Origin of the sequence: Spirosoma profusum (assembly GCF_014699005.1) — a bacterium.
GTDB classification, from domain to species: Bacteria; Bacteroidota; Bacteroidia; order Cytophagales; family Spirosomataceae; genus Spirosoma; species Spirosoma profusum.
Genome location: NZ_JACWZY010000030.1, coordinates 1 through 57671, shown reverse-complemented (window position 1 = coordinate 57671; position 57671 = coordinate 1). Strand labels below are relative to the sequence as shown.

At 48.3% G+C, this 57671-nt stretch carries 43 protein-coding genes (1 of these 43 running past the window's edge); 13 read left to right on the top strand and 30 right to left on the bottom strand.

Going from position 1 to position 57671, the window contains the following annotated elements:
- On the bottom strand, positions 1-707 hold the 5' portion of the coding sequence (locus tag IC229_RS26955; protein ID WP_190890778.1) for a 4'-phosphopantetheinyl transferase family protein. The gene continues 40 nt to the left of window position 1, outside the view; the window shows 707 of its 747 coding nt (coding positions 1-707); its start codon is at positions 705-707; its stop codon lies off the left edge, out of view.
- A gap of 296 nt (positions 708-1003) precedes the next feature.
- On the opposite strand from IC229_RS26955, the gene IC229_RS26950 reads away from it, so the two are divergent.
- The 3 genes from IC229_RS26950 (at position 1004) to IC229_RS26940 (ending at position 4255) form a co-directional block, all read left to right on the top strand.
- Positions 1004-1831 (top strand): gliding motility-associated C-terminal domain-containing protein, encoded by an 828-nt coding sequence (locus tag IC229_RS26950; protein ID WP_190890776.1) that lies wholly within the window; start codon positions 1004-1006, stop codon positions 1829-1831.
- 101 nt (positions 1832-1932) lie between these two features.
- Complete coding sequence (locus IC229_RS26945; protein WP_190890774.1) at positions 1933-3369, top strand: MOP flippase family protein; 1437 nt, start codon at positions 1933-1935, stop codon at positions 3367-3369.
- Between the two features lie 289 nt (positions 3370-3658).
- The gene (locus tag IC229_RS26940) at positions 3659-4255 is read left to right on the top strand and encodes an SHOCT domain-containing protein (RefSeq protein ID WP_190890773.1); all 597 of its coding nucleotides are present in this window, start codon (positions 3659-3661) and stop codon (positions 4253-4255) included.
- 254 nt (positions 4256-4509) lie between these two features.
- Here the strand turns inward: IC229_RS26940 and IC229_RS26935 are convergent, their stop codons facing one another.
- The 5 genes from IC229_RS26935 to IC229_RS26915 all read right to left on the bottom strand — a co-directional run bounded on the left by IC229_RS26935 (position 4510) and on the right by IC229_RS26915 (position 19974).
- Positions 4510-8610: a non-ribosomal peptide synthetase gene (locus tag IC229_RS26935; RefSeq protein WP_190890771.1), complete on the bottom strand. Its 4101-nt coding sequence runs from the start codon at positions 8608-8610 to the stop codon at positions 4510-4512.
- A 12-nt stretch (positions 8611-8622) separates the two neighbouring features.
- Positions 8623-15342, bottom strand: coding sequence for a polyketide synthase (locus IC229_RS26930; RefSeq protein WP_223834214.1), 6720 nt, complete (start codon positions 15340-15342; stop codon positions 8623-8625).
- Between the two features lie 104 nt (positions 15343-15446).
- The gene (locus tag IC229_RS26925; RefSeq protein ID WP_190890769.1) at positions 15447-17639 is read right to left on the bottom strand and encodes a GumC family protein; all 2193 of its coding nucleotides are present in this window, start codon (positions 17637-17639) and stop codon (positions 15447-15449) included.
- 5 nt (positions 17640-17644) lie between these two features.
- Entirely contained in the window at positions 17645-18472 is an 828-nt protein-coding gene (locus IC229_RS26920; RefSeq protein WP_190890767.1) for a TolC family protein, read from the bottom strand.
- Between the two features lie 308 nt (positions 18473-18780).
- Positions 18781-19974, bottom strand: a complete 1194-nt coding sequence (locus IC229_RS26915; protein ID WP_190890765.1) for a glycosyltransferase — start codon at positions 19972-19974, stop codon at positions 18781-18783.
- A gap of 191 nt (positions 19975-20165) precedes the next feature.
- Here IC229_RS26915 and IC229_RS26910 point away from each other — a divergent pair, with 191 nt between their 5' ends.
- A complete protein-coding gene (locus tag IC229_RS26910; protein WP_190890763.1) occupies positions 20166-20420 on the top strand; it encodes a hypothetical protein in 255 nt (84 codons plus the stop codon).
- 142 nt (positions 20421-20562) lie between these two features.
- Here IC229_RS26910 and frr read toward each other — a convergent pair whose 3' ends face one another.
- The 7 genes from frr to IC229_RS26875 form a co-directional block, all read right to left on the bottom strand.
- The gene (frr, locus tag IC229_RS26905) at positions 20563-21123 is read right to left on the bottom strand and encodes a ribosome recycling factor (protein ID WP_190890761.1); all 561 of its coding nucleotides are present in this window, start codon (positions 21121-21123) and stop codon (positions 20563-20565) included.
- A gap of 97 nt (positions 21124-21220) precedes the next feature.
- The gene (gene pyrH / locus IC229_RS26900) at positions 21221-21949 is read right to left on the bottom strand and encodes a UMP kinase (protein WP_190890760.1); all 729 of its coding nucleotides are present in this window, start codon (positions 21947-21949) and stop codon (positions 21221-21223) included.
- A gap of 120 nt (positions 21950-22069) precedes the next feature.
- Positions 22070-23035: a sugar phosphate isomerase/epimerase family protein gene (locus tag IC229_RS26895; protein WP_190890758.1), complete on the bottom strand. Its 966-nt coding sequence runs from the start codon at positions 23033-23035 to the stop codon at positions 22070-22072.
- A 33-nt stretch (positions 23036-23068) separates the two neighbouring features.
- A complete protein-coding gene (locus IC229_RS26890; protein ID WP_190890756.1) occupies positions 23069-23566 on the bottom strand; it encodes a biotin/lipoyl-containing protein in 498 nt (165 codons plus the stop codon).
- 55 nt (positions 23567-23621) lie between these two features.
- A complete protein-coding gene (locus tag IC229_RS26885; RefSeq protein ID WP_190890754.1) occupies positions 23622-25139 on the bottom strand; it encodes a glycoside hydrolase family 32 protein in 1518 nt (505 codons plus the stop codon).
- A gap of 42 nt (positions 25140-25181) precedes the next feature.
- Positions 25182-26090 carry a DMT family transporter gene (locus IC229_RS26880; protein ID WP_190890752.1) on the bottom strand — a complete coding sequence of 303 codons (909 nt, stop codon included), beginning with the start codon at positions 26088-26090 and terminating at the stop codon, positions 25182-25184.
- 201 nt (positions 26091-26291) lie between these two features.
- Positions 26292-27098, bottom strand: coding sequence for a hypothetical protein (locus IC229_RS26875; RefSeq protein WP_190890750.1), 807 nt, complete (start codon positions 27096-27098; stop codon positions 26292-26294).
- A gap of 183 nt (positions 27099-27281) precedes the next feature.
- Between IC229_RS26875 and IC229_RS26870 the strand changes: the two genes are divergently transcribed.
- Positions 27282-28337, top strand: coding sequence for a leucine-rich repeat domain-containing protein (locus tag IC229_RS26870; RefSeq protein ID WP_190890749.1), 1056 nt, complete (start codon positions 27282-27284; stop codon positions 28335-28337).
- Between the two features lie 32 nt (positions 28338-28369).
- Here IC229_RS26870 and IC229_RS26865 read toward each other — a convergent pair whose 3' ends face one another.
- Positions 28370-29773 (bottom strand): apiosidase-like domain-containing protein, encoded by a 1404-nt coding sequence (locus IC229_RS26865; protein WP_190890747.1) that lies wholly within the window; start codon positions 29771-29773, stop codon positions 28370-28372.
- 191 nt (positions 29774-29964) lie between these two features.
- The gene (dusB, locus tag IC229_RS26860; RefSeq protein ID WP_190890859.1) at positions 29965-30963 is read right to left on the bottom strand and encodes a tRNA dihydrouridine synthase DusB; all 999 of its coding nucleotides are present in this window, start codon (positions 30961-30963) and stop codon (positions 29965-29967) included.
- A gap of 203 nt (positions 30964-31166) precedes the next feature.
- On the opposite strand from dusB, the gene IC229_RS26855 reads away from it, so the two are divergent.
- The 4 genes from IC229_RS26855 to IC229_RS26840 all read left to right on the top strand — a co-directional run bounded on the left by IC229_RS26855 (position 31167) and on the right by IC229_RS26840 (position 33998).
- A complete protein-coding gene (locus IC229_RS26855) occupies positions 31167-32054 on the top strand; it encodes a CPBP family intramembrane glutamic endopeptidase (RefSeq protein WP_223834218.1) in 888 nt (295 codons plus the stop codon).
- A 59-nt stretch (positions 32055-32113) separates the two neighbouring features.
- Positions 32114-32332: a putative signal transducing protein gene (locus IC229_RS26850; protein ID WP_190890744.1), complete on the top strand. Its 219-nt coding sequence runs from the start codon at positions 32114-32116 to the stop codon at positions 32330-32332.
- On the top strand, positions 32313-33146 hold the full coding sequence (locus IC229_RS26845) for a phosphatidate cytidylyltransferase (protein WP_190890743.1): 834 nt from the start codon (positions 32313-32315) through the stop codon (positions 33144-33146). The genes IC229_RS26850 and IC229_RS26845 overlap by 20 nt, the downstream gene beginning before the upstream one ends.
- Before the next feature lie 123 nt (positions 33147-33269).
- Complete coding sequence (locus IC229_RS26840) at positions 33270-33998, top strand: carboxypeptidase-like regulatory domain-containing protein (RefSeq protein ID WP_190890741.1); 729 nt, start codon at positions 33270-33272, stop codon at positions 33996-33998.
- A 51-nt stretch (positions 33999-34049) separates the two neighbouring features.
- Here the strand turns inward: IC229_RS26840 and IC229_RS26835 are convergent, their stop codons facing one another.
- Complete coding sequence (locus IC229_RS26835) at positions 34050-34826, bottom strand: UDP-2,3-diacylglucosamine diphosphatase (protein ID WP_190890739.1); 777 nt, start codon at positions 34824-34826, stop codon at positions 34050-34052.
- Positions 34827-35039: 213 nt separating this feature from the next.
- Here IC229_RS26835 and IC229_RS26830 point away from each other — a divergent pair, with 213 nt between their 5' ends.
- Positions 35040-36431: an OmpA family protein gene (locus tag IC229_RS26830; RefSeq protein ID WP_190890738.1), complete on the top strand. Its 1392-nt coding sequence runs from the start codon at positions 35040-35042 to the stop codon at positions 36429-36431.
- A 74-nt stretch (positions 36432-36505) separates the two neighbouring features.
- Positions 36506-37267 carry a hypothetical protein gene (locus IC229_RS26825; protein ID WP_190890736.1) on the top strand — a complete coding sequence of 254 codons (762 nt, stop codon included), beginning with the start codon at positions 36506-36508 and terminating at the stop codon, positions 37265-37267.
- Positions 37268-37384: 117 nt separating this feature from the next.
- Here the strand turns inward: IC229_RS26825 and bioB are convergent, their stop codons facing one another.
- The 6 genes from bioB to IC229_RS26795 all read right to left on the bottom strand — a co-directional run bounded on the left by bioB (position 37385) and on the right by IC229_RS26795 (position 46595).
- A complete protein-coding gene (bioB, locus tag IC229_RS26820; RefSeq protein WP_190890734.1) occupies positions 37385-38377 on the bottom strand; it encodes a biotin synthase BioB in 993 nt (330 codons plus the stop codon).
- A 58-nt stretch (positions 38378-38435) separates the two neighbouring features.
- Positions 38436-39638 carry an acyltransferase family protein gene (locus tag IC229_RS26815; RefSeq protein WP_190890732.1) on the bottom strand — a complete coding sequence of 401 codons (1203 nt, stop codon included), beginning with the start codon at positions 39636-39638 and terminating at the stop codon, positions 38436-38438.
- A 171-nt stretch (positions 39639-39809) separates the two neighbouring features.
- Positions 39810-41801 carry a pyrroloquinoline quinone-dependent dehydrogenase gene (locus IC229_RS26810; RefSeq protein ID WP_190890730.1) on the bottom strand — a complete coding sequence of 664 codons (1992 nt, stop codon included), beginning with the start codon at positions 41799-41801 and terminating at the stop codon, positions 39810-39812.
- Between the two features lie 104 nt (positions 41802-41905).
- The gene (locus IC229_RS26805) at positions 41906-43111 is read right to left on the bottom strand and encodes a helix-turn-helix domain-containing protein (protein ID WP_190890728.1); all 1206 of its coding nucleotides are present in this window, start codon (positions 43109-43111) and stop codon (positions 41906-41908) included.
- A gap of 86 nt (positions 43112-43197) precedes the next feature.
- The gene (gene sppA, locus IC229_RS26800; RefSeq protein WP_190890726.1) at positions 43198-44967 is read right to left on the bottom strand and encodes a signal peptide peptidase SppA; all 1770 of its coding nucleotides are present in this window, start codon (positions 44965-44967) and stop codon (positions 43198-43200) included.
- A 335-nt stretch (positions 44968-45302) separates the two neighbouring features.
- Positions 45303-46595, bottom strand: coding sequence for an alpha/beta hydrolase family protein (locus tag IC229_RS26795; protein WP_190890725.1), 1293 nt, complete (start codon positions 46593-46595; stop codon positions 45303-45305).
- Between the two features lie 343 nt (positions 46596-46938).
- Between IC229_RS26795 and IC229_RS26790 the strand changes: the two genes are divergently transcribed.
- A complete protein-coding gene (locus IC229_RS26790) occupies positions 46939-50307 on the top strand; it encodes an RCC1 domain-containing protein (protein WP_190890723.1) in 3369 nt (1122 codons plus the stop codon).
- Between the two features lie 106 nt (positions 50308-50413).
- Here IC229_RS26790 and IC229_RS26785 read toward each other — a convergent pair whose 3' ends face one another.
- From IC229_RS26785 to IC229_RS26770, 4 genes are all read right to left on the bottom strand, one after another.
- Entirely contained in the window at positions 50414-51016 is a 603-nt protein-coding gene (locus tag IC229_RS26785; RefSeq protein ID WP_190890722.1) for an inorganic pyrophosphatase, read from the bottom strand.
- Positions 51017-51120: 104 nt separating this feature from the next.
- Positions 51121-52116, bottom strand: coding sequence for a glycosyltransferase family 2 protein (locus IC229_RS26780; RefSeq protein ID WP_190890720.1), 996 nt, complete (start codon positions 52114-52116; stop codon positions 51121-51123).
- Between the two features lie 52 nt (positions 52117-52168).
- Positions 52169-52840 carry a tRNA1(Val) (adenine(37)-N6)-methyltransferase gene (locus IC229_RS26775; RefSeq protein WP_190890857.1) on the bottom strand — a complete coding sequence of 224 codons (672 nt, stop codon included), beginning with the start codon at positions 52838-52840 and terminating at the stop codon, positions 52169-52171.
- 149 nt (positions 52841-52989) lie between these two features.
- The gene (locus tag IC229_RS26770) at positions 52990-53628 is read right to left on the bottom strand and encodes a ribonuclease H1 domain-containing protein (protein WP_190890718.1); all 639 of its coding nucleotides are present in this window, start codon (positions 53626-53628) and stop codon (positions 52990-52992) included.
- A 163-nt stretch (positions 53629-53791) separates the two neighbouring features.
- Between IC229_RS26770 and IC229_RS26765 the strand changes: the two genes are divergently transcribed.
- Positions 53792-54304, top strand: a complete 513-nt coding sequence (locus IC229_RS26765) for a hypothetical protein (protein WP_190890717.1) — start codon at positions 53792-53794, stop codon at positions 54302-54304.
- An 8-nt stretch (positions 54305-54312) separates the two neighbouring features.
- Here the strand turns inward: IC229_RS26765 and IC229_RS26760 are convergent, their stop codons facing one another.
- The 4 genes from IC229_RS26760 to IC229_RS26745 all read right to left on the bottom strand — a co-directional run bounded on the left by IC229_RS26760 (position 54313) and on the right by IC229_RS26745 (position 57578).
- A complete protein-coding gene (locus IC229_RS26760) occupies positions 54313-55281 on the bottom strand; it encodes an MBL fold metallo-hydrolase (protein ID WP_190890715.1) in 969 nt (322 codons plus the stop codon).
- A 77-nt stretch (positions 55282-55358) separates the two neighbouring features.
- Positions 55359-56606: a peptidase T gene (pepT, locus tag IC229_RS26755; protein WP_190890713.1), complete on the bottom strand. Its 1248-nt coding sequence runs from the start codon at positions 56604-56606 to the stop codon at positions 55359-55361.
- A gap of 15 nt (positions 56607-56621) precedes the next feature.
- Positions 56622-57074 (bottom strand): GNAT family N-acetyltransferase, encoded by a 453-nt coding sequence (locus IC229_RS26750; protein WP_190890712.1) that lies wholly within the window; start codon positions 57072-57074, stop codon positions 56622-56624.
- A 30-nt stretch (positions 57075-57104) separates the two neighbouring features.
- Entirely contained in the window at positions 57105-57578 is a 474-nt protein-coding gene (locus IC229_RS26745) for a pyrophosphohydrolase domain-containing protein (protein ID WP_190890710.1), read from the bottom strand.
- Positions 57579-57671: the final 93 nt, after the last annotated feature.

Sequence of the window (57671 nt, the reverse complement as noted above, 5' to 3'; positions counted from 1 at the left end):
GGGAATTTTAATCTCGGTCGATAAGCCACCGCTGATAGATAATCATTTACCGTCGGAAAGCTCAGTACTGACCACGAATCGGTTTCTCCCAATACGTCATTTCGTACGGAATGGATGCCTTTCAATGAGGGAATTTTTGCAAAATCGTCGTCAAGACCTTTACCAGTAGCTTTGAGAAGGGCTTCCTTTCGCGTCCATAATTCATAAAACTGATGTCGGGCATCCGGTGTCTCCGCCAGTTGCTCCTGCTCCTGTCGACTAAAACTCTGCTGAACAATATCTTGCCAGGAAAACGTATCGTTTACCTGCTCAATATCGACCCCGACAGGCTCACGGGCAAAAGCCAGCAACACCCACTGGCCCGCGTGCGATACGTTAATATGCCAACCCGTTGCTCCACTTAATTCTGGTTTTTTCATGGAGCTAAGTGTAAACTGGATGCTGTTTGGGGATTGATCGGTATATTTTCCGGCCAGAATCCTGAGTAATCCTCTGGCGTAGCTGAATCGCTGCCTGTCCTGTAGTCGGTAATAGCGTTCTGCCTTTACCCGCTCATCTGGAGACAGAACAGCTTCCCATGCCCACGTACTGAACGTATCGGGCAAGCGAAACCTAAATACCGCTACGTCGTCATCAAAGTGGCATTCCGTTTCGGTAAGCCACGTAACATGTTCGATCGATGCGCAGGATACTGTTGAATAGTACATTTTTATTTACACATATTAAAAAACTATTAATTTAATATATACTCTCTATATAATTGATTGATAATTAGACAATTCCATAAAGCAACTGGTGACCGCCCATTGAGCCAGTCGTCTAAATGCTTATTATGCGTTACGCTGCCCATAATTTTACCATCAATAGCCTTACATTGTCGGGTCGAATCCGGGTAGCAACAAGCGTGGTTATCTGGTTGCTTATAAGCTGTAACCTCCCTGTTTTTTCTCAACGTTGTAATGCCCCTTCCAGTGACTTAATTATAAATCAGTCTTTTGGGTCGATGCAACAAAATGTATCCCTGACCGGCTTAACGGCTTATTCCTACATAGCGTCCGCTTGTCCGGAAGACGGTCAATATACCATTTCAAACGCAGTCGACGGTACGTGTTTCAGTTCATTCTGGCATGCTTTATCCGAAGATCATACGCCTGGCGATGTAACTGGTAAGCTGATGATTGTAAATGGGGCATTTGAAGCAGGGGAATTTTATAAACAACCGATTGCAGCTGGTTTGTGTCCGGGTACAAGTTATGAATTATCGCTCTGGGCTGTAAACTTAATCAAGCCCGGCGTGTGTCAAAATTCTGTGTTACCTAACCTGACCATCCGCGTCGAAACGGAAGATGGAACAATATTAAAGTCAATTGATTTAGGGACCATTATCGAAACACCAACGCCCGTCTGGAATCAGTATGCAACTGTTTTCACAGCTCCTTTAACCGATGAACGCGTAGTTATTAAACTCTTGAATCAGGAAGGCGGCTGCGGCAACGATCTGGCAATTGATGATATTCAGCTTAGACAATGCAGTTCCTGTATGCCCGATCCGGTGTACGTACCGGATGTCTTTACGCCAAATAACGATGGTGTAAATGATGCCTTGACTGTATTTTTTCAGGACGTAGCATCGTTCAGCTTGAAAATTTATAACCGGTGGGGCAGCCTTATATTCGCAAGCACTGACCCGGAAAATAAATGGGACGGTACGTTTAATGGAAGTCCTTGTGCCACTGGTGACTATGCCTGGGTACTTTCGTATAAGTCAGCCCGGTCGGTTGGTACTGAAAATGATTACGTTCGGACGGGGAGAGTGCGATTGATACGTTAACTGGCTTTTTATTATCCGAAAATAATCCTTAAATCGACAAAACATTGGTAGGCATTACGTATAAAAGTCCAGCTAAAAAAGTTCGTCAACCTAGTACTGAAATGAGTAACACCCAGAAAGCAATGAACGGCGGGAAGTGGATCACACTTTCCACGGTTATTTCGACCTTATTTCAATTTCTACAGGTTGCCGTACTAGCCCGCATTCTGGACCCTTCCGATTTTGGTATAGTGAGTATCAGTAACCTGATCATCTCGTTTTTCCAGCTTTTCTCGAATCTGGGTTTTTCGAATTCCATCATTTACAGGCAGGAAAGCGACCGTAACGTACTATCGACACTCTACTACCTAAATCTGCTGATTGGGGTTGCTTTATACGTATTGATGCACCTTAGTTCGCCCTTCATCGTGTCCTTCTACCACGAACCGAAGCTAGCACACGTACTGAATATATCTTCCTATTATTTTGTAGTGGGTTATTTTGGGCAGTTATACATGTTTCTGCTCGAAAAGGAGTTGCGGTTCCGCTCGGTAGCCTGTATCGACATTGGGGCCAGCGTTATTGGAACGATCACAACTGTCGTATTAGCCTACAGTGGTTATCACGAATTATCGCTCATCATCGGTACGTTGGTTACCCAGTCGGTGAAGTCGACGCTGCAAATTGCCTTTGGTTTTTCACTGTTCAGACCAGCTTTCTTCTTTAAACTGAAAGCCGCCCAGGACCACCTCCGGTTTGGGATCTACAATATGGGAGAGGGAATTTTAAGCTTTATTCAGTTCAATTCCGACAACATTTTTATTGGGGGGATGCTGGGTGTCAAAATGTTGGGTTATTATACCATTGCGTACCAACTCTCGGTTTTCCCAATCACCAAACTCAACCCAATTATTTTACAGGTGGCTTACCCTATTCTGGCAAAGATGAAAGACAGCAATGCCGAACTGAAAAAGTCGTACCTGAAAATTCTGGATTTCATCAGCTATTGCAACATGCCGCTGCTAGCCGGACTTTTCATTACGGCCGACAGCGTTGTTCCGATGATTTACGGACCTGGTTGGGAAAAGACAATCGAACTTATCCAGTTTTTTGTCTTTGTCGGACTTTTCGCTTGTCTGAGTCACCCGCTGTATACACTTGCCTTTACGAAAGGGAAACCTAGTCTGTTGTTCTACCTGAACCTGGGAACGCTGGTCGTAAAAATTCCGATGGTCTATTTTTTTGGTACGTGGTGGGGCGTTACGGGTATTGCGGTGGCATTCATGCTGTCAACGTTCCTGAATATGGTGGCCAATTTTGCGATTGCCCATTCATTGATCGGCGAGTTTATGGGCAATTTCCTGAAAAACTTTGCCAAACCGTTCCTCTTCTGCCTAATTATGATTGGTGTTGTTTGGGCTTATAAATCACTTGTTGGCAATACCGGTACGTTCAATACCATCATAGAAATCTGCCTCGGGGGCGCTACGTATGCTGTTCTTACGCTGCTTTATAAACTTTCGTTGTCCGAGTTGAAAGCGTATCGACAGGCGTTATAAACCTCGATAAGCTTCTCTCAGCGGTTTATCATTTACTACGTTCACTTTGAACCTGTTTAAACTTTTATGGTAGAGCCGTTTTTGTCATGCTGACACTAGTCTCAAAAGTTTGAACAGCTTCTATATAATACACGTCGGGCCGTCCGAAATCAATTGATTTCAGGCGGCCCGACGTGTTATAAGCTTATCCTATTTATCTTTACAGCATTTAGATGTACATGTTTTCGTCTATCGATTTACTGATTACTAAAACCTATTTTCTAACCCATTTTCAACTCTATTTACAGGAATGACAAGACGTTTTCTCTCTTTATTAGTAGTATGTTTTTTCGTTTTTAATGCATTAAATAGTACAGCCCAGAGCGGCCCGGTAACAGCCGATGAAGCACGGGAACAGCGATTAGATTCGGATCGGCTCGTAAATGGCTACAAAACGTCAATACCGGGCTGGGTAATCAAAGTCGGAGACACACTTTATTTTGGCAAAGCGTCTCAGCCGAATAAGCAGTTTGGCTTCGTATATGAAACGCCGAGTACCTATGTGAATGGCCGATTGGTATATCGCTACCTACCATCTGATTACGCTGGCAAACGGGGTATTGTGAAAGATTTAATCCAGAATGGCACTAAGCGTCAGGGATTTAAAATGTGCGCTGAAATAGGCGTGGGTATGCTGGTTCGGTATTACGCAGAACTTGACAATGCCATTGAAGCAGGTGAGGTGTTACCTCCGCCAAGTCATCGAACAACTGCGTCTTCTGCCAAAACAGCTACGGGTAGCGTGAGCGTGGCTGATGAAATACTTAAATTAAAGCAGCTAATGGATGCAGGTGCGCTTAGCAAGGAAGAATTCGAAGCGCAGAAGAAGAAACTCTTGAATAACTAAACTTAAAAAGGGAAGCTAGCCTCCCTTTTTAAGTTTAGGACGTAGTGTGAATTATGGATAAGTCTATATATTGCTTACGCGAGGGGCTTCGACAGGCTCAACCTGACAGTCAATTCGATTAAGGACTTTAAGTTGACTGTCAGGCTGAGCCTGTCGAAGCCCCTCGCGTAAGCAACGTACTGGAAGTAAGGCAGTTAATTTATCGAATATCTATAACTCACGTTACATAGAAATAGACAGATCTACTTTAGTAGCTAACTGTTATCCAGCGCTTTCTGCAGAGCTTCGGCAAATACCTTGTCGTTGGGGGGAAGGAGCATCATTTCGTGGTCGCCGGGAACGCTATGAACACGAACGCCTTTCAGGGCGTATTTTTTCCAGCCCAGGAACTTATTATCATCTACGAAATAAACGCGCATTTGCGCTTTAAACAGATCGACGATACCGGCGTAGGGACGCATTTTGTAATTATAGAAAGCAGTCTCGTGCTTCTCCATAATGGCGTTCAATTGGTCGAACTCTTTCTCGACCACCGGTGGTTTCTGAAGACCAGTAGCCAGCAAAAGAGCTTTCACCTGCCGCTCAACGTATTGCTGCTGATACCGAATGGTGAGCATCGGATGACGTAGCAACGACTTTGTAACCCATAGCATTTTTGGAAACTGTCGGAATATTTTCCGTCGTATCCAGCTAATCATATCCTGACGGCTGTCCGACTCCTGTGCGTTCGTGTCGAACATAGCCAGCAGTTTCACGTCCTTGCCCATTTCTTTGATCTGGCGGGCCATTTCGAGTGCTACGTATCCTCCAAATGAGTAACCCGCAATGGCGTAAGGGCCATCGGGATTCTGCTGCATCACCTCTTCCAGATATGCCGATGCAATGGCCTCCATGTTGTCGAGCGGTTCTTCTTTCCCATCCAGTCCGCGCGCCTGCAACCCATAAATGGGCTGTTCTGGGTCCATGTAATTAACTAAACCACTGAAATTCAATAGATTTAGGCCAATTCCATGAATAATATAAATAGGAACTTTGTTGCCTTGCGGTCGTATAGGCACCAGCGATTTCCACGTAGCAGGTTGCTCCTCAGTCTGAACAAGCTGGGCTAGTTTCCGAATGGTTGGATAAGTGAGCAGCGTAGACAAAGGTAGACGCCGGCCAGTCTCTTTTTCAAGCTGCGTCATCACCTGAACAGCAATCATGGAGTGCCCACCCAACTCGAAGAAGTCGCTGTCGATACCTACTTTTTCCATTCCAAGCCCTTCGGCCCAGATACCGGCAATCAGTTTTTCTGTATCCGTAACCGGCGCGGCCAGTTCTCCTTTTTCGGACAACAACGAGGCTGGTTTAGGCAGCGCCTTCCGGTCTATTTTACCGTTGGGCGTAACGGGTAACTGCTCCAGACTGACAAAATCCGACGGCACCATGTACGTCGGTAATACGTCCTGAAGCTTGATACGCCAGGTTGGTACTCGTGCTAAAAAGGCATCGGCCGTCAGGAAAGGGTCAGTCACTACGTAGGCAACCAGCCGCTGATCGCCGGGGCGATCTTCACGAGCCATCACTACTACGTCTTTAACCCCCGGCTGAGTCACCAGCGCGTGCTCAACTTCGCCCAGTTCGACCCGGTACCCGCGAATTTTCACCTGCTGGTCGATACGTCCCAGGCAATGGATTTCGCCGTCGCCCATAAATTTACCGAGGTCGCCCGTACGATACATTTTGGTCTTTTTCGACGTATCGAAAGGGTTCGGCACAAATTTCTCCTGTGTCAGTTCAGGGCGGTTAAGATAGCCCCGCGCCACGCCATCACCAGCCAGATAGATCTCGCCAACGACTCCTTCCGGCAACGGATTCAGTTGTTCGTCGAGAATGTAAACCTGCGTATTTTGAATAGGCCGACCGATTGTAATGATTTCGTCGGTGGCCAGAATCTGCTTTCCTGTCGAATAGATGGTGGTTTCGGTTGGGCCATACATATTCCAGAGAGAGTCGCAGCGGGCCGTGATTTTCTGCGCCAGATCTTTCGATAGTGGCTCTCCGCAGCAAAGGATTTTCAGCGGTAATGGCTCTTCCCAACCGGCTGCCAGCATCATTTTGTAAGTTGCTGGTGTCGCCTGGATGATGGAAATCTGCTGTTCTTCCGAGACGGAAAGCAAAGCCCGGCCATCCTTGGTCGTTTCCGAATCGGCCAGCACCAACGTAGCACCGACCAGCAGCGGCAGGTATAATTCCAGACCGGCAATGTCGAACGAAATGGTTGTGACCGCCAGCAGTCTATCGTCTTTGGTGATACCGGGCCAGGGAATCATACTATACAGCAGATTCACAAGATTGCGGTGTTCAATCAATACGCCCTTAGGTTGGCCTGTTGAGCCGGATGTATACAGAATATACGCCAGATCGGTTGGCGAAACGTTACGTTCGGGAAGCTCTTTGGAGAAGCCATCGAGCGATTTTAATACGTCGTCGATGAGCAGAACCGTCGTCTGATTCGTTAATCGACCACCCGCCTGATACGTAGCACCACCTCCTACGTGGTATTTGGTCGACGTAATGAGCATACTCGCTAACGAATCGGCCAGCATAAACGCAATTCGGTCGTGAGGATATTCCGGGTCAATCGGTACGTAGGCGGCCCCCGCTTTCATGACCGCCAGCAACGTAATGAGCATTTCGGGCGAGCGATCCAGAATAACGCCAACCACGCGCCGTTCGGTACCTGCGCCAACGCCATGCTGCTGAATGACATGCGCCACCTGATTGGCCAGTTCGTCCAGTTCACGATACGTTAATGTGGGACGTTGTGTATTCGGATTGGTGAAAATCAGCGCAGTTCTGTCGGGATATTCTTTCGCGGCCTTTGTCAGTAATTCAGGTAACGCGCTATTTTTCGGATAAGCCGCTTTGGTATTATTCCAGGCGGCTAACTTTTTAAGCTGTTCGTGCTGATTGGTCAATTGAATCTGCTCAATCAGTACGTCCGGGTTACCGACCAATTCATTCAGAATATGGGTGAATTCGGTCATCATCCGGTCAATGGATTCTTCTTTAAATAGCTGAGTGTTATACGCCCATTCAATAATCATGGGTTCGCCGGAACCATTTGTCGGTACGTTACCACTAATATTGACAAAAAGATCGACAGCACCGAACTGGCGTGGATTACTGATAAGTTTATATGTAAGTCCGAAGAAATCAACATCATCGTCCAGCCCCATATCTACGTTAAAAATAACGGGAACCAGCGGCACCCGCGATGGATCACGGGCGATGGCCAATTTGTTGAGCAGACTGCTAAACGTCAGACGTTGATATTCGTATGCATCCAGTACAGCTTCTTTCCGGGCTTTTAAAAACTGAAGGAAACTTTGCTCTGGCTGCGGGAAACTACGTAGCGGTAACAAATTTACACAATGTCCCACCAAATTTAAATAGCCCGTGGCCGACTGACCGGCGGTAGGAAGCCCCACTACAATATCGCTCTGGCCAGTAAGTCGGCATAAAAAAACCTCAAAGGCCGCCAGCAGCGTCGTAACAAAGCTACAGCCCGCTTTCAAACCCATTTGCTTGACCGCCAGTGCCAGCGAAGCCTCAAGTGGGTAATCGCTACGTCCGCTGTCGTAAGTACGTAACGCCGGGCGCGCAAAATCAGTCGGTAAATCCAGCACCGGTACACTTCCCCGATACTGATCAAGCCAGAATTTCTCAACTTGCCGATGTTCAGCACTAGCCATAAACGCCTGTTGTTCAGCCGCGTAATCGCTATAGCGCGGTGCTTCGGGCAAGTTTGGAACACTTTGTTGAACGCTGGCCGAATAGAGCTTACTCAGATCCTGCAAAAGGATACCCAACGACCAGCCATCGCAGACAATGTGATGACCTGTGAGCGTAAAATGGTGAACTGTGTCCGATAATTTAATCAGGCACCCTTTTATGAGCGGGCCATTGACCAGATCGAACAGATACAAGGTGTCCTGCTGAACATATTCCTGAATGAGTCGGACTTGTTCTGCGCTGGTTTTTGTGGAGTAATCGGAATAAAGCAGATCTACATCGAGGGCATCAAACACGCACATCTGTTTTCCATCGGCACTAAACGCCGAATGGAGTGCTTCGTGACGTTGCAGCACAGCTTGCCAGGCATGCGCAAAAGCCTGACGGTCTAACGAACCGTTAAATCGTAGTGAAACGGATTCATTAAACGCCCGGTTTGCGTCGTCGCCCCCAAACAGACAGGTTGTCCATATTTCAATTTGCGGCTCGGTCGACGGTGCCAAGCGGACAATTTCAGGGCCGGCAAACGGATCAAAATCAACAGCAACAAGATTTACGTTCGTACTATCTTTCACCATTCGTAATCTGCTTTAGTCAACCTGTAGGTACTTTCCGGGCTGATCGGGATTGGGAACAAACCAGGCTGGGTTTCCAGCTCGATCGCGTCCTAATCTGGCTCCTGAAACCGGTGGTACATTATCTACAAAAGTTGAGCCATTTGCTTTTTCTCCATTCGTATTTGCTGAATTTCCTTTGAAGAACCCAGCGTCTATTAGCTCGTTAATGCTGTTGCTGAAGTGCAGAATAATTAAGTCGATTTCTGCGTTCGTATGTATCGTCGTCAGAAAACACGGGAAGCCATCCCAGATATGTATTCCCTTTTCACGCATTAAAGTAAACAACAACTCACCACAAACCACATCTTCTTTAAACTTTATTTTCCACAATGAGCCAAACTGGGCTACAAACAGAGGAAGTTCATGTCTTTCCAATTTGGCATTAAGCGCATCGGCCAGCCGTTTCGTTTTTTTCGTGAGCTGTTGTTGTAATTCAGCACCTGCTTCTTTCAAGTAAGTCAGCGATGCTTTAGCGGCTGCCAGCGCCAGTGGGTGCCGCACGAACGTACCAGCAAAGTACGTAACACCTATTTCCGGCACCGACGTATCACCATATTGCCAGAAGCCGCCATCAAGCGCATCCATAAACCGCCGTTTACCCGCGATGACGCCAATCGGAATACCCGCACTGACGACTTTTCCGTAGGTTCCAAGATCGGCTTTGACACCAAATAGGGCCTGTGTGCCGCCCGGATGTGCGCGGAAACCGGTAATCACTTCATCGAAAATCAGCGCCGTTCCCGACTCCAACGTAATGGCTCGCAGTTGCTTTAGAAATTCAATGGGTACAAACTCGGGTCGGCGGCTCTGAACAGGCTCAACCAGCACCGCAGCCAGCTCGTGCGCCCGCTCCCGAATGATGGCAAGACTTTCATCGGTTCCGTAGTCCAGAATCAGCATGTTCTGAACGGCTTCGGGCATGATACCCGGAGCCGCCGGAAATGATTTCAGTTTTTTGGTTCCACGTACCAGCACTTCATCGACGATGCCGTGGTAGGAACCCGAAAATGCCACGATCAGCGAACGTCCGGTGACGGTTCGGGCAATACGCATGGCGCCCAGCACAGCTTCTGAACCTGTGTTGCAGAGCGCAGCTCGATCGGCACCGGTTAACTCGCAGATTAGTTCGCTCACCTCACCCGCCAATTCATGCTGTGGCCCCACTTCGTAACCATGCTCGATTTGCATGTGTAAGGCTTCCTTTACCCAATCAGGTTGATAGCCGAACATATTCGAACCGAAGCCGTTCAGGGCGTCGATGTACTCATTTCCATCAATGTCCCACAGTCGGCTGCCTTTGGAACGATTGACTACCAATGGATAAACCAGTTCTTTAGTCTGCGGCCGGAATCCTGATACCACCCGCGGATCGGCCATCTGCGAACGGTGTTTCTGAGCGTAAGCTTTGCTACTCGCCGTTTTCTGATTATACCGCTCAGTCAGTTGGTCGATAAATTCCTGTTGCTTAACGGGCAAACCCGAGGCTTGTCGCTCGATACGTGCCGTGGCGCCAAAAGGCTTTTTCAACTCAGCTTTCTCTTCGGCACTTAAATCAGCCGTATCACTCGCTGGCTTTAAAGCTAGTTTGGGAGACGTAACAACGTTGACAGGTACAACTGGTGCTGCAACCGGAGTCTGCACAGAAGCTGGTTGCGGGGTTGTTCCCTGTAACAGAGCCACTTGCCGAGCCAGCAACTGAAGTTGTTCAGCAATCAGGCTCAACGCCGAATCTCCACCTGCTGACGTAGTATTCAATGCTACTGGTAAAGCGGGCATAACAGGTACCACCGCCGGAGTTGCCGTTACCGTAGGCTGGCTAGCTTCTGCGGGAAGCATTTTATCCAGATAATCAGCCAGTAATGACGTTGACGTATAGTCGTTCGTCAACTGCCGGAACGTAATCGGCAGGCCGAATTCTTTTTTCAAGGTTAATGCTACCTGAGTCAATAGTAATGAGTCCAGACCGATTTCCAGAAAACTTTTATCGGCTGGTACGTCCTGCATCTCAATGCCAGATGCTTCTTCAAGCAGGTAGTTAATTCGATTAAGTAAGGTATCTTTTCTCATAATGGATAACGGGGTTGGCATACCCGCAGCCATGAAGTGGGTGTCCGGTACTACTTCAGACTGATTTGCATCTTTTTCTACTACGTTAACCGCAGTTGATTCCGGCAGGCTACCTACCGACGTAGCAGGTATTACGTTGGCGGGATTTACCCAGCAGAATTTTCTATCGAAAGCATAGGTAGGCAGGCTTATTTTATGGCGATCTTGTCCGGCATAAAACGCCTTCCAATTGGGAGTAAGGCCACCTAGATAAAGCTGGCCCAACGTAGTGAGCATCGATTGCCGGGCAGCCGTCCAATCCGGTTGATTAACCAGCCCACCCAGTACCGTAACAACCTTTTTACCAGCCTGTTGACGAGCTAACGTAGCCGTCACCTGACCCGGACCAGCTTCCAGCAACAGAGGATTTTCTAGCGTAAAAATAGTGTTTAGGGCATCCGCAAAACGTACCGTCGAACGTAAGTGCGTTGCCCAGTAAAGTGGGTCTGTGGCCTGAGCATCCGTTAGCCAGTCGCCCGTTACAGTCGATACAACTGGTTTCTGTGGGCGTCCCAGCGAAACGTTAGCCACTACGTCAGTAAACGTATCAACGATGGGGTCCATCATAGACGAATGGAAGGCGTGACTGGTCACCAATGGCTGATTCGCTACGTCCCGTTCGTCGAGCAGGCGTGCAAAATCGGCAATGTGTTCATCGGGACCGGCCACCACACAAAGCCGCTGGCTATTAATGGCTGCCATCGACAGTGATTCAGGTAGCATGGCCTCAACTTTCTGAGCTTCCATACGTACCGAAAGCATACTGCCGCGTGGTAACCCGCTCACCATGCGGCCACGAGCAACAATCAGTGTTAGCGCATCAGCGAGCGAAAAAACACCCGCCAGATGCGCAGCCACAAATTCGCCAATACTATGTCCGCAGAAAATGGTTGGTTCAACTCCCCAGCTCATCCACAACGTAGCCAGCGCGTATTCCGTAACGAACAAAGCAGGTTGGGTATAGCGGGTATTTTTCAGGAGCTGTTCGGACTCGGAATCAGGCGTATCCGAGTACATCACCTGACGAATGTCTTTATCCAGATGGCCTTTCAGTAATTCGGCGCACGTATCGACAGCCGCCCGGAATACCTGTTCATGTTCATACAAGCCGCGCCCCATGTTCAGATATTGGGCACCCTGTCCAGGAAACATAAACACAACCTCATCCGGTTGGGCTGATACCTGACTTGACCGAACTGCAGCAGGGCCATCCTGCGTCAGCAATTTATCGCTTAATTCGGTTGCGCTGGCTGCAACAACGAATCGACGATGGTTAAAATCGGAACGAGTTGTTTGCAGGGTAAATGCTACGTCTGCTACGTTCTGCGACGGGTTGGCACGTAGCGTTTCAGCAAGTTGACGAGCATAAGCATCGGCACTTTTCGCCGACTTCGCCGACCACGTAACAAGTTGTGGTGCCTCTGAATTTGCAGCGGACGACGCTACGTTGCTGGCAAACTCTTCGAGCACTACGTGAACATTAGTCCCACCTACCCCAAACGAACTGACGCCCGCCCGACGTAGCGTTTTCTCCTGACCACTACGTAGCGTCCAGTCGGTAAGTTGCGTATTGACAAAAAACGGACTGTTGGCGAAATCGATGGCCGGATTCGCCTGCCTGTAATGAAGCGATGCGGGCAATTGTTTGTGATACAGCGCTAACGTCGTTTTGATGAAACCCGCTACGCCCGCAGCCTGCGTCAGGTGACCCATATTGCTTTTGATGGAGCCAATCGCGCAGAACTGTTTTTCAGTCTGTTCGCCAAAAGCCTGCACCAGTCCGTCGATTTCGATAGGGTCGCCGAGCGGAGTGGCCGTCCCGTGGGCTTCAATGTAGCTAATGGTTGCTGGCGAAATACCGGCATCGGCAATCGCCATGGCAATCGCTCCGGCCTGTCCCTCAGCACTTGGCGCGGTGAAACTGCCCTTTCCAGCACCATCGTTATTGACGCCAATCCCTTTAATGACGGCGAAAATTGTATCGCCATCGCGTTGTGCAGCTTCCAGGTTTTTCAGTAAAACCACGCCAGCGCCATCACTGAAAACGGTTCCCTGTGCATCGGCATCGAACGAGCGGCAGTGGCCATCCTCACTAAACATACCACCTTCCTGATACAGATGTCCGCTACGTATCGGCGTCGTAATACTCGCTCCTCCCGCCAGCGCTACCTCGCACTGACCATCTCGAATACTCTGAACCGCCTGCGTAATCGCCAGCAACGACGTAGAACAGGCCGAATAAACACTGACCGCCGGCCCGGTAAGATTCAACTGATATGCCGTACGCGATGCGATGTAATCTTTCTCGTTCAGCGTCATCACCTGAAACGCCCCAACCTGATTCACCAATTCGGTGTTATTCAGTACGTTGTTCAGGTAATACGTATTGTTACCGCAACCCGCAAATACCCCAACTCGTCCTTTGTACTGTTGCGGCAGATAACCGGTTTGTTCAAGCGCTTCCCAGGCAATTTCCAGAAAAACGCGCTGCTGCGGGTCCATTAGTTGCGCCACTTTGGGCGACAGACCGAAAAACGATGCATCGAACTGGTCGGCGTTATCAATGATACCTCGCGCTTTTACGTAGGCCGGATCATTTTTGAGAGCTGCCGGAACGCCCTCATCCAGCTCATTTTCCGTGAAAAACCGGGTTGTCTCCTTACCTTGTTTCAGTACGTCCCACAGCGCGTCTATCGTGCTGGCACCGGGAAAACGACCAGCCATACCAATCACAGCAATGTCGCCCTGCGCGGTTTCGGAACGTAGCACCGGCGAAGGCGTTACGTCGCGGGTAGGCTGTTCATTCGCTGGTTGCAGGTAACGTACTACACCCGATACCGTCGGAAACTGATAGAGTTTCGTTACCGGCAATACGTACTGTTGACCGGCTAACCCAGCTACGGTTTTCTGCGCAAGCAAGGAGTTTCCGCCTAACTCAAAAAAGTTATCATCCAGACCAATTTTATCAAGTTGAAGAACAGTACACCATAACTGGGCCACCGTTTTTTCCAGCTGAGTTTTGGGTTTACGGAAGGCAACTTCCAGTTCAGGACGTTTCCGTTCAGGTTCTGGCAAGCGCTTTTTATCAACCTTGCCGCTGGTGGTTTTCGGCAATTCATCCAGCCACACAAACGCCGAAGGCATCATGTATTCAGGCAAACGCGCTTCCAATGCCTGCCGAAGTGCCGACGTATCAGTCTGGTGCGTTGCCGAGACGAGGTAGGCCACCAGTTGTTTTGTCCCATCAACGCCCTCACGCGCCACCACAACAGCCTGTTTAATTCCAGTAGTGTGATTGATAACGACTTCGATCTCACCCAATTCAACCCGGTGTCCCCGAATTTTCACCTGATCATCGCGACGTCCCAGAAATTCTATATTCCCATCCGTCAGCTGACGACCCAGATCACCAGTGCGGTAGATACGTATCGATTCCTGGCCAGGAATCGATAATTGAATAAATTTTTCGGCCGTCAGCGTGGAGTTATTCAGATAGCCTTCTGCCAGACAATCTCCACCAAAACACAACTCTCCTACTTGTCCATCAGGCAGGAGTGCCAACTTTTCGTCTACGATATAAATCGCTACGTTGTCGATGGGCATGCCGATGGTCGGCAAGGCGGGCCAACTACTTGGCTGTCCCTCTAATTTCAACTGCGTAACAACGTGGCATTCAGTGGGACCGTACTGATTGAACAGCTTGCAATCCGACAGATTCGAGAAGAATTCAACAAGCTGCGGGGTGATTTTCAGTTGCTCACCCGCCGTCATGATTTCCTGCAAAGCTGCCGGAAAACGTTGCGTACTCACAGCCGCTTCGGCCAGATATTGGAGCGCAACAAATGGTAGAAATAAGCGATTGATAGCTTGCTCATCGATGAAACGTAGCAGTGCCGTCAGATCGAGACGTAGCGTTTCGTCGATGAGCAGCAACGTACCACCCGTACATAACGTAGCAAAAATCTCCTGAAACGATACGTCGAAACTCAGCGGAGCCAGTTGCAGCGTGCGCGTTTCTGTATTTGCCAGTGAGTGTTTTTCCTGCCACTGCAACAGATTCAGTAGCGGGCTATGTCCCATGCAAACGCCCTTGGGCTTACCCGTTGAACCGGACGTGTAGAGGACATAGGCAAGGCCATTTGGGGACGTAGTGATTTTTTCAGTATACTGAAGCGTACGGTCTGAAACCACTACGTTAACTCCCAGATCGGCAAAGAGTTGTTCGTCCTGCGTAGTAGCCAGGCAAGTTGTCAGGCCCGAATCGGCAATAATTTGTTCCAGTCGGGAAGCCGGGTAAGCTGGGTCGAGGGGAAGGTACGCTTTACCCGCTTTCAGAATGGCTAGTACACCAACAACCATTTCCAGGCTGCGGGTAGTGCTCACGCCAATGACTTTAGCCTCGGGAGCCGTATGTAGGATGGCCTGGCAGAGTTCGTCGGCCTGTCGATTGAGCGCATCATAACGTAGCGAACGGGCGCCAGATACAACGGCGATATTCGACGGGTAAGCAAAGGCAATTCGCTCCACCCATTCGTGAATATACGATGGTGTGGAACTCATCAATCCTATGTCATTATTGACCTGCATAAGGGTAATTAACTGAGGTTCAACAACTCAACTAAGACCATGAAATAGTCAACCCGCCCAGAGCAGGCCAAATTATCGCACCTAAGAAGGCTACTGGCTGTTCGTCACTCTATTACGTTACGTTGCGATTGCAAGGTGCGCTCCTGTTGGGTAGCCGTTGGCATGGCATCAGCCCGACGGGGAACATCAACGTAGTTTCCTTCAACCCGGTTTAGTACCGTCAATATGGGTTGATTGGTAACACGCACGTACATACTCAGCAATTGCTTTTCGGCTCGTGCCCAGGGACTGTTAGCGTCTATTACAAATAAAGATAAAGCGCTGCTTTTGAGCAGGTAAACAGGAATCTGGTTATTAATCAGAGCCGGAATTTCCAGAATAATCCGGTCGAATTGGGAGACTTCGAACCCATGACTGTAATCGATGAGGTAATCGATGCCCGTTACGTTCATGAAGTCGGGACGAACGGTGTACGGAAACAGCGTAACTCCATGACGGCGTTCCATTTGTTCTTTCCCGGTTACGCGCGGATAACAATACGCTACCTGCTGATCTGCTTTTTCGTAGAGCTCAATAAGTCCATTAGATACCCAGGATTTCCCCTGTTTCGACCGAATGCTGAACAATGTAATGATAGGCGGATACGGCTTGGTCGTATTCTGGGTAACTTCAATGTTGATGGCGTTAAACAATTGTTCGAACATGCTCCGAGCCGCACGGGTAGCTTTTGTGAACACCATCGGTTTACGTACCGTTGGAAATAGAGCAGTAACGGGCATACCAATCATCGTCTCGGCCTGCTCCGGCGAATTGATACGTTTATCCAGCCAGAAACGTAACGCAGTGAGCAGTAAGGCGATAAATATCCCTACACCAAAGCCAATCGCAATCATCTGAAAACGCTTCGACGGTTTAGGCAGGAGCGGAAAATCAGGAGCATCCAGAATTTCGAGCGTACCGCCAATCGACACGTCCTGACGGCGCGTCCGCGATTGTTCTACGTTGTTCAACAAATCCAGATACTCTTTTTCAGCAATTTCCTGATCCCGCTTCAACTGACGGAGCCTCGTACCCAACGGACCGTACTGGTCGGCTTTGGCCTGATAATCATCCATCTGTTTCTTGTACAATTCCAGCCGAGCCGACGATTCTTCGAATTCCAGCGATTTGTTCAACTTGTCGTTAGCCACGGTCTGGTTCGGAACAGCATCAGATGTATTCGCTACGGCATCGTATTTTTGCGCGCTGATTTTCAACTCTTCCGACGCCTGATTAACAGCGGCCTGTAATTGCGCAATTGTCTGTTTTGGCTGACCATACGCACGCGCATTAGCCAGTTTATTTTCGGCTTCCGTCAGTTTTTTCTGCTTTTCATTCAGGTCGTTGTTCGCCATGCGAACCGTACTTTGCTGACCCGACCGCTTACTCAGTGCGTCCAGAGCAGCTTTGGCAGCATCCTTACGTAATAATTCCTGATTGTATTCGCGGCCCATCGACTCCCGCGCCGACGCCATGTTACGGGCTTCTTCATCGTAATCAAGAACCTGATGCTCCGTACTGAATGCCCGCAGGCTCTCCTCTGCCTGAGCCAGTTTATTTTTAGCTTTTTCCAGTTTCGACTCGTAATAGCCTATAACTGAATTTGTTTCGGATGTTTTTAGGGTTGAATAGCGTTTGTTTAAAATCTCGATGGCATAACGTAGTGTACTCTGTGCAACGGCCGGATCGTCTGCTTCATATTCCATTAGCAGGATATCGTTCGTGTTCTTACGCGGAGTTGCTTTTATATCTTCAGCTAGATTCTGCACCGAATAATAGGAATTGGAGGTGAGCAGCAGTGCCTTTACCGGGTTGTCGTTGGGTACTTTGGCCAGGCTATCAATCGTATGACGAAGCAGGCTCGAATCGGCGGCAATAAAGAACAGGTTCTCCCAGCCCCCCGTTATGGCCTGATGCAATTCCTGATAACCCTTTGGCCCAAGCACCAACGTATCAGGTTGCCGCAAACGCATGTGATCAGTTAGCAGACCGATACCAATTTGCAGAACGGTTTCCCGCGAACTAAGCGTAGTCAATATGTTATCAATCGCACTAGCCGACCGGTCGTTAAACATGCTCTGTTTATCCGACAACAACGAATAGCCCGACACCAATCCGGTATACAACGTAGCCTGCGATTTGTAGACCTTGGGCTCGTTTCGGGTAGCAAAAAAAGCAGCCGCAGCCGCCACGATGGGCAGCAGAATAAACCAGAGCAGGTGCTGTTTCAGCAGGCGAAAAAATACCTCAATAGTCATACCGGTTAGTTATTACGTTTCAGTCGTTGGATGGGCGATCCTGTTAAGGCTTCAAAATAATGAACATTCTTTAGAAAATCACCTTTCGACTGCTCGGAAGATGTTTTAGCCTGCACATAGCGACTGGTTATAACTGAGACAGCATCGGCGGTAACAGTTCCTTTTTGTAACTCGGCCTCGGCTACTCGCAAGGCGGTCAGTGAAGCCTGTTCGTCCATTAGCCGTATTTTCAGCAGTTGCTGCGCCGTAATCATATCCTGATAAACGGCAATCAGATCTCGTCTTAGTTGAAGCTCAATGGTTTCTTTCTGAAGAACAGCCGCTTTATAATTTGACTGTGCTATTCGTATTTGATGTTTTCGTCCGAATAGTTCGTAAATCGGCAAACGTAGATCAACTCCTACACGATACCCATTGGCAACCTGCCCGAGGACATCCTGTCCTTGGATTCGGTTTGAAGTCCCTATGATCGATTGGTCACCCGTCGAATAGTTAGCAAACCCGGATAGATTCTGCAAGATCTGTACTTTCGCCACCGAATGAGCAGCATCCAGTCCATTAACAACTTCATTCTGGTATTTAATAAATGGTGAGTGTGCTACCGCAACTTTCACAATCTCATCGAACGGTAACAATTGAACCGCAATGTCCTGATTGATATCTAGGTAAAGTGTATCTTCAGCGAGACCAGATGCAGCCCCAAACGAGACAAGTCCACGTGCCCCTCGGTTTTGCTGCCCCTGACATACCGTAAATGACAAAAAGCCAGCTAACAGCAGGCAATTAAACCGACAAAAAACGATACTTTGAAATTTATTAAAACTCGAATTCATTCTTGATAAGTTTGCCAGAGCCTCTATTCATACGAAAGCAGTTGTGTGCGAAGTTACTGATTTACAGAATAAGACAAACTGCTATTTACAACACGACCAAAACCTTCCCCTCAAATCATTTCGTTGTTTATAAACTTTTGACTCAAGCTTACTCGTTTTGTCACAACTACAATCGGATTTGATTATTAGAATATGATTAGAAAGTATTGCCAAAAACGATCCGTCGCGTGAGCCGTATATAACATACCTCACGGAAATGTTATATACGGCTCACGCGACGGACTACTTGCGTATTGATTGATAACTCTTTATGACCCCTGCGGATTAGGGCTTCCAGTATGAGGAGTGTGCATGAACCGTTTGAACGCCTTGCGCATATTCAGCAGGGCACGAACAAAACTAAACAGTACCATCGGAATCAGGAGAAATTCGCGGACACTGATCCGCTTCCACAAATAAGCAGGTACCGAAATGACTAGGCTCAAACCGAGTACTAACGCAAAAGCCAGCGGTAGTAGCCAAAGTATCGAGATGCCGGTAAACATGCCAATGAATAAACCTAGCAGTAACAAACCCAGCAGCAAAATTTTCGGCAATACAATCGCCTGAATCACCTTGAAACCGCTTGCAAATCGTCCACTGAAAATTTCACGGATACCTCGCCCGAGATACAACGTAACAAACTGCCACTGAGCGGCAATCCAGCGCGTACGCTGATTCTGAAACACCGCCCGATGCGCTACTTTTTCGTCGTAAATATAAGCCTGCTCCAGGTAACCAATTTTATGGCCGCTAAGCACTACGTTAGTTTCCAGCTCTTTATCGTAGCCACCCATGGTACGTTGGGTTGCCATCGCCGATTTCATCAGCGAAGGTTCAAACGCCATACCAGACCCAATCGTTGCCGATGATAGTCCCAAAACCCGGCTACCTTTCCGGAAAATGTGATTATTGATTTCTTCACTGACGGCGTCCAGAATGGCAACGCTTGTATTAATATTTTTGGCAACCCGATGCCCCTGAATGGCTTTCCAGCCCTGCGCAAACGCGTTGTTGATACGACTCAGAAAATCTGGTGCCATATGATTGTCGGCGTCCGAAACAACAAGGATATCGTATTCCTCAAGCGGTAACCTCGATAAAGCTGAATTAATGGCTTTCGCAACCGTCGATACTTCGAACGATACCTCCAAAACCTTAATTGGTAAGGTCGCTAATTTGGCGAGCGTATCGGCCTGAAAAGAATCGGCAATAACAATCAGGTCGAAGCGGTCGGCTGGATATTGCTGCTTCAAATTATCTGTTACTGAATCAATAATAACGGCGTCTTCTTTATAAGCTGGAATCAGCACGCCAATTTTTCTAAATGATGAAGGTTCGGGCAACGTATCAGTATCGTCGGCCCGCCCTAATCGACCTGCCACGGCAAACACCGCCCAATACAATACGTTTAGCAGAATGTATCCTAAAAAAACCAGATAGAAGACGTAGAAAACAATCATAAAATTGAGAGCAACAGGAATTTAGCAGACGTAACAGACCGGTTTATTTTAGCTTTACCGTGTGAATATCAGTCCTCCAGCGCGCTGTATGGCGTCATTTTGCCAGAAGCGTCTTTCTATTTGACCCAGATTTAGCAACCAAGTCACACCTATCGACGCAACCCTAAGCTCAATATCTGCGTATATATGACATGCGCTATATTGTTGTCTTTGCTCAGCACGAAATCGGTTATGCTGTCGGATTTAATAAATCTGCCGACGCCATCGATTTTTTATTCTGGGGTTACGAAGAATACGATTTGCTGCCTTACGGCATTTATGATGCGCTGACCAATCAGGTTTTGCCCTATGAACATCGGGGCGAGCGAGTGGTAGAAATAGATGAGGAAGTTATCAGTAGAATCGCCCTCGATTACCTAAAATCGGCGATCCGGCAAACTACGTAACGCCAGCAGCTCTCAGAAATTTAATGCTGAGTCAACTGAAAACAATTCGGCTCCAAAAGCTACGTAGTAGTTTAATTTTTAATCAAAAAGAAAGCGGACATACGTAGTGGTATATCCGCTTTCTGTATCTGAACTGACTAATTTATACGGCCAGAATATCTTTTTCTTTTGCCGCGAACGTATCGTCGATGCGGGCAATAAAGGCATCAGTCAGTTTTTGAACGCGCTCTTCACCCATTTTTACGGCGTCTTCCGATACGCCATCTTTCACCAGTTTCCGAATATCGTCGTTGGTATCTTTTCGGATATTCCGAACGTTGACTTTGGCCGTTTCTACTTCCTGTTTTACTTTTTTAACAAGATCGCGACGACGCTCTTCGGTCAGGGGCGGAATATTCAGCCGAATAAGTTCGCCATCGTTAGTCGGCGAAAGACCAAGGTTTGAGTTACGTATGGCTTTTTCAACTTCACCAATAAGCTTTTTCTCAAATGGCTTGATGGCTATGGTGCGGGCGTCAGGTGTATTCACCGAAGCGACCGTGTTCAGCGGTGAAAGCATCCCGTAATATTCAACCTGGATGCCGTCGAGCATTGTGGCACTAGCCCGGCCGGCCCGAATTTTTGTAAGTTCGATGGCTAAATGCTTAAGCGCCTTTTCCATCGTGTCTTTTGCATCGTCGAGAAATAACTCGATTTCTTCCATCTTGAGGTAAGTTAGACAGTTATATGGTTATAGGGTCGGAAAGCTATAAAGTTGTAGGGTTGTAAATTTTATGATGGCATCAGCCAACGCTAAAGCTCTATAACTTACTAGTAATCAGCGTCCCCTGATCGTCATCGCCCTGAATCAACTTCAAAAGGCTACCCTGTTTGTTCATATTAAAAACAATAATCGGCAGATTATTTTCCTGACATAACGTAAAGGCAGTCAAATCCATTACGCTCAGTTTCTTTTCATAAACGTCTTCGAACGTAATCGTCTTGTATCGGGTGGCCGTTTTGTCTTTCATCGGATCGGCCGTGTATACCCCATCGACTTTGGTTCCCTTCAGTACTACGTCGGCTTCGATCTCGATGGCGCGTAGTGCTGCCGTTGAATCGGTTGTGAAGTAAGGATTACCGGTACCGGCTCCGAAGATAACGACCCGATCTTTTTCGAGGTGACGTACCGCCCGCCGACGGACGTAGGGTTCACAAACCTGCTCCATTTTAATAGCCGACATCACGCGGGTATACATACCGTACTTTTCGAGCGAACTCTGAATAGCCATAGCGTTGATAACGGTAGCGAGCATGCCCATGTAATCACCCTGCACGCGGTCGATACCCGACCGCTCGCCCGAAACCCCGCGGAAGATATTTCCTCCGCCAATAACGATGGCAACCTGCACCCCCAAATCCACCACCTGTCTGATTTCCTTGCTGTATTGCTCGAGCACAGCCGGATCGATATTGTAACCACTAGGCCCAGCAAGAGCCTCCCCACTCAGTTTGAGCAGGATACGTTTATACTTTGTCTGTGATGTCATGAAGGGAAATTTTGCGGGCAAAGATAGGGAAAAACCGAGGAAGGAGGAAAGCCGAACGATAGCAAAGCAATAAAGTATGTTAAGTCAGTATTACCTCTGTGGTTCTGTTTCTAGCTCATTTCAGGCAGCTTTCCAAAGCTCTTTTATCAAATTCATATCGCGTTTCATAGCGGCAAACAGCTCATTCTGAGGAATAGAGAGTTTGGCAGCGCCATGTTCAGCTCCACCCATCGGATACTCGATGTGCAACGTAATGGGTACACGAATATTATGCTGTTTCAACGTAGCGAAATACGTTTTAAAGTCAATCATCCCCTGACCCATTGGTACGTCCTGCACCACCCATTTGCCCGATGCGTTACCAGCCGCTTTTCCCCAATGAAAATCTTTAAGCGTAATGGCTTTGAGTTGCGGCAATACCAGCCGAAGTCCATTCGGCCAGGATTGACCACCTTCTACTGTGGCGTGCCGAATGTCGTACTGAACGCCCATATAGCTGGAATCGGCTGTTTTGAGAAGTTCCCAGATTTCCCAAACCGACGACCCTATTAACAAACCAGCGTGATTCTGGTAACAGCCAGTTAACTGGAGATTTTTATTCAAAGCAGCAAGCGCCTGTATTTTTCCCCCAAATGAACGTATCGAATCCGGAATTGGCGTTTTCTGGTCATACTGATACCAGACCATTCGATAGGTTTTAAAACCCAGTTTGGCGGCTGTTTTCAGCAATTTATTATCGATAGGATTGGTAGCATCACCTACCGCCGTAGTCATCAGATTAGGGGCAAGATTAACTTTTCGTAGCGCGTCAACAGCTTTCGGCAAATCATCTTCCACCCGCTCGGGCACTACGTGTCCGCCCGGACGCACAGTCAGATCAACACCGGCGAAACCCATATTGGCTGCGGCATCGGCCATGTCGGCATAATTCAGAAACTGAAGATGTTTCGAGAAAATGTGAATATCAGGCACTGCTACGTCGGCAGGATCTGATTGCGTAGGGAACGTAGCAGACAGCAATGGTAACACAGCGGCAGTCTTCGCCGTTTGTTCCAGAAACTGGCGTCGGGAAAGGGGTGTATGCATGGCAGTGAGGGCAGTTGCTTACTAAACCATTCGTCAGGCAAATTCTACCAGTACCTGCCCTTTTTCGACGCGGTCGCCTTTGCCCACTCGAATGCTTTTTATAGTACCGTCGCCGGGCGATTTCAGTAGGTTCTCCATTTTCATCGCTTCCAGAATCAACAAGCTGTCGCCTTTGCTGACCGTATCGCCTTCCTGAATACTAATACCCACAATCAGGCCTGGCATCGGCGCTTTTAGGTCGTTGATTCGAGTACTGACGGCATTACTCATGCCCATCTTTTCGAGCAGTAAATCAAAGCGGTCTTTTACTTGAATCTGGTGCAAATGGCCGTTTATTTTCAAACGAACCGCTTTCTCCGCTACGTTCAGTTCCAGTACTTCGACCGAATACGAACGATGCTGGTAAAGGATATGAAAGGTACGTTCCGAAAGTTTCACCAAATCCCAATCGAACAACGTACCGTTGAGCGTAGGGCCGTCTGGCGTAAAATCAATGATACGTGGCTGGTCGTTTAAAGTTGTTGTGTACATATTCAGATTTAGGATTTTCGGGATGCGGTTTACAAATTCCTTTCGATTTTCGCGCTTATTTTCCACTCGTCAACGACGAACGCAAACCCGAATAAGTCAACGTTGGAATGGTAGTTCCCGTAGCCGACTTAATAAACTGTTTGTTCAGGTTCTGATTCGGAAAAAAGATGCTTGTCATGATGTTCAAGCCTTTGTCAGCAAACAACTCTATAGACGCTACGTCGACTAACAACGTAACAGACAATGTTTTATCGGTCGACAGGCGCGGAGCGGTGATACGTTTGGCGAAACCTTTCTCAAAATCCTTTTTGCCCGATCTGGTCCGGTCGATGTAATACGCATTATCTTTTTTGTCGTAGCCAATTACCAGTTCGTTACCCTGATCGTTGGCTAGAACTAGCGAAAAATCGTTCACGGGCGCGGATAACGAGAGTTTGAACGTATCGTGCTTCCTGCCGATTTTGGCGGTCAGATCGTATTGACCCGTTACGTTCAGGTTGGTTAACGTAGTGGGTTTCTCGTCCAGCGTATTGAGTTCCTTAACAGGCATCGACGTTAGAAATAAATCACCTTTAACATCAGTAAGTCCGAGTTCGCGGGGTACGGTGTTGGCGCTGCGCCATACAACAGTTGGCACTTGCTGGGCGTACTGCCAATTGCTCATCCAGCCCATTAACACAACCCGATTACCCGTATTGGCGAACGTAACACCGGCGTAATTATCGGTTCCATAATCCATCCATTTCGTTTTTGTGGAGTACGGTTTGAACTGTTTTCCGTCGAAATCGCCCACAAAATATTGCGTCGCCGACCCCCCGTTTGGCCCACCCGGATTGATGCTCACCAATAGCACCCACGACTGTTTACCGTTATGGGTCAGTGGGAACAAATCAGGGCATTCCCATACGCCACCGTGCGCACCAATAGTACGCCCAAATTCGCTTTCTTTCTTCCAGTTTTTGAGGTTGGCTGACGAATAGAACGTAACGCGGTCTTTCGTAGCCAGGGTCATAATCCACTTTTTCTGCGGCTCGAACCAACGAACTTTCGGGTCGCGAAAATCGACGATACCGGGATTGGCTAACACAGGATTGCCTTTGTATTTTGTCCACGTTTTTCCTTCGTCAAGGCTATACGCGATACTTTGGTACTGAAACTTAGTGGATTTCAGCTTCTCCAGTTTAGAATTATGGTGCGTAAAAATAGCCACCAGAGGCACCTGTCCATTTTTGCCAAAACCGCTGGTATTATTGGCGTCGACTACGGCGCTGCCCGAAAAAATCCAGCCAAGACTATCGGGATAAAGCGCAATGGGCTGCTCCTGCCAACGTACCATGTCTTTGCTGGTGGCGTGTCCCCAGTGCATGGGTCCCCATTTAGTGTCGCCAGGAAAATATTGAAACAATAAGTGATACGTGCCTTTGTAGTAAACCATCCCGTTCGGATCGTTCATCCAGTGGGCATTCGGCGAAAAATGAAACTGGGGTCGATGTGCATCCGACCTGGCAGTCTGTCCAAACGAATACAACAGAATAGCCGTCAGCAGGGTTAACGTTAAGAGTAATCTTTTCATGATACGTCATTCAATCATCGGTGACGTAAAATACACGAATCTTTACGATTTGTTCACCAGCCAAACCCCCATCAGACAAATTCCCATGCCCGCAAATTGAACGGCGTAGATGGTTTCGCCATCCAGAAAACCCCACATCAACGCCACAATTGGTATCAGATACGTAACGGAAGCCGCAAACAGGGGCGACGCTAATTGCATCACACGGTTAAAGAAAATAGACATCAGTCCCGATCCGAATACACCCAACGTAGCTAATGCCGCAATCGACCAGCTATTTTTTACATCAAGAACGCGGTTCAGAAAATCCGTCGGCATGAGTGTAAGCAGCGCAATTGGACCAGCAAAAGCAAACAGCCAGGCCGTTGACACCAGCGCGGGCAGATGGCTCAGGTAACGCCCTATCAGATTGGTATTCAGGCCGTAACAAAGCGTCGCCAGCACGACCATCAGCGCGTACATGTTTATCTGAAAAGAACCCGTCGCACTGAAAAATACAAGCAACAGCGATCCCGACAGACCGAGTAAAATGCCTGTTACCTGCCGAATTCTTAGGGTTTGTCCAAAGAAAAGACCACCCAGAACCAATGTAAACAGCGGACTCAGCGAATTCAGCGCCCCCGCCAGCGAACTGTTCAGATGCGCCCCGGCTTCGGCAAAAATGAACGCCGGAATCACAAACCCAATCACACCCGACGCCAGCAAGGCTACCCAGCGGTGACGAACCGCAACCCGAATATCCAATTGCTGGCCTTGTTTCAATAAAAAAGGAGAAAAAAAGAGAAGTGCAAACACCAGTCGTCCGCCAGCTACCTGATCAGGGGGAAAAACGTTCAGACTACGTTTGATGAGAATAAATGAACTTCCCCAAACGAGGGCCAGGCAACACAACAGCACCCACGCCAGCACTGGGCGCTGTCGCTCAATCACAACGGGTTCTTCGGTAGTCATACGTGAAATGAAATGGGAGAAAGGGCAAAATACGAAATGCCTATGATTTCCGGAACGAAATCGCAGCTAACATAGTAAGTCGATACGTTGGAAAACATCAACGATGAGCTGTCAGTCCTTAAAATCAATAGTTTTGCTACGTTCGTTGGCAACTTTTCAAACCACCTTACTTGTCTCATCAACGTAATTCACAGGAAGATTTTATTGACAATACGTTGCACAAGTAGTATAAAATTCTTCAGCAACACCTAATCTACGTAGCCAGTTGTCAAAATATTCCGTTAGTTCTGCTGATCTCGGATGCGTTTTTTTGTGATACAATTCAAAGTCTTTTTTATTCTGAATTTTATCAGCAATCAGCATATCATTTACATCTTTTAGTGGCGACAACCTAATTTCATCAATCGATTTTATTTTTCGTTTCGACAAATATTCATTGGCTACAGAACGATATTCTGTTAGCGCAATTATTACCTGAGTATCAATCCCTTTCAGTAAAGTGTAAATAACCTGTAAAGCTTCATCACTTTGAATGATCGGATGTAAACAATACGCTTTTTTTGCTACGTCACTCGCCTGTATTTTCTCCAATATAAAGAGCCCTTCATCAATGTGATTCATGAGATAGACGCCACTTCTCTGAGCTTTCTGGGCGCCATAAAACGCAGAAATGAGCTCGTACTCTCGAAAAAGTGATAATGTTACTGCTACATAGTTGATATTGTTTTTTGCCAGATAATCATCTAGCCGACAATCATCGGTGATCAATACTGTATGGATTAGGTTCTCTTCGAGAAGGGCCGTGTTTTTATATTGTTCAAGAAAAAGAAAAAACTGATACGTTTCATTCCCTTTTTGAAAATAAGCAATAATTCCCCAATCAAATTCTCTAAGAGAATCTAATTTATAGTTAAACTTTAATAGCTGTTTACTTCGGCAAAATATCTGTTCTTTTGCTTCGAAAATTGTTTTAGTCTTCTCACTAAATCGCGAAGTACATTCTGACATAAATGACAGTAAGTTAGCAATAAACGTAGCATATTTTTTTATAATTACGCTACGTCAAACAATTTACTACGTTCTGAATTCTATGTTAACTATTAACCGTACAATCAGTGCAGTTGCTAAAATTAGTCCGATGAGTAGTGACCAGATAACTTTGCCAAATATTTATTTCAGCACGCAAGTCCAATGCCGCGTAAACGTAAACAAATTCTTCAGCTTCTTGAACAGACAAACGCACAGCATTTACCCGTTCTGGACTTTTCTTATGTTTCCGCTGGTGAGTTTCTCGATCAAATCTGCCAGATGAGCTGGCTAACAAAACTGAATCTTTCGCACGGCCACCTTAGTCATGTACCTCACGCAATCAGAAATTTAACGCTGTTAACTCATCTAGATTTATCAGAAAATCAGCTCAGTACGTTGCCCGATTCATTCACTCAATTAAAGTCACTAACGTATCTGAATCTACATTTTGCTGGTTACAATTTTAGCGCTACTCCAGAATTGATTAGCTGGCTGAAAGGAATAGAGGAAGTGGTTTGGCCTGATACGTTACCTTTGTTTGAGGAACCACCAAAACGGGTCGACTGGGTTGGCAGTCATCCCAACCGCTGGCTGGAAATTCTAAGGCAATCTCTCCAACGCTACAGCGATGCGTTTAACATGGAAGATAGAGGTTACGACGGTACGTCTGTACGAACAAAAGCCGATAGCGCAATTCAGCAAGTTTTTGACCAAGTGCCTGAACTACAGCAGATACTTACTCAGTTTTACGACGATTTTAAGGAACATCGCTTCTACTGGACCAGCTGCCAATCGGAAAGTTTGCTCGATACAAACCCATTTCAATTACCAACAAAAACGGATGAAGAATGGCTGTTAAATTCCCCCACCGATCATCTTCCACTACGACTACTGAGTGGAATTCAAGATGGCCGACGATACGTTTATTGCATTAATATACGTACCAGACAGAAATCACTTATCTTTTCCAGTCCGTTCGAAAACTCACTCATTTATAATAACTTATCCAGCAATCAAACAGATTGCAGCGTACAGCTTTTTCAGGCTGGGGGGCAGCGACTGTTTCTACGTGCTACGTTTTATGAACGTGGTACGTTGTCCCGCAGCGAGTGGTACAGTAGTGCCAATGGAGGGACGGTCTGGAAGGAACAGGCAGAACTGACGTATGATTGGCTCCAGTCAAATTGCGAACTCTGGCCTCAACTCGACTTTTTTTAGTCCGAAAAATAGTAACCATCCCCGCCAGACTACTATTTGCTACCTGGCGTTGGTAGCTTCAGTTCGTGATCATCAAATACGAGAACCCAGTCCTCTTCAGATGGCGGAGTAACGCCGAATTTTGGCCTCGTTTCAGCGACACCGATACGTAATGAAGTTCCTGTTCGCGGATTGAACCAGTGCATGCGCATCGGTTTACCAGTCATTTGCTGCATGTTCAGGTAAATCGTCCGATTCCCTTTCGGAATATACATGATGTAACTGCTGTTATCAGACGCTTTGGCTGCACAGACGTAATCCAGTTCACCAAACATACCACGGCCCGATAAAATGACGTCGTTGGTTTGGTCGGGCACCAGTTTTTCCCAGGCCCGCGAATCGAACAGGCTGAAACAGTACGATACCTGTTTCATACCCGTAGTGCTCATCAAAGGTTTCCAGTTTTTGAAGGAGTAATTGTAATTATCAATTTCGCCCGAACTGAACGACGTTCCTTTACAGCCATCCAGTAAACCATCGTACATTTTCCGACGTATCCACTGGTGATTTTCGTTATCGGCGTAATGCGGATTGTCATGTTCGTAACTCTGGTCCAGTTGGATAATCATTTTACCCTTGTTGTACTGAGCGAGTTCTGTTTTATACTGCGGCCCCCGTTCCATAATGATGGCTTCATTCCAGACGTACAACCCGTCGATATCCATCATTTTTGCCAGAACCGGGTGATCAGTCGACCAGATAACACCGAGATTCATATCGAAGTGGCCCGACCATAAATGATTGGTATCGAACGATTTCACCCCACGGATCAAGTTCATTTCATAAGCCAGCATATCGCCGTCGGCGTTGTTATCGCCACCGGCAACCCACATGATATTCCGGGCGTTTTTGTACCGTTTGCCAATGAACTCGCCATACTTACGCATTTTCAACGTATCGTTGGGCGAGCTTTTGATCTCATCCCACCAGCCCTGCGAGGGGTCGGTTCGGTAGCCGAGATAAACCGGTAGCGCCATCACAAAAAAACCTTTTTGTTCGGCCATGCTGAAAAACCGGTCAACGTGCTGAAAATAGGTTTCGCTGGGCGTCGAGAAATCCCACTTTACGTTAAACGGTGATACGCCCAGCCAATACGGCGGATTCCCGCCCATTTGCGAAGGCGCATTACTTACCACCGACGTAAGTACGGTATTAAACCCTTTTTGCTTAAGACTATCCAGAAAGGCCGCTTCGTCGTTTTCCGAAAGTGCCTGAATCAGTCCCCAGGCCGAAAATTCCTTAATGAGAAACGGCTTGTTGTTGCTATCGACCAGGTATCGCTTGTTGTCGCTGAGACGTAGCGGAAATGATACGTTCGTTTGAGCAGCAGCCTTAACCGTTACCAGTACTATAAATAAAAAAATAAGGATTTTCAGGTGCTTCGTAGTGCAAGTCATTTTCAATGGCATTACTGAATGCCAAAATACCTGAAAAATAGAAAGTTACTCAAATAATATATTTCTGGATTGCCAATTCTGGGAGTCTTTTTTGTCATCCTGACGAAGGAAGGATCTTAAAGTGTCCTTACTAGAATGCTAGGAAACCTTAAGATCCTTCCTTCGTCAGGATGACAAAAAATCTCGATAAATTAAGCCGCCACTTCGTAGATGATACTATAAGTCTCCTGAATTTCATTCAGAATAGCGCTCACTTCGTTGTACGAATCCGACGTAACGAGTCGCATCCGATAGGGTTTGAAATCAGGAAGGCCCTTAAAATAATTAGCGTAGTGGCGTCGCATCTCGAACAGACCCACAATTTCGCCTTTCCAACGTATCGAAAAATCAAGGTGTTGACGGCATACCGTTACGCGGTCGGCAATGGTTGGCGGAGTCAGTTGCTGACCGGTACGTAAAAAATATTTGATCTCGTTAAAAATCCAGGGATAGCCGATACTCGCCCGACCAATCATCACGCCATCGACACCGTAGCGATTTTTATAGAGAAGTGCCTTTTCAGGCGAGTCGATATCACCGTTTCCGAAAATAGGAATAGTGATACGTGGATTCTCTTTAATCTTGCCAATAAGCGTCCAGTCGGCGTCGCCTTTGTACATCTGCACCCGCGTTCGGCCATGAACAGTCAGCGCTTTGATACCGATGTCCTGCAATCGTTCGGCGACTTCACCGATGTTTTTGGTATTATCATCCCAGCCAAGCCGAGTTTTCACAGTTACAGGCAGATGGGTGGCTTTCACGACGGATTCGGTCATGCGAACCATCTTCGGAACGTCCTGCAACAAAGCAGCACCCGCGCCCCGACATGCTACGTTCTTAACCGGACAACCATAGTTTATGTCGATCAAATCAGGCTCGACCCGGCTGGCAATCCGGGCGCATTCGCCCATCGTCTCTACGTCGGAACCGAACAGTTGAATACCAATCGGGCGTTCGTATTCGAAAATATCCAGTTTCTGCACACTTTTGGCCGCGTCACGTATCAAACCCTCCGACGAGATGAACTCCGTATACATCAAATCGGCTCCATTGGCTTTGCAAACGGCCCGGAATGGCGGGTCGCTGACGTCTTCCATTGGAGCCAGTAATAACGGAAAATCGGGGAGTTGTATGTTACCAATCGTGACCAAGTGAGCAGGCATTTATAAACTTTATTGTACGAATTACGATTTACCGATTGGTTTGGTTCCCGGCTAAGCGGCATGCTACGTTGTAATTCCTGGTACGTACTTCGCTAATCAACCCTAGTTCATCCGTATATTTACGGTAAATTATGCAAGTCTATACGCCCTCTCAAAATTCTACCAGCCGCCCTCCTACCCTTGGCGGACTGATGGTATTAATTGGTTTTGTGTTGATGGGTGGTGTAATCAGTACGTTGGTGCTGTTTGTGATTCTGGCCATCAGCAAAGGTATGGGGCTACAGGAAGCGCAAAATTACCTGACGCAACTGGCTACAAATCCGGCCACTTCTCCCGACAGTTGGTACGTATTGATGCTCCTACAGGCTATCAATCATCTCGGTACGTTCCTGCTACCCGCGCTGGCATACTGGTATTTTATCGAGCATCGACAATGGGATAGCTTCAATGCCCGGCCTTTATCGTCGGTGGTAGGTTTCAGCCTTGTTACGTTGATTGTCATCGCTTTTATGCCGTTCGATGGTTTGATTATCGAATGGAACCGCAGCCTGCATCTTCCCGAAACCCTCGCGCCGATTGAGCAGTGGATTCGCGATAAAGAAAAGGGGCTTGAAGGCATCACGAAATACCTCACTACGTTCCAGTCAACAGGTCAGTTACTAGTCGCACTGCTTGTCATTGCCGTCATACCGGGTATTGGCGAAGAGGTTTTATTCCGGGGCATTTTGCAGCGTAACCTCATTTACTGGACGAAGAACGTACATGTGGGCATCTGGCTGGCAGCAGCTTTGTTCAGTGCCATTCACGTGCAGTTTCTAGGCTTTTTTCCGCGCATGTTTCTGGGCGCCTTGTTTGGCTATTTATACTTGTGGTCGGGTAATGTGTGGGTTCCCATACTAGCCCATTTCGTTAACAATGGCTTTACAGTGCTGATGGTTTATTTACACCAGCAACGCATGACCTCTGTAGACATTGAGAGCACCGAATCGGTTCCAATAATGGGTTCGTTAGTGGCAGGGCTTGTCACGGCCGGGTTACTCGTTTATTTTAGACGGCTCAATCAGAAAGATTACGCGTGAACAGTTCCAGGTTTCAGGCAGATCGATGCAACCTGGGAAATGGAACAATTTTGAGAATTATGGCAGAACAATGGGAATCTATTTACGCGACACCTCTTCCGCACCGGGCCGAACTGGCTAAAGCGCTATTGCTGGAACATGACATTCCGGCAGTGGTCGTCAATTCGCAGAGTAGCAGCTATCCGAGCATCGGGTGGGGCAAAAGTGAGGTTCATGTACCAGCCAAAGACGCAACGCTGGCCAAAGTGATTTTAGAGAATGAAGCAACGTTTAGCTAGTTTGTCCAACCTCCAGCAGCGAGTAATTGCTGCGGTGGTTGCGGTTCCGTTTATTCTATTCATGATCTGGTACAGGGACTGGACGTTTGCTCTGTTGTTCTGCGTCATCAGTGCCCTTACCCAACGTGAGTTCTACCGGCTGCTGGGTCTGGATGGTTTCGAACCGCTGACGGCCTATGGAACAGTGGTCGGCTGTCTCATTTGCATACTGGCCTATTTCATCGAAACCGACCAAATCGGCATGGGTAATTACTTTCTGATCTGCCCGGCTTCGTCGATGATTTTCCTGATTAAGCTCTACAAAAAACGGGACATGAAGCCCTTTACAAACATCGGCTTTACGTTTCTGGGCATTATCTACGTAGCGATGCCATTTGCACTGCTGATCATTCTGGCGCTACGTGGTGGTACGTTTCATCCCATGTTGATTACAGGTTGTCTGCTGCTCCTGTGGGCCAGCGATATTGGGGCTTACTTTGCCGGTACGAAATTTGGCCGACGAAAACTATTCGAGCGGGTATCGCCCAAGAAATCGTGGGAAGGCGCTTTAGGTGGAGCCGCTGCGGCTGCCATCATTGCGGGTGTACTGGCCTATGTTGATAATGAACTTCGTCCCTGGCAGTGGTATTGTGTGGGCGCTATCATTGTCGTAACCGGTACGTACGGCGATTTAGTAGAGTCGTTATTCAAACGTAGCATCGCCATCAAAGACTCTGGCAGCAGCATTCCGGGGCATGGTGGCTTTCTGGACCGGTTCGATGGTTTGTTGCTGGCTGCCCCATTCATTATCACCTTTCTGAAATTATTTGCTTAATTTTATAGGATGTGACCGTGAAAACAACAGGCTATTAAATTCTGTTAAATTTCTTAAAATTCGGGTAATCGAAACCATATCCTGCCTTTTCCTCGTTTACTTTGTAGATTCTTTTTCTGTGATATGAAGAAATCGTTGACGTTATTGGTGTCCATACTGGTGTTGTTTGCGCTGGCGGGGCAATTCTCGACCGCGTGGGCGCAAGGCCAGGAACGCCAGGTAACGTTCACCGGCTTCATTACTGGCGGGAAAACCAACGAAGCGCTTCCCGGTGCTTATATATACATTCCCAAAGCTGGTCGGGGTGTGCTGGCCGCATCCAACGGTTATTTTGCCTTACCCGTTTTTCCGGGCGATAGTATCATTTTCAGCTACGTTGGTTTTAAAACGCAGTATCACATCATTCCCCGGCGTTTAACTGACCTTACGTATTCGGCGGTGGTAGCGTTGCAGGAAGACGTAAAAACGCTGGCTGAAGTAAAGGTTTATCCGTACGCCACCGAAGAACTTTTCAAGGAAGCCTTTGTAAATCTGAAACTTCCTGACGAAAAAGAGCGCGAGAATTTAGCACGTAACACTAGCCCGGAAGCTATTATGCGTCAGGCAGCTACGATGCCCATGAGCGCTGCGGCTAACCACCAGAACTTCGTTAATCAGCAGTTTTTTGGGCGGGAATCCCTAATTGGACGTAGTGCTACCCCTACCTTCGCCTTCACAAATCCCTTCGCCTGGGCAAACTTTATACGTTCTGTGAAGCGGGGCGATTTAAAGAACAAAGAATGGCGTAGTGAAATCAACAAGGCTCCTCGCGAAAACGTATCCCGTAAGGATATGCTACAGGAAGCAAATTAACCTGATACCAACCTATTGACGTATTTAGGAGAATAAAGTAACACGACTACGTCATTTCCACGTCTCCAATTTCAGTCTCTCGCCATCAAAAACAGCATATGTTTTGGCGTACACCCATTCGCCCAGATTAACGTAGCGGCTTTGGTCAGTGACGGCTAAATCGAGGGGGAGGTGCCGGTGGCCGAACACGTAAAAATCGTGGTGCGTAGTAGCTTCTACTTCGCGGCAGTATTGCCAAAGCCACTCCCGATCTTCACCTTTAAACTGCTCTTCGCCTTTTTTCTGGTTGCTGATTCGGCTCTTCCGCGACCAGGCATGGGCCAGACCAATTCCCACGTCAGGATGTACCCAGCGAAATAGCTGGCGGGCCAGATTACTTTCAAATAGCGTTTTTAGGCGTTTATAAACAAAGTCGCCGGGGCCGAGCCCGTCGCCATGTCCAATCAGAAATTGCTTGTTGCCAATGTCGTATCGACGAGGTTCGCGGTAGACCGGAATTCCCATTTCCTGCGTGAAATAATCGTTCATCCACATGTCGTGGTTGCCCGTAAACAGGACAATTCGCAAACCAGCATCCGTCAATTCGGCCAGTTTTCCCTGAAGTCGAATAAAGCCTTTCGGAATGCTACGTTTGTATTCGAACCAGAAATCGAATACATCACCTACCAGAAAAATGACGGCCGCATCAGAGCGAATCGTATCGAGCCAGTTCACCACGCTTTGTTCGCGAACGCGGCTCTGTTCGGGTGTTGGCGTTCCCAGATGAAAATCAGAAGCGAAATATGCCTTTTGGCCCGGAGCAAGCGAAATTGTTTCGATGGCAGACATTCCTATAGTTTAATCAGGGGCAAAGCTACGTAACGGATACCGTTCACTCACTCATTTATGACCGTTAACTCATTAGACTGGATCAGCTGCCGAAAAAAAAACCATCTTTGTTTAAGCAGCTAACTCAATCTACTACGTTTAAGCACAGCCTATTAGCTAAACTAATCCATAAATACGTTACTTTTTTGCTCAATCCTGAAATAACCACTCCGTATGAAAACGTTATTCACCCTCCTATTAATCAGTCTATTCTTCGTCCCCACTCTCCAGGCGCAGGTTCGGGTAAATGACCCCGGCCGTGTTGTGGAACGTAATGTCGAATACCGGGCCAACAGCAAAATTGACCAGGGTATAAATAAAGGTTTAGATAAGGTAGAAGAAGGTGTCATGAGCATTTTCAAGAAAAAGGAAAAACCTAAACCTACTGACCAACAAGGCAATACAGGAGGCAATACTGGCAATTCAGACGGTACGTATCCGGATAATTCACAACCCAATCGTACATCTTCAGTGGGTGGTTCGGGGAAAGCCGCCAGTACCAACGATGCCCCTGCTACGTTGAAATCGTACAGCAAATTCGACTTTGTTCCGGGCGAAAAAGTGGTAGCAGCCGAAGATTTCATGCAGGACGCCATCGGCGATTTTCCGGCCAAATGGAATTCCAGCGGCACGGGAGAAGTCGTTACGTTAGAAGGCAAAACGGGCCATTGGCTCATGCTCCCCAAAAAAGGAGAATTCTTACCCGAATACATTAAGAGCCTTCCCGAAAACGCTACGTTGCAGTTTGAATTAGCCTGTAATCCTGATTTTAGCTTCTATTCGACTCCGTTCTACGTTAATCTAGTTGCTTTGGAAAAGCCTGAGAAGGATTTTATGGAATGGGCGCGAAATTATTATGGCAAAGAGGGTGTACGAATAGCGTTGCATCCCCAAAATGCAGCGACTACTTCGGGACGTAGTACGTTCGAAAATTATTCGAATAGAACTCAGATGATTCAAAGTGATGTGGATGTGCGTCAGTTTTTCTCGAAAACAAGTGGTCGCAACATTGTTAACGTATCGATATGGCGTCAACGGCAACGATTGCGGGTCTATGTGAACGAGGAGAAAATCTGGGACATTCCCCGCGCTTTCCAGCCAGGAATCGCCTATAACTCAGTAGTTTTTGCAACCGGCGATATGGAGTCCGAAAACGACCGGTACTACGTTAATAACATCCGGCTGGCCGTTGGCGCGCCCGATACGCGAAATAAACTGATTACTGAAGGTAAATTTGTTACTCGTGGTATTCTGTTCGATACCAATTCCGATAAAATCAAACCCGAATCCTACGGCGCTCTGAAAGACATCGCCAACGTATTGAACGAAAATGCCGACGTGAAGGTACGTATCATCGGCCATACCGACTCCGATGGCGACGATGCATCGAATATGGCACTATCGAAGAAACGGGCGGCTGCGGTGAAGGCGGAATTGTCTAGTACGTTCAGCATCAATGCCAGCCGTATGGAAACCGACGGCAAAGGCGAATCGCAACCAGCTGGTCCCAATACAACTATTGAGGGGAAAGCTAATAATCGACGGGTTGAATTTGTAAAATTGTAGCCCGCGCAAAAACATCTGGCTGAGGAAGATGGTATTGAAGAAAACGCTAATTTTGGCTTTTCTCAGATCATACTATGAAAATCAAATCGCTGTTACTGGCTTTTCCTGTACTTTGTTTCGCTTGCAGTAGCTCCAGCACCGACGTTTCTGACCCGGCTCTCCAGATGGAAGCCGGCCCTATTTTGGCAAAACAGGTGACTGGTGTTCACTCATTTACAAACGACTTCAATTACGAAGCTCCCTGTCACATTCTTGAGGAAGCGTTGATTCGTCAAACCCTTAATCTGTCTAAAGAAATCGAACTGGAAGAAGGTCATGAACATGATGGTTGCGCCTTCGAATGGGCTGGTAACAAAGTTATCCTGTCATTTGGGGGCGCAAAACCGTTTTCATCGATTCAGGTAGCAGAATACAACTTCGACCACCTATATCAGGGAAAACCGACGGCCGTAGTTGAAGAGCCTGTCGAGGAAGCGAACGAAGCTACAACCAGCGGCCCGGAACCAGAAGGTACTAATTCTGAAACGCCAGCAACTGATTCAGCAGAACACAAACCCGTCGACAGTCATCCTACGCATTCGGGCGTAACGGCTGCCATGCCTTCACCCACGCAACACGCTGTAAAAAGCGGCAATTACGAACCCGTTTCGGGCGTAGGCGACAAAGCCGTCTGGGATGCCAGCACAAGCCAATTGCATGTACTGTATAACAACCATATCATCAACGTAACCGTTGAATCAAAGGGCAAAGCCGTAGAAAAGAAACATCAGGCCGAAACGCTTTCGGAAGTGCTGATCGAAAAAATCGCAGAGAACGAATATACTAAGCGATTGTAAGCCTTACCGTTTATAAAGAGCGAAAGAATGAACGAGTGAAAGTGCGAATACCATCCGGCAGGTTCGCACTTTCACTCGTTCATTCTTTCGCTCTTTATATAATCTAGTCCGGCCGCGTTACATCGGAATCTGCTCGAACACAACAGCAGGCTGATCTCCGTTTTTGAAAGCTTTGCGGGGACGAATATTCAGGGTCTGGAAAAGCTGCTGATCGGCATCTTCGTCGGGGTTGGGCGTAGTCAGGAGTTTATCGCCCGCGAAAATGGAATTAGCCCCGGCCAGAAAACACAACGCCTGCTCTTCGGTATTCATCCGAACGCGGCCCGCCGACAGACGTACCATCGCTTTTGGCATAATGATACGTGCCGTAGCAATCATACGTAGCATTTCCCAAATCGAGACACGCGGCTGATCTTCGAGAGGTGTCCCTTCTACCGGCACCAGCGCATTTACGGGCACCGATTCCGGATGTTCGGGCAACGTAGCAAGCGTATGCAACATACCAATCCGATCCTGCTCCGACTCACCCATGCCGATAATACCGCCCGAACAAACCGAAATTCCGGCTTTACGGGCGTGACCGAGCGTATCAAGGCGGTCGTCGTAGGTACGTGTCGTAATGATGTCGCCGTAGTATTCTTCGCTGGTATCAAGGTTGTGGTTATACGCGTATAAACCGGCATCTTTTAGTTTCTGCGCCTGACTTTCAGAGAGCATTCCTAGCGTACAGCATACTTCAAGGCCCATTTCGTTAACGCCCTGCACCATTTCCAGCACTTTGTCGAAATCCCGATTATCACGTACCTCGCGCCAGGCCGCACCCATGCAGAACCGCGTACTGCCGGTGTCTTTAGCTCGTTGTGCGGCTGTCAGCACTTCATCCACTTCCATCAGTTTATGCACCTTAACGTTGGTATGGTAGCGGGCAGCCTGCGGACAGTATGCACAATCTTCAGGGCAGCCGCCCGTCTTCACCGAAAGCAGCGTACAAACCTGAACTTCCTGCGGGTCGTGGTTCTGACGATGAACGGTAGCCGCCCGATAAATTAAATCCAGTACGGGCGAATTATAAATTTCGGCGATTTCAGCGCGAGTCCAGTCGGTACGCATAGTTTGATTTACGATTTATCAGGTCAAAAGTCGTAAATGAAAGTACGTAAATCAACCGTTATTTCATTCCAAACAGCGCCCTCGTCAGCTTAAATGGACGTATCAGGAGTAAATAAACCGTCACACAAACCGCTAACGACGACAGACTGACCGTTAGAAATCCATCGTAAACGCCTAATTCTGTTTGGGTTAGAACGTAGTACCCGATCAGTACAATAACGGTTTGATGCAGAATGTAAAAGGGATAAACGGCTTCATTGAGTTTGGGCAGAATTGGGTGATTTTTGTTGAGATAACGGTACCCGTACCCAATTGTCATCAGCACCGAAAACCAAGTCAGGCCAAGATTATTGAAGCTGAACAACGTAGTAAGCAGTTTAGAAGCATGAATGGCGTCGTACCCAACAAATAGTCGGACGCTGTAAAGGATAACAGTACAGACCAACGTAGCAACCAGAAAATACCGTCGCTGGTCGGCGATGGTTTGCCAGAATTCACGACGGCTAATCAGTACGTAACCCAGCCAGAACAGGATCAGGTTTTTCATGAAATAAGCCCAATCGTTAATCAGTGCGTGAGTTTCGTTTGGGAAGAAACCACCCAGCGCTACGTCGTTCAGGATCAGAAACCCGACCAGCCATAAGGCACCACCCGGCCGGTTAATTAGCCGACCGATGCGATCTGTGAATCGCTGCCCGGCCTCCCCTTTCAGCCAGCGAAACACCGGAATGCTGAGCAGCGAGTAGAAAAACAGGTAACAGACAAACCAGAGGTGGTGCCAGCTAAAAGCCCCGCCCTTTCCGCCATCCTGATACGGTTGAAAATTGAAAACTTCTGGATAAAAATCTGTATAGCTTCCGCTGAATCGCTCCCGAAATAACCACTCGATATAAATCTGTGGAGGCACAATAACGAACATTCCAAACAGCAAGGGTATAAACAGCCGCCGGACGCGTTCACCCGCATACGACCCGAATGAGCGTTTTTTCAGGGCGAAGAACGTACCAGCTCCCGATATAAAAAACAGCAAGGGCATCCGCCAGAAATGCAGCCAAATCATGACCGTTTCCATCAGTTTGCTATGTTCCGAACTCTTGATATGCCACCCCCACGATACGTAGATCATGCCGGTATGGTAAAATAACAATGTCAGAATGGCAATAACGCGCAGCCAATCGAGGTCGTACCGCCGGGAAGGGGGCAGCGGAGTTGGGGTATGGGGCAAAGGGTGTTGAGCGGAAGATGTATGCAGAGGTTGCATAAGTAAAGGTCGTTATTTATAAATGATAATTTTCGGGCGCATGGCTGGCGCGTGGAGCTTCGACAGGCTCAGCCTGACAGGCTACTTGAAGTCAGTGACTCAAGCTGATTTGTCAGGCTGAGCCTGTCGAAGCTCCACGCGCCAGCCATTTATTCATTGGAAGTAATGGGATTAAGGGAGTCGATATGCCACTACGTAGTCACCGAGTTTTGTGCCGAGTTTGCCGTGGCCCCCAGCGGCTATCACTACGTATTGTTTACCATCGACCTGATACGTCATTGGTGTGGCCTGAGCACTGACCGGCAGCGGCACTTCCCACTGCAAACTGCCATCCTGCGTTTTGAACGCCCGCAGGTGCCCGTCGAGGCTGGCAGCCACAAACACCAGCCCACCCGACGTAACAATGGCACCACCAAAGTTCAGCGAACCCCATTGTTTTGCTTCTGGATGTTTAGTCGGGTCCATCATGAAACCGAGGGGTACTTCCCAGGCCATTGCTCCTTTTTGCAAATTCAGAGCCACCAGCGTACCCCAGGGGGGCGGTGTCTGCATGGTAATACCTCGTTCGTCTCTGGAAAACATATAGCTGCGTTTCAATACATAGGGTGTACCTAACTGCATTCCTGTTTCGGCCCGTAGCAGTTCCTGATCGTTCTTAACGGATGCAGCCAGTTTCTCACGCTCCAGGAGCCGAATCACTGCCGCCAGTCGGTTTACATTTGTGATGAGTAGTCCGGATTCCGGATCGTAGCACATTCCACCCCAGTGAATACCACCTACATTACCAGGCGTAATGATACTTCCTTCGAGCGATGGCGGTGTAAAAACTCCCTCATAACGTAGCGCGGAAATTTTGCGTTGGGCAGCGGCTTTATCATCAGGTGTCAATCCCCAGGCTTCCAGTTTTTGCAAGCCAAGGAGCGGCAACGTAGCAGGAAATGGTTGCGTAGGAGAAGTTTCTTCACCTGGTACGTTGGATTTTGGGACAGGCCGCTCTTCGACGGGCAACAGTGGTTTGCCTGTTTCGCGATTCAGAATAAAGACGTGGCCCATTTTTGTACCCACAGCCACCGCCGGAATCTGTTTTCCATTCTGCGTAAACATGAAAAGCAGTGGCTGAGCTGCATTATCGTAATCCCATAAATCGTGATGTACTGTCTGGAAATGCCACACGATTTTGCCCGTCGAGGCACGTAACGCCACTATCGAACTGGCACACAGATTTTGACCAAGACGTTCTCCCCCGTAATAATCAGGGCTGGGGCTGGTGGTTGGAATAAAAACCAGATCGCGTTCGGCATCGGCAGAGATGATCGACCAGGCGTTAGCAGCTCCGGTCTGGGTTGCTACGTCGCCTTTCCACGTATCGAAGCCTACATCGCCTTTTTTCCGGGGAATGGGGTCCCAACTCCAACGTAGCGCTCCGGTCAGTACGTCGTAGGCCCGTACAACACCACGTTCATAATTGAACCGATAGTTGTCGCCCATCGACGAGCCAACGACGATGGTATTACCAATAACAGCCGGTGGCGACGTAACGCTGATGTTCCCAACGCCCTGCCGTAAATCCACGCTGCCCTCTTTTCCGAACGATGAAATCGGTTTGCCCGTTTTGGCGTCCAGCGCAATTAATCGCCCGTCGAGCGTTGCAATAAAAATGCGTTTGCCCGTTCCTCCCGATGCTGTTTTATCAGTAGCCGTCGGCCAAACCGACACGCCCCGCGAGGTAATTTCCGACAATTCCTGGCGTAGATAAACATCGGGATCATAGTCCCATTTTTTCTGACCGGTTGCGGCATCAATAGCTATAACGCGGGAGGTAGGCGTACTGAAAAACAACGTACCATCGACCATCACGGGCGTTGCTTCGAAAGCGGCTTTTTCAGCGGCTCCCGTACCTTTATAGTTCTCCAGCTCGCCCGTGCGGAACGTCCAGGCGACGGTTAGCTGCTTTACGTTAGTAGTATTGATTTGCTTCAGGGGCGAAAACCGCATCCCGCCTGCATCATTGCCATACGCTGGCCATTCGACTGAACCAGACGCCTGTCCATTTGCCGTTGACTGACCAAAAACAATTCTAATTGATGAAAGCGCCAGCAACAGAATCGTTTTGAGAAATCGATGTTGCGGGGCGATGAAACAAGTGAAGATCGAAAGAGACATTGGTGAGGTATTTTGATTCGATACCCCAAAATTGCCGGTTTTTGCAGACGTACGCCCTATTTGCCGATAAAAACGAAGTTCTTCCCGTTCGGCGCGAAGTTATTTTATTGACGGTAGAGTTTTCTACCCATTCTATCGGCCCGGAACTGCGCTGGTGTCAGGTTGGTGATTCGCTTAAATGCAGTATGAAAAGCAGACGGCGAATTGTAACCTACCCGCTCGGCAATCTCATCGATTTTAAGATGCTTAATGGCTGGGTTATTCAGCATAATCTGCGCTTCGGCAATGCGGTGTGTCGCCAGCAAATCGAAAAAATTCTGTCCCAGGCGATCATTCAGGATTTGCGAGAGATGATGGGGCGACGTATTGAGCCGTTGCGCCAGTTTAGGTAGGGAGAGATCGCTTTCGAGATACGGTTTTTCGGTATCCATCACCTGATTCAGCCTAGCCAGCAGTGCTTCTTCCTGTTCGTCCGACAGCGACGACTTCTCGTATTTTTTGCGTGGCTCCTCCGATGATTGCTCGTCTGGTGCCGTTTCTTCTACTTCCTCCTGTAATACGTTGGAACCACGCATAACCAGCAACGTAGTGGCATATATAGTCACCGTGAGATAAGCCGCCAGAAAATGATCGCCCATGTCTTCCTGATACGATGCTTTGATGACGCCAATCAACAGTGGGAACACCATCGTAAATGCCGCTACGTTACGTGCCATAGCCAGTGCAGCCGGCGCTTTGCCCAAAAGTGGCAGATCGGCCTTTCGAAATGCATCCCACACTTCTAACACGCTCAACACGGTGTATACCAGGCAACTAATCAATGTCATTTGATTGATGTAGCCGCGTAAGTTGGTAAAATCTTCGGGTAGGTATTCCTGTGCTGTTACGTAGGGCAATTCGGGGTGAAACGCGTGCAGGTAACTATTATACTTAAACTCAATCGGTTGAAAAATCCACGTCATGGCATTGATGGCCCAAATGGCACCCGGCAGCAGATGCCAGCCCCAATGCCGTGGTAAGCGTCGATTCAGCTTCGCAAAAACGAAGAAATAAAAGAGTGGCCCCAGTACGAAATTGAACAACTCACCATAATCGACCAGGGCCAGCGTCTGAAACATGTAGTTGGAATATTCCAGTCCAATTTCCAGCATAATGGCCGATACACTCAGCAAATAGCATCCCAGACAGCGATTAGCCAGACTCGCCCGACGTTGCCCGGTCAGAAAAAAGACACCCAGAAATAGCCCCTGCGCTACACCCAGAAAAATCAGGATCGTAAATAAATCAAGGCGAAGTGGTAGCGTTTGCATTACGTTTCGGTTGCCAACTGCAAGATAAAAAAAAGACCTAAAAGGTTTACATACCTTTTAGGTCTGAGAGTATCACCGCGCTACGTTTAGCGAATATCTACCTCGAATGGGAGTCGCATCTGAATACCTTCGAACGTTTTAATTTTCTTCAGGTATTTCACGTACGGAGACAATTCGCCCAACTGTTCCTGGATTTTAGCTTCTTCGCTGTCATTGAATGAGTTCATCAATTGCTCAAAGAATTCTTTTTTACGCGGCTGGTATTTCAGTTTGTAGTCGCCTTCTTTCAGTTTAGCTGATTGGGCCGCCAGTTTGATGGCGTCGTCGAGGCCGCCTAGCTGATCAACGAGGCCGATGGCTTTCCCCTGTACGCCCGTCCATACGCGACCACCTGCAATAGCCCGGATACTGTCGACCGGTATTTTACGTCCGGCAGCCGCCTTGCTGGTAAACTGGCTATAGATACGCTCGGTTGAGCGTTGCAGCATCTGCTTCTGGAAAGGCGTCATTTCGTGCGTAACCGATGGATAATCAGCATTTTCGTTCGTCTTAACGCGGTCGTGCGTAATACCGAGTTTATCTTTCAGGAACGTTTCAGCGTTGAACATGATCCCGAACACACCGATAGAACCGGTAATCGTATTCGGCTGAGCCACAATCTTGTTACAGCCCATAAGCATGTAATAACCACCCGATGCGGCATAATCGGACATAGACCCAATAACGGGTTTTACTTTTTTCGCCAGTTCCACTTCGCGGTACATGATGTCCGATGCCAGCGCACTGCCGCCACCTGAGTTGACACGTAGCACGATGGCTTTCACCTTGTCATCTAAACGGGCTTTGCGGAGTTCCTCAACAATAGTCTCAGAACCAATACTTTCATCACCACTTTTTCCCGACTGAATATCCCCGGAAGCCACAATAACTGCAATACGATTCGATCCACTGCCGCTTTCATCGTCGGTCGTTTTTTCAGAATCCTCGTACTTGCCCAACGTAACGTAGTTGATTTTCTTCTTCTCATCCAGATCCAACTGCTTCCGAATCAGCGTCTCTACTTCATCCTGATAACCAATGTTCGTAATCAGTTTCGCTTTGAGTGCATCTTCGGCCGTTTGAATGGTGAGTTTGTCGGCCATATCCTTCAACGTATTAACCTGAAGGTTACGACTCTGCGCCACACGTATCAGCATGTGATTATTTACCGAGTTCAAAAACGACGACACCTGAATTCGGTTCGGTTCGCTCATGTTCTCGCGGGCAAAAGGCTCGATAGCACTTTTGTATTCGCCCACCCGGAAAATTTCGGGTTTTACACCAAGTTTATCGAGCGTACCTTTAAAAAACGTCATTTCGGCATTGAGGCCGTTCCATTCGAGGTCACCAGCCGGATTGAGGTAAATTTTATCGGCAACCGACGCGAGGTAATAGCCTTTTTCGTTCATGCCTTCGGCATAGGCATAGACAAATTTCTTCGACTGTTTAAAATCAATCAGCGCGTTACGTATCTCTTCGAGCGAAGCCCAGCCAGCCATTGGACTTTCTGTCTGAAGATAAATACCTTCAATATTATCGTCTTGTTTGGCGTCTTTGAGGGCTTGTTTAAGCTCAATCAACCCGGTAGCATCGCCCGCCGACCCTACCGGGTTAACATCACCAAAGGGATTATTTCGATTGCGTTCCTCAATCGGTTCGTTCAAATCAAGTTTCAACACCGATTTCGAGCTTACGACAGTTTTGCTGTCACTCGACGATAAAGCCGCACCGATACCGATGAGCAGCAGGAAACCAATAAACGAGAACACCAGGAGTCCTACGATAGTGGCCAATACGTATTTCAGAAATTGTGGCATAATAGTAAACTAAGTGTGTGCTACGTACACATTACGTAAAAATACAACCTACTTGAGGCTTATTTGTGAAAAAATGTCGAATGTACTTCCCGGCGGATAAGTGGTGAAAAAGCATAGGGCATAGGGTAAGGGGCAAAGGGTTGTACTTACCTGGTCCGTATCTTTACTTACAACACCTTTATTTACGTAGCTGTTCAATTAGCAGATTGGAGAAATCAAGTACTCTTTTGTCATGCTGACGGAGGAAGACTTAAGACGCTTCGTACTCAGCAGGGCAAAACAAGCCATTAGCCCATTTTGCATAGCGCCGATGTAACGTAGCAAACCCCATCTGACTAAAGGTATTTCTTCAGGTACGTAATGATTTGTGGCCAATCGGTAGGTAGCACTCCGTGGCCACCTTCGTGCATGAAATAACCGAGATGATTCAGTAATTGCGACGTATCGCCCGGCGCTGGCAAGGTGTTCGTTTGCGGGCCTTTTTCTCCGAAAAGTGCATAAACCGGCGTTGCAGCCACCGCCGATAGAAACTCTCCTTTTGGATCTGACCAATAATCAGTACTGCCGGTCTGTAAAAGCAGTGGCCGAGGTGCCATCAACGCTACGAGCGCATGACCATCAAAAGGTAAACGATCTAACTGTTTAGCGTATGAGTTATAATTCTGGGCAAACTGATAAAGATATCGGGTTGGATCTGTAATGTGAGCAACTGTCTCCCCAAAATTGCGTCGGCTCAGAGCGGCTCCGCCCTCGCCCGAAACGCTGGCTACCACAACTTTAAATCGAGGATCATGGATACCTGCCCAAAGGACCGTTTTACCCAGACGCGACGCCCCTTGTATGGCGATACGTTTAGCGTCAATCTGTTTATCAGTCTCAAAGTAATCCATCACCCGACTCATCCCCCAGGCCCATGCCGAGATGGCGCCCCATTCGTCCGGTGCTACGTCGGTTTGACCCGCTTTTAAATACGTAGTGCGAATACCATACTTGATTCCGTCCTTAAAATCGGGTTCAATATCCCCGTAATACAACGTAGCGTAGCCAATACCGGCATCCATAAATTGTTCTACGTTCATTTTACCAAACGGAGTCGGCTTGTCGGCACGTACCAGTTTTCCTTCCCGCGACCAGATATTACCGACGTACAATCCGCTATCGGCGATAGTCTGGTTGTAAGCCGCAAATGAAATTGACAGCAACATGGGGGCAGGTTGCTTCAGGGCGCCTGGCAGGTAAATCACTACGTTGACCTGATGGCTGGTTGTGTCGTCTGTCAGGTAAATCCTGACCTGTTTCCGTATCGCCTTGTTGTTGAAGGCGGGCGTTCCTTTATCAAATACGTTGTAACGTATCTTCCTGGGTCCCTGGGGCATTTTCCCGAACTGGATGTCTTCAACCAGCTTCAGCAATTCTGGGCGCCGTTTCTGCGTCCACGTTTTGGCATCGGTAACACGCTGTCCATCGGCGCAGGTCAGCAAATCGGGCAGCGTGTAATTACCAACAGAATCTTCCGCATAGTTAACCGGAATTCCAGCCACTAACGTTGGGCGATTTGCTGCCTGCTGCTGGCCCCGACCAGTCAGGGATACCATCAACAAACAACTGACTATCAGCGCTATTTTCATTACTTCAATAGTATAAATGATACGTATTGCTAAAGAGCATTCTGGCCTACAACTACCTGCATGATTTCGGGTTTACGCACGTCAAGGTTAGAAAAACTACAACTGGTGCTACGTTGCCAAATTGTCCATCCGTAAAATACAGGTTTACCTATAGACAGATTACAGGTTTCTCTGGATTGATACAGTGGGCACGTAGCAGGAGATTTGTCGAAACGATTCTGGAAACCTTATCCAGCTTTGTTTCCTGCTCATATCACAAATTTTTCGGTGGCCACTACGTGTGATTAGCCCAGACTGGCTAAATAATCGGGGGCTACCGATAGAAAAACGTCCCTCACTATCGATGCAAACACTACGTATTAACCCGAATACACTACTGCCCGTCCGTTCATGGTTTTGGGCAATCCTCGCAATCTTATTGCCGAGCTGGCTATCCATCAATGCTCAGCAAACCTGGGGCACGGCCAGAACAGTTAATAACTACCGAAGCACCTACCAACGCGTGACGGTATGCGTTCAGGCCAACAACTCCTTCGAAATCCGAAATGGCACACTCTGGGCATGGGGTTACAATCCATCGGGGCAGCTAGGCGATGGGACTATTATCGACCGAAGAACGCCCGTCCAGATCGGTACAGCAACAAATTGGGTAAATGCCGTTTCGGGTGGTGCCCATACGGTTGCCCTGAGGAATGATGGCACACTCTGGACCTGGGGCGATAATACGTCCGGCCAATTAGGCGATGGGACTAATGTTGCTCACCGCACGCCCGCACAGGTAGGCACCGCTACCAACTGGGTCAGTATTGCTGCGGGTATCGCCTATTCGGTTGCTATCAAGAGTGATGGCACGCTCTGGGCATGGGGTTACAACACGTCTGGGCAAATTGGTGACGGAACCACTACGTCTCGTAACGCACCTGTTCAGGTTGGTAGCGCTACAAACTGGGTAAACGTTGCTACAGGGGGAGCTCATACGGTTGCCATCAAAAGTGACGGTACGTTATGGGTGTGGGGTTACAATGGATTTGGGCAATTAGGCGATGGTTCTACTACGTCTCGCAACGCACCCGTTCAGGTTGGTAGCGCTACAAACTGGGCCACCATCTCTACGGGCCGTAGTCATACCCTGGCGCTTAAAACCGATGGCACAGTTTGGGCCTGGGGCGATAATGGATTTGGCCAAGTGGGCGATGGCACGACAACCCAACGCAACAGCCCGGTTCAGGTGGGTACATCCACTAACTGGACACATATTGTTGCCGGTGGAAACCATAATCTGGCCATAAAAAGCGATGGTACGCTCTGGGGATGGGGCTATAACTTTTATGGACAACTGGGCGATGACAGTTTTACGAATCGATTCAGTCCGGTTCAGATTGGCACTGATACCAAGTGGGCTAATCTGGCAGCCGGGTACGCTCACAGCCATGCCGTCAAAACAGACGGAACTGTCTGGGCATGGGGCAATAATGCTCAGGCCCAGTTGGGCGACGGAACCACGGCGCAACGTAGCATTCCGGCACAAACCGGTACGGCTACCAACTGGGTTGCTACAGCCGCCGGAACAGCTCATACGGTAGCCATTCGGAGCGACGGTACGTTGTGGGCATGGGGCTACAATAACAGGGGTCAGCTGGGCGATGGCACCACCATTCAACGTACAACCCCTGTACAAATCGGCACGGCGACTAACTGGAGCCGGGTTGCCGCCGAAAATTCGCATACCATTGCGCTCAAGAGCGACGGTACGTTGTGGGCCTGGGGTTCGAATTCCGAGGGGCAACTGGGCGATGGAACGACCACGCAACGGATCAGTCCTGTTCAGATTGGTTCGGCCACAAACTGGACGGCCATTGCGGCCGGATCGAATCACGTTCTGGCGCTCAGGAGTAATGGTACGTTGTGGGCCTGGGGGCTCAATGGGTCGGGGCAGTTGGGCGACGGCACCAATACGTCTCGGCTGGCTCCGGTACAGGTTGGACCAGCTACCAGCTGGACAGCCGTATCGGCCGGATTTACGCATACCATAGCGCTGAAAAACGATGGTACACTATGGGCCTGGGGTTATAATGGCTATGGTCAATTAGGCGATGGCACGTTCGATAACCGAAACGCTCCGCTTCAAATTGGAACTGCCACCAACTGGAAATCTATTTCGGCACGTAGCAGTCATAATCATGCCATCAAAACCGATGGTACGCTCTGGGCCTGGGGCGAGAATGCTACCGGGCATCTGGGCGATGGTACTACTGCCAGCAGAGCTGTTCCAACGCAAATCGGAACGGCTACGAACTGGTCAAAGGTTGCCGATGCCCAATACCATACATTTGGTCTGAAAACCGATGGTACGCTCTGGGCCTGGGGTTATAATACCTATGGACAGGTAGGTGATGGCACAACTACCCAACGGAACAGTCCTGTCCAGATTGGATCGGCTACGAACTGGACGGCCGTTACGTTAGGGACCGATTTTTCAATAGCGCTCAAAAGTGATGGTACGCTTTGGAGCTGGGGAAACAACTCCTATAGTCAATTGGGCGACGGTGGTGCTGGTGTACGTAGCACGCCTTACAACATGAGTATCGTGCTGGTTGGGTGGGGAAACGTTGCCAAAGGGTATCAGTGTTCGGCTGCTATAAAAACTGACGGCACACTCTGGACATGGGGAAATAATGCAACAGGCCAGCTCGGCGACGGGACTACCACGCAACGTAACAGTCCGTCACAAGTCGGAACAACGGCTAATTGGCTAGGTATTTCTGCCGGTCAGACGCACACGCTTGCCCTCAAAAATGATGGTACGTTATGGGCCTGGGGTAGCAATACGTCCGGCCAGTTGGGCGATGGCACGACAACCCAACGTACCAGTCCCGTTCAGGTAGGTACAGTCAATGATTGGATTGGCATCGTGGCCGGATCAGCGTTTACACTTGCCCTCAAAAATAATGGTACGTTGTGGGCTTGGGGCAGTAATACCTCCGGCCAGTTAGGTGATGGAACTACCACCCAACGCAACAGTCCGGTTCAGGTTGGTACGGCCAACAACTGGACTGAAATCGCGGCAGGGCAAAGCCATAGTCTGGCACTAAAAACTGACGGTACGTTGTGGGCCTGGGGCAGCAATACGTCCGGCCAGCTCGGTGATGGCACTACTACCCAACGTAATAGCCCGGTTCAGGCAGGAACAGCTACCAACTGGGTGAGCATTGCTGGAGGACAGTTACACTCAATTGGCCAGCAGAGTAACGGTACGCTCTGGGCCTGGGGTAGTAATACGTTTGGGCAACTTGGCGATGGTAGCACGACCCAACGTACTAGTCCGGTGTCCATTTCAACGACTTCACCCGTCGCCATTCTGGCACAAGGATCATTTGCCCTTCATTCGGCCATCATTGGCGTAAATCAGCAAACGATTTGTTTAACAGGTAGAAATGGAAATGGAGAATTAGGCACTGGCACAACAACTAATTCCAGCAGCTACGTCTGCCTGGTTGAAACGTGTACTGTATTTGCAACCGTGAAAGCCGGTGCCTGGAACGATCCGACAGTCTGGACCTGCGGCACAATACCTTTGTCAAGTAACCTGGTCACTATCAAGCACATCATCAACATTCCGGCTAATTACCTGGCTCTAAGCGCTACGGTACGGTATGATGCAGGTGGCAAATTGGTTTTTGGAGCGGGCGGACGGCTAAAATTGGGCCCATAGTCAGATATAATGTAGCCAGGACGTCCACGTCCGGGAGACGCATAAGCGGCTAACTGATGTAGCCCGACGTCTCCCGGACGTGGACGTCCTGGCTACAATACAACCTCTACATCAACTTATAATCGTTGATCGACGTCTGAATTACTTCCCAGGATTCAGCTTGTCCATACACGTTGGCCAGTTCCATAGCGACAGGTTCATCGGGTAACGTTTTGTAGGTCAGGAAGTAGTGTCGGAGTCGCTTTACAACGGCTTCGGGAAGTTGCGCCAGTTCGGTGTATTGACCGTACATGGCGTCGCCTTTCAGCACGGCAATAATTTTGTCGTCAGCTTCGCCTTTGTCGATCATCCGAAAGCCCCCAATTGGGATAGCCTGTAGAATAAGGTCGCCGTGGGTAATTTCCCGTTCAGTCAGTACGCAGATATCGAGGGGGTCACCGTCGCCCATACTCACCACTTTTCCCGATTTTTCAGTAGCCAGTCTGGCAATTTGGTCGCCACAGTACGTCTGTGGAATAAACCCATAGAGCGCTGGCAGTACGTTCGAATATTGCTGTGGACGGTCGATTTTTAGATAGCCCGTTGTTTTATCAATTTCGTATTTAACCGTATCGGTTGGCACGATTTCGATAAAAACGGTAACTTGTTTGGGGGCTAAATCGCCGATAGGGATGCCATGCCAGGGATGCGCTTTAAAATTACTCTTCATTGATCTTGTGTAAGTATTTCAAATTGATTTACAAAGGAATGAATAATTAATAGTAGGGACTAGCTAAATCCGTATTGTTCATTATTCATTAATCATTATTCATTTCACACGGATGCTTTCTGTTCAGTAAAACCGACTCGTTCGGCCACAAACTGTTCGCCCGACCGGTTCAGACTCTGACGTACCAGCATTTCGCCTAAAAAACCTGCCAGAAACAACTGCACGCCCAGAATAATAGCGACCAGGCCGAAGAAAAACATGGGGTTATCCGTTACGTTCCGAAACCGCACTCCTCGTGAAATATTGATCAGCTTTTCGACGATGAGCCAAACGGCCATTACTGACCCCACAAAGAACGACAACGTACCTAACGTACCGAAAAAATGCATCGGCCGCTTGCTGAACCGGTGTACGAACGCAATAACCAGTACGTCCAGAAAGCCGTTTACAAAGCGTTCCAGGCCAAATTTAGTGGTTCCATACTTACGGGCGCGGTGTTGAACCACTTTCTCGCCGATACGTTTAAAACCGTTCCAGTTCGCTACAATGGGCAGGTTGCGGTGCATATCACCGTAGAGGGTCGGGGCAATTGTTTTCACGACTTTCTGCCGGTACGCTTTTAAGCCGCAGTTGAAATCATGAAGCTGCACGCCCGAAATCCAGCGCGAAACGGCGTTGAACAATTTGGTTGGCAGCGTTTTCGTGATGGGGTCATACCGCTTCTGTTTCCAGCCCGAAACAAGATCGAACTTCTCCTGCGTAATCATATCATACAACGTCGGTATTTCATCAGGACTATCCTGCAAATCAGCATCCATCGTGATGACCACCTGTCCGCGAGCGGCCTGAAAACCCGTTTGCAGAGCCGCCGTTTTACCATAATTGCGATTAAAACGAATACCGCGTACGTGGCTATTCTGATTTGACAACTGCTCGATAATCAGCCACGAGTCGTCGGTGCTACCATCGTCGACAAACAGGATTTCATAGGTATACTGACGTTCTGATACAACCCGCACAATCCAGTCGTGCAATTCGGGCAACGATTCTTCTTCGTTGTAAAGGGGGATCAGAATGGTCAGTTGAAGCGATTCGGGCATATATTTTCTAAACGCAAAGCACGCAAAGATTGTCGCAAAGGTCGCAGAGTTTTCAGAAAATCAGGTAAAAATCACGTAGCAACGTCTGAAATTCTAACGTATATACTTCCTTAGAACGATCGGGTTCCTGAAATGTGTAAATATCCAGCGTCGTTTCGGCCAACGTAACAGATTCTTGAAACGAAAATCCTATTACAACCCGAAAAATGGGCTTCTGCGCCCGATGACGTAGCGAAAGCTGATGAAACGGATACAAGCCACGATCTTTCGCCAGCTCGACCAGTTTTCCAGCTTCGTAAGGCGGCAAAAGCACCCACCACTGTCCATCGGGTTTTAATAAACGACTAACTGCTTCAATCAATTCCCCAAACGGTAATTCGTCCGTGTGGAGTGCCCGGTTCACAGCCGCATCCGGCGAACGAAGGTGATTGGTATAAAAAGGCGGATTAGTTAGAATACGGTCGTAATGATACGTAGTAGAAAAGTCCTGAATTCGTGTCTGTGCTACGTTCACCCGTTCGGCAAAGGGGCTGTTTGCTACGTTGTCCAGTGCCTGCCCCACTGCCGACGTATCAATTTCAACCGCATCAATATAGGCTGTTACGTTCCGTTGCGCGGTCATGAGTGCCAGCAGTCCCGTACCTGTCCCGATATCCAGTATCCGCCCCCCCAATCCTACGTCAGCATACGCACCCAGCACGCAGGCGTCGGTACAGACTTTCATAGCGGTACGTTCCTGATGGATGGTGAATTGCTTGAATCTAAACCGGGATTTAGCAGATTTAGGGATTTTCACGATTTTGTTATTAATAAAGCGTATCGAAGAAGTGACGTAAAATCCAGAAAATCCTTAAATCTGCTAAATCACGGTTCTCACTTCCTCCCAAAATCGGCGGGGTTTTCGCCCCAGACGGTGGTTTCCCACTTGAGCACTGGATTGGCGAATTTGTGTGTCTTGAGCCAGGTTTCGGCCCGATCGAGTAGGTCGAAAAGCTGGGCGTTGCGCGGGGTTTCTTCAAGTTTGGTATTTGCCTTTTTCTTCTGAACCCAACCGATGGCCGTCCGCGAATCCGAATAGACGGGAATGTTGCTTCCTTTTTGATGAAGTAAAGCCAGCGCGTGTACAATCGCCAGAAATTCACCGATGTTGTTGGTACCATCGGCGTAGGGACCCATCAGAAATAGGCGCTGCTTCGTGGCTAAATAGATGCCCTGATACTCCATATCGCCCGTAGCCGTGTTCCAGGCGGCATCTACGACTAAGCTATCCTGACGGGGTGGGCCAACAAGACCGTCGATTTTCCCTTGTTTGGCGGTTGTTTTTGGCGCTTGTCCAACGTGCAGGTGGGGTTTTTCCTTAAATGCTTTTAGGGCAGCCGGTTTGCTGTCGAACGATTTGAAAAGCGGTTTGGCAAAACCGTCGGTTTGGGCTTTAGCTTCATCCCAGCTGTCGTAAACGCCGGGTTTACGCCCTTGCCAGACAACATAAAATTTAGGCTTTTTCTGAGCCATATACGTATCAAACTAGTGCAAAACCAGCGCCCAAAAGTACGCAACGACACACCAGTTCACAAAATCGTTTGGTGCTACGTTGTTTTGGATCACCAACACTACATTGTTTCCAACCAGAGGCTTTTGCAACTTTATAGCCTACGTAATGAAGTCGTCGGTGTTTATGAAACTACGCTTTCTAATTTGTCTACTTCTAATAGGATTTACGTCCTGCTCGGATAGCTCTGAGCAACTTACTAGCTTATACCAAGCCCAATCGGCTGATCTTGAACGTATTGCAAACCAGCTCATCAACGAAAAACACGTTCGCGGTCTGACCCTCGGAAACCCGTGCGAAATGATAAATGGCTGGCGACGCTGCCAGCCATCGGCTCCCTGGGAAAACTGGGATATACAGAAAAAGCGTAAGGTGTATCAGCCTTCTTTATCAGCCGTGCTGGCCCACGAAAAAATCAGTCTGGCAACCTATGCCGGCTACAGTAATTTCCTGAAAATGAATAGCCTGACCAGCATTGACCGGGCCGCTGAATGTGACGAGTGTGTTACGTTCGAAAAAGATTTACATGGCTTGTTTTATACACGTACCACTACGTTCCAGCTCCGTCAGGATCACGAATACCTGTCTGTAAAAAAGCTGGATGCGCACTGGTACGTGTATACCCGCGACTGGAATTAAAAGCTGACTTACTGCACTTTGCGGAAGATGGACCAGCCTGCATACAACGCCAATCCGGCCAGCAAACCAAAGCCCAACGTGCGTGCTACGTGGAAAGAAATAGCTGACGGCATGTTCACAACCCCGTTTTCGTCGGTTTGCGCCGGTTGCTTTACATAGCGTCCTTCTGAGGGAATCGACCGCTCTTCAAATTCGTGCGCCAGTCGGTTCAGCCCTACCGCTAACTCTAAGCCCCGGACGGAAATCCCGTGCCCAGTACCAGCGACATGCGGATTTAAGTTGTTCAATTTCAGGACGGATCGCTTGGCAGCTTCCCAATCGCAGGTAAAATAAGCGGGCGGGCCGTGGAATTCCTCGCGCTGAGTGGCTACCGCCGTAAGGGCGTTCTGATTGGTCGTTACGAACGCGTCGCCGGCAATGAGCGTCCGGTCTTTATCCCGAAACAGTGAAATATGACCGGGTGAGTGCCCAGGTGTATGAATGGCACGCCAATCAGGCAATTCCGGTATTTGACCGTTATCGGCAATAGCCTGAACGCGGTCGCCAAAATCCATTGGCCCGATGGGAAACACCCACGACATATACGACATACCTCCTCCGCCAATAGCCGGATCAGGTGGCGGGTAGCTCGATTTCCCCTGTAAATAAGGCAATTCCAACCGATGCGCGTAAACCGGTACGTCCCAATCCTTTAAAAGCGTCTTGAGCGTACCTACATGGTCGGCGTGGCCGTGCGTAAGTATAATTGCTTTGGGTTGTGTTCCAGGGCCAAACAGTTCTTCGGCGCGTTTTTTTATAGCATCCGCATAGCCCAAGAAGCCAGCATCGACCAACACCCAATCATTGCCGGGGCCGGGCGTCCCGATAAAAAAAACGTTGACAAATAACGTTTTTATGCCTGCTACGTCGTCCGTTACGTCATAAGGTGATTTTGTGGACGTATCAATCAGCAAATCCAGTTCAAGTTCGTCTTCCATATTGGTTGAGTTTTGTAGCTGCTCAACCTACTGGACACCGACATTGTTTTGTAAAATAAGCGTATGGATTTTACCTTCTAACTTCGCTCTTCCCAGACCTGTGCTACGTTTACAATGACCTCAACCGCTTTCTGCATATCCTGCACCGACACCCACTCTAATCGCGAATGAAAAGCGTGTTCACCCGCAAAAATATTCGGGCAAGGCAACCCCATAAACGACAGTCTCGACCCATCGGTGCCACCCCGAATGCTACGTTGTTCAGCCGATAAACCGGCTCTGCGGATGGCCTCAAGGGCATTGTCAACCACGGCCGGATGATGGTCAAGCACCTCTTTCATATTCCGGTATTGTTCCCGGACAACAAACTGGGCAGATGAGCCGGGGTAACGTGCCAATACGTTATTGAGCTGGCTTTGCAGATACGTTTCTTTTTCGTGCAAACCAGCTTCCGAAAAGTCGCGAATGATAAAGTCCAGCACGGCTTTATCCTGATTTCCTTCCAGATGGGTTGGGTGTACGAAGCCTTCTTTCTCGTCGGTCGTTTCGGGCGAAAGGGTGTCTTTGGGAAGTGAAGCCAGTAAATCTGCGGCAATTTTCAACGCATTTTCCAGCTTTCCTTTGGCGAAACCCGGATGCGTACTCACGCCCTGAATTGTGATAGAAACGCCATCGGCTGAGAATGTTTCGTCCTCAAGTGTACCCAACGCTTCTCCGTCGATGGTATATCCGAAATGGGCGCCCAGTTTCTGCATATCCACTTTTTCAGTACCACGTCCGACCTCTTCGTCCGGTGTGAACAGCAGTCGAATTTGACCATGCTTTACGTCTGGATGGGTCATCAGGTAGTGAGCTGCATCCATAATTTCGGCAACACCCGCTTTATTATCGGCCCCGAGCAACGTAGTACCACTGGCCGTAATAATGTCATTTCCAAGCTGATGGCTCAGATCGGGATGGTCGGCGATACGTATCACCTGTGCTGAATCATCGGGCAATATGATATCGGAACCATTCCAGTTCCGGTGAATGATGGGTTTTACACCCGCTCCCGTTACGTCCGGGGACGTATCAACGTGCGAGCAAAAACAGATAACCGGTACGTTCGTTTTATCCGTATTCGCCGGAATGGTTGCGTAAACATAGCCCCATTCATCCAGTTCAGCATCGGCAACACCTATGTCAAGCAGTTCCTGAACCAACATCCGGCTGAGGTCTTTCTGTTTTTCGGTACTCGGATTGGTTGTCGATTGCGGATCCGACTGCGTATCTACCTGAACGTAGCGTAGAAATCGGTCGACGGCGGTGAATTGATAGTTTTGCATGGCTTGTACTGTACTTCATAACGACAGTTTCATCCCCTCATGCGAGGCTTTGAAACCAAGTTTTTCATAAAATCGGAGGGCTTCGGAGCGTTGTTTATCGGTGGTGAGTTGGAGCAAATGGGCGTTACGTTCCCTGGCTCGCGCGATTGCCCATTCCATCATTTGCCGACCAATTCCCTCCCCTCGCTGATCTTCTCGGATTCGAACCGCTTCGATCTGCGCCCGGATGCCGCCCTGATACGTTAGATACTGAATAAAACTCAACTGCAACGTACCGATCATCTCGCCTTTTTCGTCTTCAACAACAATCAATTCCTGATTACTGTCTGCGTTTATTTTGTCAAAAGCATCGTAATATGCTTCAGGCAAAGGATCGACGTAGCGTTCGCGAAGCTGGCCGAGTTTATCATTAGCCAATAATTTCACAATAGTTGCTACGTCCTGTCGGGTCGCTTTTCTGAAAACCATTTTACCGTATAACGTAGTCGGTTTATTCGATTATGCGTTACGTTCCAGAACGCCCACTAAATCGGCTGGGGAGTAATTGACGCTCTTGAGCGTTTTGTGGTCGGCATCACGGAAAACCAGGTATTTCCCATCCGATTCGATAAAATGACACGGAACACCCTTCGACTGATACGTTGCAACAGTCGCTTCGGCCTCCTCTACGGTTAGACAAGCCTTACTCATATTCGACCGCTGCACTTCATCGAACAGGGCTTTGAACTGGTGACCAAGTCCAAATTCGAGCACTGCTCCCGACAATACGTATTGCAGATCGCAGAGCGCATCGGCCACGGCCACAATGTCATTTTCGGCGATGGCGTCGCGTAATTCGTCAAGTTCTTCGGCCAGCAGAGCTACCCGCAACTGGCTACGGGCTTCGGACGGAATTTGAGGACTTTCTAAAACAGGGGCATGAAAGGTGCGATGAAATTCCGCGACCTGGTTCAGCGAATCAGGTTGTTGCATCTTATATTATGGATAATGAACCTGTTTAGGGTTTCTTCTTTTTAGGGATCTTGCGAAAGAAAATGATAAAGAAGGCCATAAAATGCAGCGCCT

Bases quoted from the DNA above. Each gene is read 5' to 3' on its own strand.
- IC229_RS26950 (WP_190890776.1), top strand. From the start codon at position 1,004: ATGCAACAAAATGTATCCCTGACCGGCTTAACGGCTTATTCCTACATA.
- IC229_RS26945 (WP_190890774.1), top strand. From the start codon at position 1,933: ATGAGTAACACCCAGAAAGCAATGAACGGCGGGAAGTGGATCACACTT.
- IC229_RS26940 (WP_190890773.1), top strand. From the start codon at position 3,659: ATGACAAGACGTTTTCTCTCTTTATTAGTAGTATGTTTTTTCGTTTTT.
- IC229_RS26935 (WP_190890771.1), bottom strand. From the start codon at position 8,610: ATGGTGAAAGATAGTACGAACGTAAATCTTGTTGCTGTTGATTTTGAT.
- IC229_RS26930 (WP_223834214.1), bottom strand. From the start codon at position 15,342: ATGCAGGTCAATAATGACATAGGATTGATGAGTTCCACACCATCGTAT.
- IC229_RS26925 (WP_190890769.1), bottom strand. From the start codon at position 17,639: ATGACTATTGAGGTATTTTTTCGCCTGCTGAAACAGCACCTGCTCTGG.
- IC229_RS26920 (WP_190890767.1), bottom strand. From the start codon at position 18,472: ATGAATTCGAGTTTTAATAAATTTCAAAGTATCGTTTTTTGTCGGTTT.
- IC229_RS26915 (WP_190890765.1), bottom strand. From the start codon at position 19,974: ATGATTGTTTTCTACGTCTTCTATCTGGTTTTTTTAGGATACATTCTG.
- IC229_RS26910 (WP_190890763.1), top strand. From the start codon at position 20,166: ATGCGCTATATTGTTGTCTTTGCTCAGCACGAAATCGGTTATGCTGTC.
- frr (WP_190890761.1), bottom strand. From the start codon at position 21,123: ATGGAAGAAATCGAGTTATTTCTCGACGATGCAAAAGACACGATGGAA.
- pyrH (WP_190890760.1), bottom strand. From the start codon at position 21,949: ATGACATCACAGACAAAGTATAAACGTATCCTGCTCAAACTGAGTGGG.
- IC229_RS26895 (WP_190890758.1), bottom strand. From the start codon at position 23,035: ATGCATACACCCCTTTCCCGACGCCAGTTTCTGGAACAAACGGCGAAG.
- IC229_RS26890 (WP_190890756.1), bottom strand. From the start codon at position 23,566: ATGTACACAACAACTTTAAACGACCAGCCACGTATCATTGATTTTACG.
- IC229_RS26885 (WP_190890754.1), bottom strand. From the start codon at position 25,139: ATGAAAAGATTACTCTTAACGTTAACCCTGCTGACGGCTATTCTGTTG.
- IC229_RS26880 (WP_190890752.1), bottom strand. From the start codon at position 26,090: ATGACTACCGAAGAACCCGTTGTGATTGAGCGACAGCGCCCAGTGCTG.
- IC229_RS26875 (WP_190890750.1), bottom strand. From the start codon at position 27,098: ATGTCAGAATGTACTTCGCGATTTAGTGAGAAGACTAAAACAATTTTC.
- IC229_RS26870 (WP_190890749.1), top strand. From the start codon at position 27,282: ATGCCGCGTAAACGTAAACAAATTCTTCAGCTTCTTGAACAGACAAAC.
- IC229_RS26865 (WP_190890747.1), bottom strand. From the start codon at position 29,773: ATGACTTGCACTACGAAGCACCTGAAAATCCTTATTTTTTTATTTATA.
- IC229_RS26855 (WP_223834218.1), top strand. From the start codon at position 31,167: ATGGTATTAATTGGTTTTGTGTTGATGGGTGGTGTAATCAGTACGTTG.
- IC229_RS26850 (WP_190890744.1), top strand. From the start codon at position 32,114: ATGGCAGAACAATGGGAATCTATTTACGCGACACCTCTTCCGCACCGG.
- IC229_RS26845 (WP_190890743.1), top strand. From the start codon at position 32,313: ATGAAGCAACGTTTAGCTAGTTTGTCCAACCTCCAGCAGCGAGTAATT.
- IC229_RS26840 (WP_190890741.1), top strand. From the start codon at position 33,270: ATGAAGAAATCGTTGACGTTATTGGTGTCCATACTGGTGTTGTTTGCG.
- IC229_RS26835 (WP_190890739.1), bottom strand. From the start codon at position 34,826: ATGTCTGCCATCGAAACAATTTCGCTTGCTCCGGGCCAAAAGGCATAT.
- IC229_RS26830 (WP_190890738.1), top strand. From the start codon at position 35,040: ATGAAAACGTTATTCACCCTCCTATTAATCAGTCTATTCTTCGTCCCC.
- IC229_RS26825 (WP_190890736.1), top strand. From the start codon at position 36,506: ATGAAAATCAAATCGCTGTTACTGGCTTTTCCTGTACTTTGTTTCGCT.
- bioB (WP_190890734.1), bottom strand. From the start codon at position 38,377: ATGCGTACCGACTGGACTCGCGCTGAAATCGCCGAAATTTATAATTCG.
- IC229_RS26815 (WP_190890732.1), bottom strand. From the start codon at position 39,638: ATGCAACCTCTGCATACATCTTCCGCTCAACACCCTTTGCCCCATACC.
- IC229_RS26810 (WP_190890730.1), bottom strand. From the start codon at position 41,801: ATGTCTCTTTCGATCTTCACTTGTTTCATCGCCCCGCAACATCGATTT.
- IC229_RS26805 (WP_190890728.1), bottom strand. From the start codon at position 43,111: ATGCAAACGCTACCACTTCGCCTTGATTTATTTACGATCCTGATTTTT.
- sppA (WP_190890726.1), bottom strand. From the start codon at position 44,967: ATGCCACAATTTCTGAAATACGTATTGGCCACTATCGTAGGACTCCTG.
- IC229_RS26795 (WP_190890725.1), bottom strand. From the start codon at position 46,595: ATGAAAATAGCGCTGATAGTCAGTTGTTTGTTGATGGTATCCCTGACT.
- IC229_RS26790 (WP_190890723.1), top strand. From the start codon at position 46,939: ATGCAAACACTACGTATTAACCCGAATACACTACTGCCCGTCCGTTCA.
- IC229_RS26785 (WP_190890722.1), bottom strand. From the start codon at position 51,016: ATGAAGAGTAATTTTAAAGCGCATCCCTGGCATGGCATCCCTATCGGC.
- IC229_RS26780 (WP_190890720.1), bottom strand. From the start codon at position 52,116: ATGCCCGAATCGCTTCAACTGACCATTCTGATCCCCCTTTACAACGAA.
- IC229_RS26775 (WP_190890857.1), bottom strand. From the start codon at position 52,840: ATGAAAGTCTGTACCGACGCCTGCGTGCTGGGTGCGTATGCTGACGTA.
- IC229_RS26770 (WP_190890718.1), bottom strand. From the start codon at position 53,628: ATGGCTCAGAAAAAGCCTAAATTTTATGTTGTCTGGCAAGGGCGTAAA.
- IC229_RS26765 (WP_190890717.1), top strand. From the start codon at position 53,792: ATGAAACTACGCTTTCTAATTTGTCTACTTCTAATAGGATTTACGTCC.
- IC229_RS26760 (WP_190890715.1), bottom strand. From the start codon at position 55,281: ATGGAAGACGAACTTGAACTGGATTTGCTGATTGATACGTCCACAAAA.
- pepT (WP_190890713.1), bottom strand. From the start codon at position 56,606: ATGCAAAACTATCAATTCACCGCCGTCGACCGATTTCTACGCTACGTT.
- IC229_RS26750 (WP_190890712.1), bottom strand. From the start codon at position 57,074: ATGGTTTTCAGAAAAGCGACCCGACAGGACGTAGCAACTATTGTGAAA.
- IC229_RS26745 (WP_190890710.1), bottom strand. From the start codon at position 57,578: ATGCAACAACCTGATTCGCTGAACCAGGTCGCGGAATTTCATCGCACC.